This is a genomic window from Kibdelosporangium philippinense (genome assembly GCF_021390435.2).
GTDB lineage: Bacteria > Actinomycetota > Actinomycetes > Mycobacteriales > Pseudonocardiaceae > Kibdelosporangium > Kibdelosporangium philippinense.
Genome location: NZ_JAJVCN010000003.1, coordinates 1279471 through 1336260 on the forward strand (window position 1 = coordinate 1279471; position 56790 = coordinate 1336260).

58 protein-coding genes (1 of these 58 only partly in view) are annotated in these 56790 nt (G+C 65.3%); 26 read left to right on the plus strand and 32 right to left on the minus strand.

The genetic code is table 11. From position 1 onward, the window contains the following. Positions 1–185: 185 nt before the first annotated feature. Complete coding sequence (locus LWC34_RS38030) at positions 186–698, plus strand: L,D-transpeptidase (protein ID WP_233730063.1); 513 nt, start codon at positions 186–188, stop codon at positions 696–698. On the opposite strand, the gene LWC34_RS38035 is transcribed toward LWC34_RS38030, so the two are convergent. Beyond that, entirely contained in the window at positions 695–1114 is a 420-nt protein-coding gene (locus tag LWC34_RS38035) for a PPOX class F420-dependent oxidoreductase (protein ID WP_233730064.1), read from the minus strand. The genes LWC34_RS38030 and LWC34_RS38035 overlap by 4 nt on opposite strands. A 42-nt stretch (positions 1115–1156) precedes the next feature. Here LWC34_RS38035 and LWC34_RS38040 point away from each other — a divergent pair, with 42 nt between their 5' ends. Next, positions 1157–1624 (plus strand): MarR family winged helix-turn-helix transcriptional regulator, encoded by a 468-nt coding sequence (locus LWC34_RS38040; protein WP_233730065.1) that lies wholly within the window; start codon positions 1157–1159, stop codon positions 1622–1624. Positions 1625–1669: 45 nt separating this feature from the next. Here the strand turns inward: LWC34_RS38040 and LWC34_RS38045 are convergent, their stop codons facing one another. Further along, positions 1670–2641 carry an NAD(P)/FAD-dependent oxidoreductase gene (locus tag LWC34_RS38045; RefSeq protein WP_372496707.1) on the minus strand — a complete coding sequence of 324 codons (972 nt, stop codon included), beginning with the start codon at positions 2639–2641 and terminating at the stop codon, positions 1670–1672. 78 nt (positions 2642–2719) lie between these two features. Here LWC34_RS38045 and LWC34_RS38050 point away from each other — a divergent pair, with 78 nt between their 5' ends. From LWC34_RS38050 to LWC34_RS58270, 3 genes are read left to right on the plus strand one after another with little or no spacing between them, the layout of a single operon-like run. Continuing rightward, on the plus strand, positions 2720–4120 hold the full coding sequence (locus LWC34_RS38050; RefSeq protein ID WP_233730066.1) for a class II fumarate hydratase: 1401 nt from the start codon (positions 2720–2722) through the stop codon (positions 4118–4120). After that, positions 4117–4512, plus strand: coding sequence for an NAD(P)-binding domain-containing protein (locus tag LWC34_RS58265; RefSeq protein ID WP_308200195.1), 396 nt, complete (start codon positions 4117–4119; stop codon positions 4510–4512). Before LWC34_RS38050 ends, LWC34_RS58265 begins: the two co-directional genes overlap by 4 nt. Beyond that, complete coding sequence (locus LWC34_RS58270) at positions 4443–4946, plus strand: NAD(P)-dependent oxidoreductase (protein ID WP_308200196.1); 504 nt, start codon at positions 4443–4445, stop codon at positions 4944–4946. The genes LWC34_RS58265 and LWC34_RS58270 overlap by 70 nt, the downstream gene beginning before the upstream one ends. Here LWC34_RS58270 and LWC34_RS38060 read toward each other — a convergent pair. Continuing rightward, positions 4858–5760, minus strand: coding sequence for a DMT family transporter (locus LWC34_RS38060; RefSeq protein WP_233730067.1), 903 nt, complete (start codon positions 5758–5760; stop codon positions 4858–4860). The genes LWC34_RS58270 and LWC34_RS38060 overlap by 89 nt on opposite strands. A gap of 47 nt (positions 5761–5807) precedes the next feature. Between LWC34_RS38060 and pdxR the strand changes: the two genes are divergently transcribed. Continuing rightward, positions 5808–7190 (plus strand): MocR-like pyridoxine biosynthesis transcription factor PdxR, encoded by a 1383-nt coding sequence (pdxR, locus tag LWC34_RS38065; protein WP_233730068.1) that lies wholly within the window; start codon positions 5808–5810, stop codon positions 7188–7190. Here the strand turns inward: pdxR and LWC34_RS58275 are convergent. From LWC34_RS58275 to LWC34_RS38085, 4 genes are all read right to left on the minus strand, one after another. Continuing rightward, entirely contained in the window at positions 7123–8010 is an 888-nt protein-coding gene (locus tag LWC34_RS58275) for a DMT family transporter (RefSeq protein ID WP_233730069.1), read from the minus strand. The two genes, pdxR and LWC34_RS58275, sit on opposite strands and share 68 nt — an antisense overlap. A gap of 275 nt (positions 8011–8285) precedes the next feature. Further along, entirely contained in the window at positions 8286–9161 is an 876-nt protein-coding gene (locus LWC34_RS38075) for an SCO2207 family protein (protein ID WP_372496708.1), read from the minus strand. A gap of 86 nt (positions 9162–9247) precedes the next feature. Continuing rightward, positions 9248–10738 (minus strand): PH domain-containing protein, encoded by a 1491-nt coding sequence (locus LWC34_RS38080; RefSeq protein ID WP_233730070.1) that lies wholly within the window; start codon positions 10736–10738, stop codon positions 9248–9250. After that, the gene (locus tag LWC34_RS38085) at positions 10735–11244 is read right to left on the minus strand and encodes a PH domain-containing protein (RefSeq protein WP_233730071.1); all 510 of its coding nucleotides are present in this window, start codon (positions 11242–11244) and stop codon (positions 10735–10737) included. The genes LWC34_RS38080 and LWC34_RS38085 overlap by 4 nt, the downstream gene beginning before the upstream one ends. Before the next feature lie 441 nt (positions 11245–11685). On the opposite strand from LWC34_RS38085, the gene cmk reads away from it, so the two are divergent. Further along, positions 11686–12351, plus strand: coding sequence for a (d)CMP kinase (cmk, locus tag LWC34_RS38090; RefSeq protein ID WP_233730072.1), 666 nt, complete (start codon positions 11686–11688; stop codon positions 12349–12351). After that, the gene (locus LWC34_RS38095; RefSeq protein WP_233730073.1) at positions 12348–12836 is read left to right on the plus strand and encodes an HIT family protein; all 489 of its coding nucleotides are present in this window, start codon (positions 12348–12350) and stop codon (positions 12834–12836) included. The genes cmk and LWC34_RS38095 overlap by 4 nt, the downstream gene beginning before the upstream one ends. Here LWC34_RS38095 and LWC34_RS38100 read toward each other — a convergent pair. Genes LWC34_RS38100 through LWC34_RS38115 form a run of 4 tightly spaced genes read right to left on the minus strand, consistent with a single transcriptional unit; the run spans position 12780 to position 15864 of the window. Further along, a complete protein-coding gene (locus LWC34_RS38100) occupies positions 12780–13400 on the minus strand; it encodes a class I SAM-dependent methyltransferase (protein WP_233730074.1) in 621 nt (206 codons plus the stop codon). The two genes, LWC34_RS38095 and LWC34_RS38100, sit on opposite strands and share 57 nt — an antisense overlap. Positions 13401–13404: 4 nt before the next feature. Then, entirely contained in the window at positions 13405–14172 is a 768-nt protein-coding gene (locus LWC34_RS38105) for a hypothetical protein (protein ID WP_233730075.1), read from the minus strand. Then, complete coding sequence (thiL, locus tag LWC34_RS38110; protein ID WP_233730076.1) at positions 14144–15205, minus strand: thiamine-phosphate kinase; 1062 nt, start codon at positions 15203–15205, stop codon at positions 14144–14146. The genes LWC34_RS38105 and thiL overlap by 29 nt, the downstream gene beginning before the upstream one ends. After that, complete coding sequence (locus tag LWC34_RS38115; RefSeq protein ID WP_233730077.1) at positions 15205–15864, minus strand: HIT family protein; 660 nt, start codon at positions 15862–15864, stop codon at positions 15205–15207. Before LWC34_RS38115 ends, thiL begins: the two co-directional genes overlap by 1 nt. Before the next feature lie 212 nt (positions 15865–16076). Here LWC34_RS38115 and LWC34_RS38120 point away from each other — a divergent pair, with 212 nt between their 5' ends. Genes LWC34_RS38120 through LWC34_RS38130 form a run of 3 tightly spaced genes read left to right on the plus strand, consistent with a single transcriptional unit; the run spans position 16077 to position 19470 of the window. Next, positions 16077–17579 (plus strand): ATP-dependent DNA ligase, encoded by a 1503-nt coding sequence (locus LWC34_RS38120; protein ID WP_233730078.1) that lies wholly within the window; start codon positions 16077–16079, stop codon positions 17577–17579. Between the two features lie 35 nt (positions 17580–17614). Continuing rightward, the gene (locus tag LWC34_RS38125) at positions 17615–18670 is read left to right on the plus strand and encodes an ABC transporter ATP-binding protein (RefSeq protein WP_372496710.1); all 1056 of its coding nucleotides are present in this window, start codon (positions 17615–17617) and stop codon (positions 18668–18670) included. Then, positions 18667–19470, plus strand: a complete 804-nt coding sequence (locus tag LWC34_RS38130) for an ABC transporter permease (protein ID WP_308200197.1) — start codon at positions 18667–18669, stop codon at positions 19468–19470. Before LWC34_RS38125 ends, LWC34_RS38130 begins: the two co-directional genes overlap by 4 nt. Before the next feature lie 16 nt (positions 19471–19486). Here the strand turns inward: LWC34_RS38130 and phoH2 are convergent, their stop codons facing one another. After that, complete coding sequence (gene phoH2, locus LWC34_RS38135) at positions 19487–20782, minus strand: RNA 5'-3' helicase PhoH2 (RefSeq protein ID WP_372496756.1); 1296 nt, start codon at positions 20780–20782, stop codon at positions 19487–19489. A gap of 765 nt (positions 20783–21547) precedes the next feature. Between phoH2 and LWC34_RS38140 the strand changes: the two genes are divergently transcribed. After that, positions 21548–21838 carry a hypothetical protein gene (locus LWC34_RS38140; RefSeq protein WP_233730081.1) on the plus strand — a complete coding sequence of 97 codons (291 nt, stop codon included), beginning with the start codon at positions 21548–21550 and terminating at the stop codon, positions 21836–21838. A gap of 333 nt (positions 21839–22171) precedes the next feature. After that, the gene (locus LWC34_RS38145; protein WP_233730082.1) at positions 22172–22441 is read left to right on the plus strand and encodes a hypothetical protein; all 270 of its coding nucleotides are present in this window, start codon (positions 22172–22174) and stop codon (positions 22439–22441) included. Between the two features lie 58 nt (positions 22442–22499). Here the strand turns inward: LWC34_RS38145 and LWC34_RS38150 are convergent, their stop codons facing one another. Next, the gene (locus LWC34_RS38150) at positions 22500–23294 is read right to left on the minus strand and encodes an isoprenyl transferase (protein ID WP_372496711.1); all 795 of its coding nucleotides are present in this window, start codon (positions 23292–23294) and stop codon (positions 22500–22502) included. 235 nt (positions 23295–23529) lie between these two features. Between LWC34_RS38150 and trhA the strand changes: the two genes are divergently transcribed. Then, a complete protein-coding gene (gene trhA, locus LWC34_RS38155; RefSeq protein ID WP_233730977.1) occupies positions 23530–24156 on the plus strand; it encodes a PAQR family membrane homeostasis protein TrhA in 627 nt (208 codons plus the stop codon). 55 nt (positions 24157–24211) lie between these two features. Here the strand turns inward: trhA and LWC34_RS38160 are convergent, their stop codons facing one another. From LWC34_RS38160 to LWC34_RS38170, 3 genes are all read right to left on the minus strand, one after another. Beyond that, positions 24212–24682 carry a ricin-type beta-trefoil lectin domain protein gene (locus LWC34_RS38160; RefSeq protein ID WP_233730083.1) on the minus strand — a complete coding sequence of 157 codons (471 nt, stop codon included), beginning with the start codon at positions 24680–24682 and terminating at the stop codon, positions 24212–24214. Positions 24683–24762: 80 nt separating this feature from the next. Beyond that, on the minus strand, positions 24763–25209 hold the full coding sequence (locus LWC34_RS38165) for a macro domain-containing protein (protein ID WP_233730084.1): 447 nt from the start codon (positions 25207–25209) through the stop codon (positions 24763–24765). A gap of 29 nt (positions 25210–25238) precedes the next feature. Next, on the minus strand, positions 25239–25706 hold the full coding sequence (locus LWC34_RS38170; protein WP_233730085.1) for a ricin-type beta-trefoil lectin domain protein: 468 nt from the start codon (positions 25704–25706) through the stop codon (positions 25239–25241). A 135-nt stretch (positions 25707–25841) separates the two neighbouring features. Here LWC34_RS38170 and LWC34_RS38175 point away from each other — a divergent pair, with 135 nt between their 5' ends. Further along, entirely contained in the window at positions 25842–26312 is a 471-nt protein-coding gene (locus LWC34_RS38175; protein WP_233730086.1) for an NUDIX domain-containing protein, read from the plus strand. Between the two features lie 2 nt (positions 26313–26314). On the opposite strand, the gene abmR is transcribed toward LWC34_RS38175, so the two are convergent. Both abmR and LWC34_RS38185 read right to left on the minus strand, forming a co-directional pair. After that, a complete protein-coding gene (abmR, locus tag LWC34_RS38180; protein WP_372496712.1) occupies positions 26315–26914 on the minus strand; it encodes an ATP-binding transcription factor AbmR in 600 nt (199 codons plus the stop codon). Between the two features lie 77 nt (positions 26915–26991). After that, on the minus strand, positions 26992–28983 hold the full coding sequence (locus tag LWC34_RS38185) for a thioredoxin domain-containing protein (RefSeq protein WP_233730087.1): 1992 nt from the start codon (positions 28981–28983) through the stop codon (positions 26992–26994). A gap of 61 nt (positions 28984–29044) precedes the next feature. On the opposite strand from LWC34_RS38185, the gene LWC34_RS38190 reads away from it, so the two are divergent. Further along, positions 29045–30442 (plus strand): 3' terminal RNA ribose 2'-O-methyltransferase Hen1, encoded by a 1398-nt coding sequence (locus LWC34_RS38190; RefSeq protein ID WP_233730979.1) that lies wholly within the window; start codon positions 29045–29047, stop codon positions 30440–30442. Further along, entirely contained in the window at positions 30439–32979 is a 2541-nt protein-coding gene (locus LWC34_RS38195) for a polynucleotide kinase-phosphatase (RefSeq protein ID WP_233730088.1), read from the plus strand. Before LWC34_RS38190 ends, LWC34_RS38195 begins: the two co-directional genes overlap by 4 nt. Positions 32980–33022: 43 nt before the next feature. Here the strand turns inward: LWC34_RS38195 and LWC34_RS38200 are convergent, their stop codons facing one another. Beyond that, entirely contained in the window at positions 33023–33265 is a 243-nt protein-coding gene (locus LWC34_RS38200; protein WP_233731041.1) for a hypothetical protein, read from the minus strand. After that, the gene (gene mca, locus LWC34_RS38205) at positions 33262–34143 is read right to left on the minus strand and encodes a mycothiol conjugate amidase Mca (RefSeq protein WP_233730089.1); all 882 of its coding nucleotides are present in this window, start codon (positions 34141–34143) and stop codon (positions 33262–33264) included. Before mca ends, LWC34_RS38200 begins: the two co-directional genes overlap by 4 nt. A gap of 114 nt (positions 34144–34257) precedes the next feature. Here mca and LWC34_RS38210 point away from each other — a divergent pair, with 114 nt between their 5' ends. Both LWC34_RS38210 and greA read left to right on the plus strand, forming a co-directional pair. After that, a complete protein-coding gene (locus LWC34_RS38210; RefSeq protein ID WP_233730090.1) occupies positions 34258–34692 on the plus strand; it encodes a DUF4307 domain-containing protein in 435 nt (144 codons plus the stop codon). A gap of 169 nt (positions 34693–34861) precedes the next feature. Further along, entirely contained in the window at positions 34862–35359 is a 498-nt protein-coding gene (gene greA, locus LWC34_RS38215; RefSeq protein WP_233730091.1) for a transcription elongation factor GreA, read from the plus strand. Positions 35360–35756: 397 nt separating this feature from the next. Here the strand turns inward: greA and LWC34_RS38220 are convergent, their stop codons facing one another. Genes LWC34_RS38220 through LWC34_RS38230 form a run of 3 tightly spaced genes read right to left on the minus strand, consistent with a single transcriptional unit; the run spans position 35757 to position 39198 of the window. Further along, positions 35757–36239, minus strand: a complete 483-nt coding sequence (locus LWC34_RS38220) for an Lrp/AsnC family transcriptional regulator (protein WP_233730092.1) — start codon at positions 36237–36239, stop codon at positions 35757–35759. Beyond that, the gene (locus tag LWC34_RS38225; protein ID WP_233730093.1) at positions 36230–38728 is read right to left on the minus strand and encodes an MFS transporter; all 2499 of its coding nucleotides are present in this window, start codon (positions 38726–38728) and stop codon (positions 36230–36232) included. Before LWC34_RS38225 ends, LWC34_RS38220 begins: the two co-directional genes overlap by 10 nt. Further along, entirely contained in the window at positions 38725–39198 is a 474-nt protein-coding gene (locus tag LWC34_RS38230; protein ID WP_233730094.1) for a MarR family winged helix-turn-helix transcriptional regulator, read from the minus strand. The genes LWC34_RS38225 and LWC34_RS38230 overlap by 4 nt, the downstream gene beginning before the upstream one ends. A gap of 208 nt (positions 39199–39406) precedes the next feature. Here LWC34_RS38230 and hppD point away from each other — a divergent pair, with 208 nt between their 5' ends. Then, positions 39407–40609: a 4-hydroxyphenylpyruvate dioxygenase gene (gene hppD, locus LWC34_RS38235; protein ID WP_233730095.1), complete on the plus strand. Its 1203-nt coding sequence runs from the start codon at positions 39407–39409 to the stop codon at positions 40607–40609. Between the two features lie 237 nt (positions 40610–40846). Here hppD and LWC34_RS38240 read toward each other — a convergent pair whose 3' ends face one another. Beyond that, positions 40847–42181, minus strand: coding sequence for an RNA polymerase sigma factor (locus LWC34_RS38240; protein ID WP_233730096.1), 1335 nt, complete (start codon positions 42179–42181; stop codon positions 40847–40849). A gap of 136 nt (positions 42182–42317) precedes the next feature. On the opposite strand from LWC34_RS38240, the gene LWC34_RS38245 reads away from it, so the two are divergent. Both LWC34_RS38245 and LWC34_RS38250 read left to right on the plus strand, forming a co-directional pair. Beyond that, the gene (locus tag LWC34_RS38245) at positions 42318–43400 is read left to right on the plus strand and encodes a family 1 glycosylhydrolase (protein WP_233730097.1); all 1083 of its coding nucleotides are present in this window, start codon (positions 42318–42320) and stop codon (positions 43398–43400) included. A 139-nt stretch (positions 43401–43539) separates the two neighbouring features. Next, entirely contained in the window at positions 43540–43782 is a 243-nt protein-coding gene (locus tag LWC34_RS38250; RefSeq protein WP_233730098.1) for a hypothetical protein, read from the plus strand. 62 nt (positions 43783–43844) lie between these two features. Here LWC34_RS38250 and LWC34_RS38255 read toward each other — a convergent pair whose 3' ends face one another. From LWC34_RS38255 to LWC34_RS38280, 6 genes are all read right to left on the minus strand, one after another. After that, positions 43845–45002 (minus strand): cystathionine gamma-synthase, encoded by a 1158-nt coding sequence (locus LWC34_RS38255; protein WP_233730099.1) that lies wholly within the window; start codon positions 45000–45002, stop codon positions 43845–43847. A 68-nt stretch (positions 45003–45070) separates the two neighbouring features. Further along, positions 45071–45757 carry a hypothetical protein gene (locus tag LWC34_RS38260; protein WP_233730100.1) on the minus strand — a complete coding sequence of 229 codons (687 nt, stop codon included), beginning with the start codon at positions 45755–45757 and terminating at the stop codon, positions 45071–45073. A gap of 154 nt (positions 45758–45911) precedes the next feature. Continuing rightward, a complete protein-coding gene (locus LWC34_RS38265; RefSeq protein ID WP_233730101.1) occupies positions 45912–47093 on the minus strand; it encodes a hypothetical protein in 1182 nt (393 codons plus the stop codon). 128 nt (positions 47094–47221) lie between these two features. Further along, a complete protein-coding gene (locus tag LWC34_RS38270; protein WP_233730102.1) occupies positions 47222–48202 on the minus strand; it encodes an RDD family protein in 981 nt (326 codons plus the stop codon). Between the two features lie 63 nt (positions 48203–48265). Beyond that, entirely contained in the window at positions 48266–49636 is a 1371-nt protein-coding gene (locus LWC34_RS38275) for a cystathionine beta-synthase (protein WP_233730103.1), read from the minus strand. Positions 49637–49680: 44 nt separating this feature from the next. Beyond that, positions 49681–50862 (minus strand): amidohydrolase, encoded by a 1182-nt coding sequence (locus tag LWC34_RS38280; protein WP_233730104.1) that lies wholly within the window; start codon positions 50860–50862, stop codon positions 49681–49683. A 97-nt stretch (positions 50863–50959) separates the two neighbouring features. On the opposite strand from LWC34_RS38280, the gene LWC34_RS38285 reads away from it, so the two are divergent. The 3 genes from LWC34_RS38285 (at position 50960) to LWC34_RS38295 (ending at position 54032) form a co-directional block, all read left to right on the plus strand. Next, a complete protein-coding gene (locus LWC34_RS38285) occupies positions 50960–51892 on the plus strand; it encodes a hypothetical protein (RefSeq protein WP_233730105.1) in 933 nt (310 codons plus the stop codon). Positions 51893–51964: 72 nt separating this feature from the next. After that, a complete protein-coding gene (locus LWC34_RS38290) occupies positions 51965–52735 on the plus strand; it encodes an SGNH/GDSL hydrolase family protein (protein ID WP_233730106.1) in 771 nt (256 codons plus the stop codon). Positions 52736–52811: 76 nt separating this feature from the next. Continuing rightward, a complete protein-coding gene (locus LWC34_RS38295; RefSeq protein ID WP_233730107.1) occupies positions 52812–54032 on the plus strand; it encodes an acetyl-CoA C-acetyltransferase in 1221 nt (406 codons plus the stop codon). Positions 54033–54153: 121 nt separating this feature from the next. On the opposite strand, the gene LWC34_RS38300 is transcribed toward LWC34_RS38295, so the two are convergent. After that, complete coding sequence (locus LWC34_RS38300; protein ID WP_233730108.1) at positions 54154–54642, minus strand: hypothetical protein; 489 nt, start codon at positions 54640–54642, stop codon at positions 54154–54156. Positions 54643–55153: 511 nt separating this feature from the next. Then, the gene (locus LWC34_RS38305) at positions 55154–55966 is read right to left on the minus strand and encodes a Bax inhibitor-1/YccA family protein (RefSeq protein WP_233730109.1); all 813 of its coding nucleotides are present in this window, start codon (positions 55964–55966) and stop codon (positions 55154–55156) included. A 227-nt stretch (positions 55967–56193) separates the two neighbouring features. Between LWC34_RS38305 and LWC34_RS38310 the strand changes: the two genes are divergently transcribed. Beyond that, positions 56194–56790: the 5' portion of a polysaccharide deacetylase family protein gene (locus LWC34_RS38310; protein ID WP_233730110.1), read on the plus strand. 489 nt of this gene lie beyond the right edge of the window; 597 of the gene's 1086 nt are visible here — the first part of the coding sequence; its start codon is at positions 56194–56196; the stop codon falls past the right edge of the window.

Genomic DNA, 56790 nt, shown 5'->3' on the forward strand with positions numbered 1-56790 from the left:
TCCTGGCGTCGCCGCCGGGACGTCGGAATACTGGTTGTCTTTTGGCGTTCCGGCGGTGGCGCCAGGGGCCACATCCGGCCCGGCTATCGCGGACGGGGGCTTTGAGACATGGCCTAACTCGTTTGCAACCAACCTTCCCTCTGCCGCGTGAGTAAGGCCGCACGCGTCAGAGGGAAGGTTTTTTCATGCGCTTGGCCTTGGTTCTCCCAGCAGCGGCACTGCTGCTCGCAGCATGCTCGACAGCACCGCAGCAGGCCGTGCAGGCAGCTCCGCCTCCGCCTCCGTCCACAACCACCACCAGCTCCCCTTCGCCGGAGCCGCAGGCACAGCCGGTGGTCGTCCCGACCGCGCCTTGCACCGCGCCCGCGATCCGGGCTTGTGCGAGCCTGTCGCTGAAGTTGGCGTGGCTGATGAAGGACGGCGTCGCCGAGCACGGCCCGGTGCCGATCACCCACGGCCGACCGGGCCACGAGACCCCGGTCGGCACGTTCAAGGTGGCGTGGAAGGACGCGGAGCACACGTCGAGCATCTACCGCACGCCCATGCCGCATTCGGTGTTCTTCACGGCGGGCGGGATCGCGTTCCACGAAGGATCGCTGAACGAGGACTCGCACGGTTGCGTGCACCTGTCGCCAGAGGCCGCCAAGATCTTCTTCGACGCGCTCCCGGTGCAGGCTGGCGTGCAGGTGATGGCTTAGTCCATCGCCAAGCCGTAGATCCGCTCGACCGGGATCCGCACCACGCGGCGCTGGTCGGTGATCATCGCCGCGCGGTACTCGTCCCAGTCCGGGTGCTCCCCCGCGATCGACCGGTACAGCTCGACAAGCTCTTCGTTCGCGGCGTCGCCCGGCTCGGTCGGGACATCCGACAGCGTTGCCGTGCCTTCCGCGACGACGTACCGCCCGAAGCTTTCGTTGGTGACGTAGAAGCTCGCCCGCGGGTCGCGCAGCAGGTTCTTGGTCTTGGCGCGGCCGTCGGTGACCGAGATGCGGATGACCCCGTCGGCGAACTTGTAGGTCACGTTCGACAACTGCGGGCGGCCGTCCCGCTTGATCGTCACGAGCACGCCTTTTGTGCTTGCGGCAAGCAAATCGTTGAGCTTTTCGTCCATCATCGCAACTTACATGACATGTCAACAAACGTTACAGTGTCGGGTATGACGAAACCGCGCTGGCTGGACGAGACCGAAGACCGCGCGTGGCGCGGCTACCGGCAGATGTTCCTGCTGCTCAACGCGCAGGTGAACCGGGACCTGGCACAGGATTCCGGGCTGTCGGAGCCGGATTACGACGTCCTGTCGGCACTCTCGGAAGCCAAGAACCACCGGTGCCGGTTGAAAAAACTCGCCGAACGCATGCTCTGGTCGCAGAGCCGCTTGTCCCACCACGTGACGCGGATGCAGCAACGTGGCCTGGTCACACGTGAGGACTGCATTGACGATGCCCGCGGCGCGCAAATCGTGCTCACCAAAGCAGGCCGCAGGGCCATCGAAGCCGCCGCGCCCGGACATGTGGAGTCCGTGCGTAAGCACTTCTTCGACCACCTCACCCGCGAACAGGTGGAGATACTCGGCGAAGCGACCCATGCGGTCGTGCAAGGCCTGAAGGCCAAAGAACCCTCGTGAGTGGTTAGCGGTGTTCTAACCCTGCTAACCACTCACGAGGGTCTTTCACCCTTCGTTGCTTGAATGGCCGGGGAACAGGTGTGCCTCGGGGTTCAGGGCCACCGCGATGTTGTTCACGGCCGTCGCGGCCTCGCCGAAACCGGTCGCGATCAGCTTGACCTTGCCCGGGTAGTTGGCCACGTCGCCCGCGGCGTAAACCCGGTCGATCGCGGTCTTGCCGGTGCTGTCCACGTCGATCGCGCGATGGCTGAGCTTCAGGCCCCATGACTCGATCGGGCCGAGGTCTGCCGTGAAGCCGAGTGCCGCGACCACGACGTCGGCTGGATGGATCGCGGGTTCCTGGCCTTTGACCGTGATCTCGACTTCCCGCACGGTCGGCTCGCCGCGCAGCATCGTGACCTCGGCGTCGGTGATGATCGGCACGCCCAATGCCTCGACCTGCCGGACTGTCGGCGGGTGCGCGCGGAACTTGGCCCGCCGGTGCACGAGTTTCACGCTCGCCGCGATGGGGTGCAGGGCCAGCGCCCAGTCGAACGCCGAGTCGCCGCCGCCGACCACGACGACGTGTTTGTCGCGGTAGACGTCGAGTTCGGGGACGAAGTGGACCATGCCACGCCCGAGCCAGCCGTCGCCAGCCGGCAACGGCCGAGGCGTGAACTCGCCGATTCCGGCCGTGATCAGGATCGCGCCCGCTTTCACCGTCGTCCCGTCGCCGAGGCCGACTTCGAACCCCTGGCCGTCCAGGGGTGTCAGGGTGCTTGCCTTACGCCCCAACAGATAGGCCGGTTTCCACTGTCCCGCCTGCTCGACAAGCGCGGCGACCAGGTCACGGCCTTTGACGGCGGGGAATCCGGCCACGTCGAAGATCTGCTTCTCCGGGTACATCGCGGTCACCTGCCCGCCCGGCTCCGGCAGTGAATCCACGATCGCGGTGGACAGGTCGCGGAATCCCGCGTAGTAGGCGGCGAACAGGCCGGTCGGTCCGGCCCCGACGATCAACAAATCGACGTCTGTCAACAGACACCCCCGTGGTGGTGGGAACGATCACGAGCCTACGACGAGCGCAACACGGGCATAAGGGTGAAGACTCGACGTATGGCAGAACGTGAGTACCGCGTCGAGCACGACACCATGGGCGAAGTCCGGGTGCCAGCGGACGCGCTGTGGCGCGCGCAGACGCAGCGTGCCGTCGAGAACTTCCCCATCTCCGGCCGTGGCCTCGAGCGGGCCCAGATCAGGGCGCTCGGCCTGCTGAAAGCCGCGGCGGCGCGGGTCAACAAACAGTTGGGCGTGCTGGACGCGGCCAAGGCCGACGCGATCGCGGCGGCCGCGACGCAGGTCGCGGACGGCGAACACGACGACCACTTCCCGATCGACGTGTTCCAGACCGGCTCGGGCACCTCGTCGAACATGAACGCCAACGAGGTCATCGCGACCCTCGCCACGCGCGCACTCGGGGCGGACGTGCACCCGAATGACCACGTCAACGCGTCGCAGTCGTCCAACGACACCTTCCCGACCACGATCCACATCGCGGCGACCGAGGCGGTCATCTCCGACGTCATCCCCGCGCTCGAGCACCTCGCCGGGACGCTGGAGAAACGGGCAAGGGACTGGGCGGATGTCGTCAAGTCCGGGCGTACGCACCTGATGGACGCGGTGCCGATCACGCTCGGCCAGGAGGCTGGCGCGTGGGCCGCGCAGGTCCGCTACGGCATCGAGCGGCTGTGGGCGTCCTTGCCGCGGCTGGCCGAGTTGCCGATCGGCGGGACCGCGGTCGGCAGCGGGCTGAACGCACCCGACAACTTCGGTGCGCTGGTGTCCGCGGATTTGGCCGCGGCAACGGGTTTGCCGCTGACCGAGGCGCGTGACCACTTCGAAGCACAGGCCACTCAGGACAGTGTGGTCGAGACTTCCGGGCAGTTGCGCACGGTCGCGGTGTCGCTGTTCAAGATCGCCAACGATCTGCGCTGGCTCGGTTCCGGCCCGCGTACCGGTCTTGCCGAGCTGCGGCTGCCGGACTTGCAGCCGGGTTCGTCGATCATGCCTGGCAAGGTCAATCCGGTGATCTCCGAGGCCACGATGATGGTGGTGGCCCAGGTGATCGGCAACGACGCGGCGGTCGCGTTCGCTGGCAGCCAGGGCAATTTCCAGCTGAACGTGATGCTGCCGGTGATCGCCCGCAACGTGCTGGAGTCGGCGCGCTTGATCGCCGCGGTGTCCCGCCTGCTGGCCGACAAGGTCCTCGAAGGGACCGAAGTGGACACTGAGCGGACTCGTGAGTACGCCGAGTCGTCACCGTCCATTGTGACCCCGCTGAACCGCTACATCGGTTACGAGGAAGCGGCTTCCATCGCCAAGCAGTCCTTGAAGGAGCGCAAGACCATCCGTGAGGTGGTCATCGAGCGCGGGCACGTCGATTCCGGCAAGCTGACCATCGAGCAACTCGATGAGGCGCTGGACGTGCTGAAGATGGCTCGTGGAGGTAATAAATGACGGTTGCGTTGCTGGGTACCGGCACGATGGGCGCCGGAATGGCCCGCAATATCGCCAAAGCAGGCATCCCGGTGCGCGTGTGGAACCGTTCACGCGAGAAGGCCGAGCCGTTGGCGGACTTCGCCACGGTCACCGACACGGCCGCGGAAGCCGTTGCGGGCGCGGACATTGTCATCACCATGGTGTTCGACGCGAACGCAGTCGAGTCGGTGCTCAAGGACATCCAATTTGGACCGGACGCCGTGTGGGTGCAGTCCAGCACGGTCGGTTCGAGGCGACGGATCGACTGGCCAAGCAGTACGGCCGGTTCGTCGACGCGCCCGTGCTCGGCACCAAGCAGCCCGCTGAGAACGGCCAACTGCTGGTCCTCGCGTCCGGCCCCACCGAGCTGAAGTCCCGTGTGCAGCCGATCTTCGACGCGATCGGCCAGCGAACCGTGTGGGTGTCGGACAAACCCGGTGACGCCAGCAAGCTCAAGCTGGTGCTCAACTCGTGGGTCCTCTCGGTCGTCGCCGGAACCGCTCAGTCGATCGCGTTCGCCGAGAGCCTCGGCATCGACCCCGCGCTGTTCTTCGAGTCCATCGCCGGTGGCGCGACGGACTCGCCTTATGCGCAGATCAAGGGTAAGGCGGTGCTGGCGGGCAACTTCGAGCCCTCGTTCGCGCTCGACGGCGCGTCCAAGGACGCCGGGCTGATCATCGAGGCGATGGAGGCGGTCAGCACGAACCCCACGGTCGTCAAGGCGATCCACGATGTGCTGGCGCAGGCGTCGGAGCGGGGTCACGGCGACTCCGACATGTCCGCGATCTACCACGGTTTCCGCTGACGCTGAGCCCGGCCGCGCAGCCGAGCGCGACCACGACGGCACCGATGAGCGCGGTGATCGTCAGCGGCTGTGCGCCGACGATCACCGCGACCCCCAGTCCAGACAGCGGCATCAGTCCGATCAGAACTCCGGCCCGGTCCGCCCCGAGCTCTGATACGCCCGTGTACCAGAACACGAATCCGACGGCTGTCACCAACGTTCCTAGAAGTACCAACGCCGTGAGTTGCCGCCAGGTTGGCACAGCCCAGTCGGTTTGCCATGTTGTTATCGCCGATGTGCCAATGGCTGCACCGACGCACGCCCATGTGGACGCGGACGCGGCGCCGATTCGTCGCACGACGCCTACGCCCGACAACGTGAACGACACGTCGCCGACCAGCACCAACAGGGCCAGCGCCAGGCCGGGACCGTGCCACGAGCCGCCACCAGTCAGGACAACCACGCCGATCACGACTAGGACCGCGCCGATCAACACACGCAGGTTCGGCAACCTCCCCGCGAGCGCGGGCACGAGCACAGCGAGGACAAGCGGACTGGCGCCCACGACGGCGGCGACAAAACCTGCCGTGGCGTACCGCTGCGCGACCAGGATCGCGGCGTTGAACCCGATCATCCCGGCGCCGACCATGCCGATCAGGCCTGGCAGGTCCCGCCACGACGGCAGCACCAGCTTGCCTCGCAGCCACAGCAGCAGGGCGAGCGCGCCGATGCCGTAGCGGATGGCCTGACCTGCCAGGATCGGGTAGCCGTCGAGCATGCCCGTGATCGGAACGGATCCGCCGACCAGCACGCACGCCACCATTGCCTTGAGCACACGATCGAGCGTGCCGCAGATGTGGTCTAGCTTTAAGCTCCACTTCTATGGCTGCTAACTGGACCACTTTGCGGGAGTTGTTGCTGCCCGACGGACCACAGCGCGGCCGGGCGATCGAGTCGGCGCTGCGCGAGGCGATCCGGGACGGCAGGCTCTCTCCGGGCACCCGGCTGCCGTCCAGCCGTGACCTCGCCGGGCAACTCGGCGTCGCGCGGGGAACGATCACGGCCGCGTACACACAGCTCGTCGCCGAGGGATACCTGCTGGCCAGACATGGTTCGGGCACGGTCGTCGCCACGATTGAGTCCGGGGAGCCCCGTGCTCAGCTCGCACAGAAGCCCACCTGGCGGCTGGATCTACGGACGGGCGTGCCCGCGTTGTCGGCATTCCCACGTGCCGAATGGATGGCCGCGAACCGGGCTGCGTTGGCTTCGTTGCCCGACGAAGGCCTGGACTACCCGGATCCTGCCGGATTCGCGCCGCTGCGCACAGAATTGGCGAGCTACCTCGGCCGTGTGCGGGCGGTTTCGGCTACGGCAGAACAGATCGTGATCACCAACGGGTCAGCCGACGGCCTGCGCCTGGTCTGCGAGCAACTTCGGCTTGCCGGGCACCGACGGATTGCCGTCGAGGATCCGTGTCACCCCGGGGAACGCGAACTCGTTACGGCACATGGGCTTACGGCCGTTCCCGTCCCTGTGGACGAGCATGGCCTGAGCGTGTCTGAGCTGGCGAAGACGGACTGCAGGGCGGTCATGGTCACTGCGGCACACCAGTTTCCTCTGGGCGTGGTGCTGCATCCGGATCGCCGCAGGGCATTGCTTGCCTGGGCACGGGATGTCGACGGCTACATCGTCGAGGACGACTACGACGCGGAACATCGTTATGACCGGCCTGCTCTTGGTGCTATGCAAGCACTTGATCCGTCACGCGTGGTTTACGAAGGCAGCGTCAGCAAAGTCCTGGCTCCGGCATTGCGGCTGGGGTGGTCTGTTATCCCGGATCGGTTGCGGGCCGGTGTGATCGCTCGCAAACGGGTCAGCGACATGGGATGCGCGACTCTGCCGCAAGCGGCTTTCGCGGTGATGTTGCGGTCCGGTGGTTACGACCGGCACCTGCGTCGAACACGGACACTGTACCGACGAAGGCGTGACGCTTTACTGGAAGCGTTGGCGCACAAGCTGCCCGACTGGCGTCCAATCGGGATCGCGGCCGGATTGCACCTGGTGATCAGGGTGCCGGACGGGATCGACGACCGCCTGCTCTCGCAGGCGCTCGCCGCCCGTGGGGTAAACGCGCCAGCTCTGGCCGACTATTCGACACAGCCCGTCTTCCCCGGTCTCGTCGTCGGCTATGCGACGCTCACGCCAGACCGCCTCCGTGCTGCTGTGCAGGAGTTAGCGGAAGTGTCCGTTCACGGTTTCCGCTGAGCCCGGCCGCGCAACCCGCCGCGACCACCACAGCTCCCATGAACGCGTTGACTGTCAACGTCTGCGCGCCGATGATGACCGCCACGCCCAGCCCAGACAGCGGCATCAACCCAGTCAGCACACCCGCACGATCAGCTCCCAACACCGAGACGCCGGTGTGCCACAACACGAAGGCGACCGCAGTCACCAAGGTTCCCAGGATCACCAACGCAATTGACTGCCGCCAGGTCGGCAACGCCCACTCGCTCTGGAATGTCGTTATGACCGACGTGCCCACGGCGGCGCCGATACAGGCCCACGTGGACGCTGAGGCTGCTCCGATTCGTCGTACGACACCAACTCCGGCCAGAGTGAACGCGATATCCCCGGCCAGCGCGAGCAATGCGATCACCAGCCCTGGTCCGTGCCATGACCCGCCACCGGTCAAGACAAGGACGCCAATGACAACCAGAATCGCCCCGGTGAGCACCCGCAGATTCGGTAACTTGCCCGCCAGCGCGGGCACGAGAACCGCGAAGACAAGCGGACTCGAGCCAACCACAGCGGCGACAAAGCCTGCTGTGGCGTACCGCTGGGAAATCAGGATCGCGGCGCTGAAGCCGATCATGCCCGCGCCGACCACTCCGAAAAGCCCTGGCAGATCACGCCATGACGGCATCTTCAGCTGTAATCGGAGATACAGGAGCAGTGCGACCGCGCCAATGGTGTACCGGATCGCTTGACCAGCCAGGATCGGGTAGCCGTCGAGCATGCCGGTGAACGGAACCAAGGATCCCAACAGCACACAAGCCACGGCGGCCGATAACTTCGCCTTTGTCACCCGGCGAGCCTGCCGTACTCGCGATCAAGCTCGGGCCGGTTGCGCATCTCGTGACCAAACTGCCACACGGGATCGACGACCGCCTACGCGTGCAGGCGCTCGTCGCCCGTGAGATGAGCGCTGCAGCCGACTACCAGACACAACACAGCTTCCCCGGTCTCGTAGTCAGCGAGCGACGCTCACCCCTGATCGCCTCCATTGCCGCTGTGGTGGGAATCCGCAGCCGGAAACCCCTCACGATGCAGGGTCGTGAGGGGTCCCCTGTGGAGGTTTTATCAGCCGACGCGCTCGATGCGCGCCCGGCGGATCAGGAACTTGCCCGGCTCACGGACCTGTTCGAAGGCCGCGTTGTTCAGCAGTGCGCAGCTGCCGGAAGGTCCGGTGACCTCGACCGTGGTGGACTTGTTGTTGTCCAGGTTGGTCACCTTGAGCTGGGTGCCGATCGGGAATTCGTTGCTGGACGCGGCAGGCGCGCCCGCTTCGCCGGACAACGTTACGGTCGAGCCCTGGCAGACAACCTCACCGGCACCGCCGCCGTTGTTGTTACCGGCGTTTCCATTGCCAGCATTGCCGTTTCCGTTACCAGCGTTGCCGTTACCGGCGTTTCCGTTGCCTGCGGGCTCTTCCTCCGCCGCGCCGCCGCCCGCGTTACCGCCTGCCTGGACATCCTCCGTGCAGTTCGCGGCCTTGCGACGTTGCTGGATCAGGTCGACCACGGCCTGCCGGTTGGCGATCCGCGCCTCCGACTGGGCGTCCGGGTTCGCCTTCTGGCCAGCGATGAAGTTCAAGTTGTTCTGCAGGGCCTTGTCAAGGCCTTCACAGGATTCGCCGGAGCCACCGGTGTTGACCGGTTGCGCGGCAACGTTTCCGGTGCAGCCCGCAGCCTGACGGCGTTGCTGGATCAGGTCGACCACGGCCTGCCGGTTGGCGATCCGCGCCTCCGACTGGGCGTCCGGATTGGCCTGCTGACCGGCGATGAAGTTCAAGTTGTTCTGCAGCGCGGTGTCCAGTCCCTGGCAGGACTCCGCGGCCTCGCTGCTTCCGCCACTGAACGCGAACACAGCACCCGCGATACCCGCAGCACCAAGTAGCGCGGCCAGTCCAATGGTCGCGCGCTTACGGTGCCGGCCATTAGCTCCAAACAGGGACATTCACCACTCCTCTGGTCCTGCCTACGCCTCACCCCTGGATACGATCGGATAACGAAGCCGGTTCAACGAGCAACCAAAAAGTTTGATCAGTCTCTGACCAGGAAGGGTGCTAGCAGGTCAGGCACTGCTTGGTCGGCTGCGTGCAGCCCGTCGCTCTGTGCGGCGTACCGGATCGTGTACGCCCCGCTGCCCGCGGCGATCGTCGCGGTGACGCTGATCAATCCGGCCCGGCGCTGGAAGATCGACTGCCGGATGTTCCAGCCAATGACACCCGTGCGCTGCAACGCGACGGTCGAACGCGGCATGACACCCCAGCGGACCACCAGGAAATCACCGTCCACGGCATGCCCGAGGCCGCGGTACTCGCCGTAGCCGATCAACGCGGCCAGCGGTAATAAGACGAGTAACAGTTCCGCGATCCACCACGGCGTCAGGTCGAGTGTGGACAGTATGCCGAGTGTGACCGCCGGAATCGCGGCGCCGACCACATGCCACAGAACCAGTCTGCGAGCCGCAGCGAACGGATGCGCAGTAAGTACCGTGTCGGTCGGCGGTCTGCTGTTGAGCACCGCCGACGCGACCTTGCGCGCATCTTCCTTTGGCGCCTGTGGCAGCAGGAGGTCAGCGTCCAGCTCCCACTTGTCGTTGTCGTCCTTCTTCTTGGTCAAGCCGGTCGCCACGGCTTTCACCCGCGCGCCGCCGGTCAGCCGGACGAGTAACGGCTCATCCACCTGGACGCCACGCAGCCGCTTCTCCTCGATGGAGACCGACCTCCGGTTGATCAGTCCATATTGGACTCTCAGCGCGCCGTTCTGCCGGGTGATCTCGAAACCCCAGTAGAAGACGGCATACAGCAGCACCGACAGCACTGTGGTCAGCAGCAACACCACCACACCGGTTGCCGGGATGGCGATCAGCAACGGCGTTGTCTCGTAGAAGGAGACCAGAGCCTTGATCGGACCGGAGTTCCACAGATCCAGATCCACAGTCCTGGCCAGCTGGAACAAACCACCGATGAGCACGGCGACAGCCACGAACCCGAACCAGGTCAGCGGCGCGTACCGCATCCACTGCGGACTGAACCTGGCCAGCTCGCCGGTCTGCCGCTGGTAGCTGACCGGTGTGTCGATGCGGTGCAGAAGCAGTGTCCGCAGCCGTTCGGCCTCCCCCGCGGACACTGCTTCAAGCTTCAGTTCGTCACCCGACTCGGAGACCTGCCGTCCCGTGCCGATCGTGACCACGCTCAGGCCGAACATCCGATGGAACACGTCAGCCGACATGTCCACGGCACGCACGCGATCCTTCGCCAACGACCTGTGCTTGCGCACGAGCATGCCGCTGTGCAACTCGACATGCGTGTCCGTGATCCGGTAGCGGGTGGTCTTGTAGTGCCACGCGTTGGCGACGAACAGGCCAAGCGCGATGGTCCCGGCGATCGCCGGCTCCCAGAAACTGAGCTTCTCCCAGCCACGGAACAGCACAATCACCACGGCCGCACCGAACACGGACAGGATCGGCATCAGCGGCGCGACGAAAATGGTCTTCCGGTCCAGTTGCTGCCACGTCACCTCGGTCATGTGGCGTCCCCAGGGGTTGCCTCGGTGATGGCCGTCAAGCGGTCGACGAGCTCAGCGGCCTCGTCCTGGCCGAGTCCACGGATCTTCAGCGGCCCCGACGCCGACGCCGTGGTCACAGTGACCGTGGCCAGCTTCAAATACTGTTGCAGCGGGCCACGCTCGCTGTCGACGGTCTGCACCCGGGAGAGCGGGGCGATCCGCCACTCCCGCACGAGTACCCCGAACTGGACGTAAACCGCCTGGTCGGTGACCTCCCAGCGATGCGCCCGGTATTGCAGCCGTGGCGTGATGCTCATCTCGGCGACCGCGACGACCGCGACCGCGACCTCGACAATGACCAACCACAGTGGAGCGTCGGTGAAGTAGAGCACGACGCCACCGCCCACCAGCAAAGCCGCCCAGCCAATCGCGCTCTGCAGGGCCCACCACAACACGGCCTTCGGATGCACCTGGTGCGCGGGCGGGCGTAGGCGCAGCTGGAGGCGGTGGGAAATCGCATGACTCACACCGTCACTATGCCGCGCCGCCCTGGCCCCGGCCATGCGCCTGAAGTACACAGTGACCGCGACCAAAGTTTGAGTCGCCGTAGCCGATGGTCGCCAGTCCCCGTCCGCGCCGATCGGCCATGATTCACTCACCTGGCCGAAATCACCGTACGAATTAACGCCGCAATCACTCGAACGATTACGTATTTTGGCGGCATTACCCCGAAAGCCGCAGGCCCGTCGCATGCTGTCGGCATTCTCGATCTTCGACTATCGAAAAGGTCTACGATAATGTGCACTTTCCGTTCAGCCCTCGCCACTCGAACAGGATTCAGTCACCCAGTCGAAGGACAAAGATCGATAAAATACCGCCGCTGGCCCCTGCCCGGCCTACTGGCAAGCGGGTAAAGTCGTTCGCAGTTCAAACGATCACCGTGAGACATCAAGGGGATAGGTGGATTCATGGTTTTCAGAACACCTGTGATCGCCATCGACGGACCGGCCGCGGCAGGCAAGACCACGGTAAGCAAGGCCATCTCGGACAAGCTGGGCATCGGCTATGTCGAAAGTGGCCGAACGTATCGCCTCGTCGCATATCACGCCATCCGGGAACATGTTCCGCTGACCGACGAACACGCGCTCACCGCGCTCTGTCATCGAATGCTGTCCAGTTCCCCGATCGCGCTTTACCAGACGGATGCCGCTACCGCCCGTGCGTTGCGCTCACCCTCGGTCACGCGCGCCGTTTCAGTCGTTGCGAAGCTCCCGGGCATTCGGACCGCGATCACCGACCTGACGCGCAAGATCGTCGAGCACATCGGACCGGCGATAGTCGAGGGACGGGACATCGGGACCGCCGTTTTCCCGAACGCGACGACAAAGATCTTCCTGAGCGCAACCGCCGAAGTGCGGGCCAAACGCCGAAATCGCCAAGAACCTGATCGGGGGTACGCCGAAATACTCGCCGACATCAACCGGCGCGACGAGCTCGACCGGGACCGGCAGCACTCGCCGATGACCCCGGCGCCGGACGCCACCCAGATCGACACCACCGGATTGACGGTGGACGAGGTGATCTCCAAGGTGGAAGCACAGTGCCGGCTCGCGCTAACAGAGAAGGTGACATGACGCAGACGCACGCGATCGACGACGCGGTCCGACGTTATCGCCCTGACTGCATCTTCTGCCGGATGGACGATCCGTCGGTCAACCGGATCCTTGAGCAGAGCGACAACTTCTACGTCCGGTACGACAATTTCCCGGCGACCGACGGCCACGTCGAGATCGTCCCGAAACGGCATGTGGTCTCGTTCTTCGAGCTGGCCCCCGGTGAAGTCGCCGAGGCCTATCAGCTGATGTCCGACGTCCGTTCTACATTGACTGCTATTCATGATCCGCAGGGTTTCACCATCGGCATCAACGACGGCCGCGCGGCCGGGCGGACCATCGACCATCTGCACATCCACTTGGTGCCCCGTTACGACGGTGACGTGACCGATCCGCGCGGCGGCATCCGGCGGGCACTGCCCAACGGCGACCCGGCTTTGTGGACGGACTCAAGCCTGACCGAGTTTGACCGCCGTGGCCACGTACCAATCCGGCCGCCCACATGAACGTGTCCGTACGTCACGGAATCCACAATCCGAAAGCATGGTCGCGAATCTTTCCGGCGCCATCAGATTGAACCAGCGCTGACCGGCCATACTCCGGCCCGCCGACCATCCTTCGGTATCGCCTGATTTCATACTGGCCGCAATAGTCGCCCCACCAGCCAGCACCCGGTAAAGCTCACACAGCGCCCCGCCCAGCTGCCCGGAATGAACGTGCACGAAACTCGCACACGCCCATGCTCCCGCAAAACTCGCGTCCCGGAATGGCAAAGCAGTCATATCCGACTGGACCGCACAGGCGTGTTCGCACCGCCTTCTGGTGGTCCGGAGCATCTCAAGGCTGACGTCAGCGGCGACGACCCGGATGCCCCGGCCGTGTAAGTGCGCGGTGTCCCGGCCCGCGCCCGCGCCAAGATCGAGAACCCACTGACCAGGCGCGATCTCGCTTTCGAACCGTTCGAGCTCGGCGAGCAGCCCGGGGAACTTGTCGTAGCCGACCGTCTCGTCCGCATAGGAACGCGCGTTGGCGTCATAGGCGCGACGCGTCGCCCATGTCACCTCGTGCACGGCACTAACAGCTTTCGAAGCCGGCTTCGGCGACCGTGATGCACACCGTGCCCATCTCGCCAAGTAACTGCTGGCCAGCCAACTGCGGGTACCCCCGGCTGGCGTCGACGCTCACGCACCCGATGAACTTACTGCGCCCGTTGCGAATCGGCATCGCGAAGATCGCACCTCGGTGTTTGATTCTTGAGAACTCCGGCCAGCTGAGATTCATCACCGCGTCACCGCCGTTCGTGCGCGCGTATTCGTCGTATTCCTGTTGTGTTTTCAGGCTTTCCGCCAACGCGGCGACGTCAACCTCGACCTCCTCGTCGCGCTTCCAGCACAGTCCGACGACCCCGACACCCTTGGGTGGGCTGAAAGGACGGTTGGTTGGCGTGGTCCCGAGGCGGTATGTGGCGACTCTGGCCAGTACACCGCCCCACGGATGCCGGAAAGTCCGGCGGATCCGCCAGATGTGCAGCGCGAGATCGTTGATCGGCAGCGGTGGCGCTACATCCCTTGCGATGTCGATGATCTGCCCGAACCTGGTGAGGATGTGCTTACGCACGTTCAGCGCACGATTGGCTCGCGCGCGGGCCGTGATCGCTTCCACCGGCGCCAGTGCACCGAAAACACCGACTGTGGCCAGCAAAACCAGCACCACGACGGGGTGACGCGCGGTCACGTCGTCCCAGAAACTTGCCGACGGCACGGCGTATGCCTTGCCCGCCAAGCCAAGCGTGCCGACCAACAGGAACGACCGGTCAATCGCCCTTGCCTTGCTGAGCTTCATCTACGTGCCGCCATGCCGCGCCGGGCAGTTCGGACCGCCGCGCGCCGGCTCCCGCCAATACGACACTTCGCTCACGGGTTGCCACTCCTATCGGATGAATCTCTAAGCCCAGCCGCGAAAGCTCGTCCCGCGGGGCGGTGAAAACCAGTTGGAAGTCCACCGAGTCGCCCATGACGGTGGCCATCAGGTCGGTGCCGAGAAACTTGCACACCGCCCTGACCTCGGCAGCGACCGGAATCCGGGCCTGGTCGATGACGAACCCGACGCCGCTGGCGTCCGCGATGCCGTGCACCGCCGCCTTCAGGCCGTCGGACGTGTCCTGGCAGCTCGTGACGACACCCGAATCACCAAGCAGCGCACCTTCGGCGACCTTGGCACGCGGCCGTTGCCACGAGGAGAGCAGCACTTCACGGTGCTCGCGTTCGATCTCCGCGTGCTCAAGGCCTGACCGCAGGTACGCCATCGCGGCCCCGGCCGTGCCAGTCGGCCCGGTCAGGCACAGGACGTCACCCGGTCTGGCGCCGTTGCGCAGCAATGCCTTGCCGGGCGGGCACACCCCCAACGCGGTGGCGGACAGGAACAATCGCTCCGCGCTGCCGATGTCACCGCCGATGCTTGGGCACCGGAAGTCGCTCGCCGCGGCCCGGATTCCGGCCAGTACCTGCAGGAAGTCGTCGTCTGGCATGTCCGGCGGGTAGCGGACGACCGACAGCAGCCCCAGTGGCCGCGCGCCCATCGCCGCCACATCGCTCACGTTGGCCGCGACAAGGTAATAGCCAAGGTCGAACAGGCTCAGATGGCCCATTTCGTAGAGCCTGAACTTCGGGCCGCGTACGTAGTCCGTGCCGACGACCAGGTCCTGTTCGCCCGTCATCCGCACGACGGCGCAGTCGTCCTGCGCGTCGGCACCGAACACGGTCCGCGCGGAGGTTCCCGGCGCCACCTCGACCTCGTTCGTCCCGGTGTCCAAGCGGAAGATTTTCGCGATGTACTCGGCAAGACGAGTCGGCTCGTCCGAATGGCGGCGACGCATTACTTCCACCACTCGGTCATCGCCAGCGTTTGCCTGAGCAGATGTTTGCGAACCACCACGGCGTAATCCCATTCCGGATCGGATATCGACAGCAGCCTGCCGATGACCGAACGCAGATACTGCTTCGGCTGGCGGCCGGTCGGCGTGAACAGGGCGTGCCACACACCGTCGGACACGTAAAAATACGGGTTTGCCGACCAAGGCGGTTTCCCGAGGTCGGCCAAACTCGGAATCATCACCGGCGTGAGCCGGTCCTCGACAACGCTTCGGCGTATCCGTTCGGCCGACAACGGGACTATGTGCCAGTGCGCGTGCGTGACACACGCCCCGGTCCGCTCGTCGCCCGACGAACCGTGCTCAAGGACCGCGAATTCGCCGAATGTCCTGCGGTATATCGGTTTCAGCCACGAGATCAGCCGTCGCACGTCGGCCCGCCCGTCGGCGATCAGCGCGGCGAACGACAAGTGGTGCTCGACCGGCAGGAGCAGCACATGCCCGAGGACGAGTGGTGACATATCGGCGACGACGAGCAGATCGCCCTTTTTCACGATCAGCCGGGAAGCCGGCTCGCCTTGGTATACCCGAAAGAAACTGACGTCGGTGTCGCCGGCGAACTCCGAACAGAAGTCCGCCGCCGCGCATGACCCAGCGCTCGCCATCCTTCCCCTCCATGGCTCTCGCTCGAACATTTGAGACTAGCGGAGCAAGCAGTGGCGGCGAGGTCGAGGCAATCGTTCTACCCGAACGGAGCAGAATTGATCTCGCGAGCACATGTGAAATCATTCATTGACAAATCGAGGTCGATTATTTCCCGGCTTTGCGGAGCGAGGACAATCTGACACTGTCGTACCCCGGGTGCAGGATAGGTCTCATGCTGCTCGCCGACGTTGTCACCACCTCCGCCGAGGTCGCCTCGACGCGCTCAAGGCTGGCCAAGGTCAAGGCGCTGGCCGGGCTGCTGGCCAACGCAGGCCCAGGCGCGGTCGAACCCACGGTCGCCTTCCTCGCGGGTGCTCCCAGACAGGGCCGGACCGGCGCGGGCTGGCGCACGCTCTACGACCTCAAAGCCACCCCCGCCACCGAGCCAGGCCTGACGGTCGAGCGCACCGACGAGATCCTCGAAGAGCTCTCGCACACCTCGGGCAAAGGCTCAACGCAAAAACGGGCCGATCTGCTCACCGATCTCTTCAGCGCGGCCACCGAAAGCGAACAGGAGTTCCTCCGGCGCCTGATGACCGGCGAGCTCAGACAGGGCGCCCTCGAGGGCGTGATGCTGGACGCGATCGCGGCGGCCGCCGAAGTACCCGGCGAGGCGGTGCGGCGTGCGTTCATGCTCGCTGGCAGGTTGACGGTCACCGCGGTGGCGGCGTTGACCGGCGGCGAGTCCGCTCTCAGCGAGTTCAAGCTCGAAGTCGGCCGCCCGGTCCGGCCAATGCTCGCTTCCCCGGCGGACAGCCTGCAGAGCGCGCTCGACGAACTCGGGGACGTCGTCGTCGAGTACAAAATGGACGGTGCACGGATCCAGGTGCACAGGAACGGCGACGACGTCCACATCTTCACAAGGACTCTGCGGGAGATCACGGGCAGCGTGCCCGAGTTGGTCGAACTCGTGCGGGGATTGCCGTGCCAGTCGGTCGTTCTCGATGGTGAGACCCTTGCGCTGCAGGATGATGGAAAACCTCGCTCGTTCCAGGAGACCATGAGCCGGTTCGGTGCGACGAATCAGCGAGAACTGTTGCTGCACCCGTATTTCTTCGACTGTCTACATCTGAACGGTGTCGACCTGCTGGACGTGCCGCTGCGGGAACGCAACAAGGCCCTGCACGAAGCCGTTGGCACACACGTGATTCCGGGCGGCACCGAGAATGCCGACCAGATCCTGGCCGATTCCCTCGCGGCGGGGCATGAAGGAGTGATGGTCAAGGCGCTCGATTCGGTGTACGCGGCCGGGCGCCGTGGCAAGGCGTGGCAGAAGGTCAAACCCGAGCACACGCTTGACCTTGTCGTGATCGCGGTCGAATGGGGACACGGCCGCCGGACGGGGTACTTGTCCAATCTGCACCTTGGCGCGCGAGATCCGGACGGCGGCCCGCCGATCATGGTCGGCAAGACGTTCAAGGGCATGACCGACGAACTGCTCGCCTGGCAGACCCGCGAACTGCAGGCGATCGAGTCCCACAGGGACGACTACACCGTCTACGTCCGGCCCGAGTTCGTCGTGGAGATCGAACTGGACGGTGCGCAGGTCAGCTCCCGCTATCCCGGTGGTGTCGCGCTGAGGTTCGCGCGGGTGCTGCGTTATCGGCCCGACAAGGACGCCGCCGACGCCGACACCATCGACGCGGTTCGTGCCCTGTTGCCGGGAAAGGGGTGAGCAATCCGATTTGACCGCGTCAATAGGTTGTGTGCGTGCGGGCTGTTGAGGTCGTCGACCTGGTCAAGAAGTACAAGAAGAATCCGAATCCGGCGGTCGCCGGGTTGAGTTTCGAAGTCGAGCCGGGCGAGGTGTTCGGCCTGCTCGGCCCGAACGGTGCGGGCAAGACCACCACGGTCGGCGTCCTCACCACGCGCGTGCTGAAATCGGGTGGGGAAGCCCGGGTTCACGGCGTCGACGTCACGAAGGATCCGACCACCGCGCGGCAGTTGCTGGCTGTCGTGCCGCAGCGCAACAACCTGGACCGGTCGCTCAACATCAGGCAGAACCTGTTGTTCCACGCGGCCTATCACGGCGTTGGACGCGCGGAGCGCACCCGCAGGGTGGACGAGATCCTCGAGCGGATGGGCCTGGCCGACCGCGCGAACGACCGGGTCGACTTCATCTCCGGCGGGCAGGCGCAACGCGTGATGATCGCGCGTGCCTTGATGCACAAGCCAAGGGTGATGTTCCTCGACGAGCCGTCGACCGGGTTGGACCCGCAAGCCCGGCTGTTCGTGCACGACCGCGTCAAGGAGTTGCACGATGACGGCGTGACAGTGGTGCTCACCACGCACGACATGGACGAGGCCGCCAAGCTCTGCGACCGCGTGGGAATCATCGACCACGGCAAGCTGCTGGCGCTCGACTCCCCCGCCGCGCTGACCAAGAACCTGCCTGGCAGCACAACAGTCAGCGTCACGGTCGCACTGGACTCCATCGACCCGGGCAAGGTCACCGCCGCGCTGGAGGAAATCCCTGGCGTCGAACGGGTCGAGAAGATCACGTCCGGCGGCCCGGCGATGCCAGCGGGTGGCTTTCCTACCGGAATGATGCCGCCAGGAGGACCGCCACCGGGAGCAATGCCGTCGCAGGCCGTCAAAGAGACCGAGGGACACTTCCGGCTCTACACCGAAGTCGAGCCCGCCGTCGTACTGCCTGCCCTGCTGCGTGCCCTCGGGGAACTCGGCTGCGATGTGAGCGACCTGTCCATCGGCACGCCGAGCCTCGAAGACGTCTTCATCCACTTGACCGGCAGGGAGCTTCGGTGAGTACCGTCGAGATGCCGCGCGCCGGGGTCGCCGTCGCCACCCGCACCTTCTTCGCCGTGCTGTGGCGGGACATCTTCGTCACCTGGCGCGAGATCGTCCCGTTCATCGCCCAGGTGGTCATCCAGCCGTTCCTGACCCTGTTCATCTTCGGCAAGGTGCTCGCTGACCTCGGCTACGTGCAGGGCGACTTCGCCCAGATCCTGCTGCCAGGTGTGGTGGCGCTGAACGGATTCCTCGGCGCGCTGCAGAGCACGGTGATGCCGCTGGTGCTGGACTTCGCGTGGACACGGGAAATCGAGGACCGGCTGCTCGCGCCGATGCCGATCCCGCTGGTCGCGGTCGAGAAGATGGTGTTCGGCGCGATCCGGGGCGTGCTGTCCGCGCTGGTGATGGTGCCCGTCGGGTTCCTGATCCTCGACGACGTGTCATGGCCGGCCGCGTCTTGGCCGCTCGTGGTCGGATTGATCGTGCTCGGTTCGCTCGTCGGATCGACGATCGGCATGGTGCTTGGCACTCTGGTCTCGCCGCGCCGGATCAACATCATGTTCGCGGTCATCCTGACCCCGCTGATGTTCACCGGATCCACCCAGTTTCCGTGGCGTGGCCTGGAAAACCTGGAGTGGTTCCAGGTGCTGTGCGCGCTGAACCCGTTGACCTACGTCAGCGAGGGGATGCGCGCCGAACTCGTGCCGCAGGTTCCGCACATCCCACTGTGGCTGGACATGGTGGTGATGCTTGGCTCGATCGTCGTGTTCGGCGCGATCGGCATCAAAGGTTTCATGCGGCGGGCGCTCGACTGAGCGCCCGCCTCACGGCTTAGCCGGGGTAGTCCTCCAGCATCTCGGTGACGAGGGCCGCGATCGGAGAGCGCTCCGAACGCGTCAGCGTGACGTGCGCGAACAGCGGGTGACCTTTCAGCTTCTCGATCACCGCTGCCACACCGTCATGCCTGCCGACCCTCAGGTTGTCGCGCTGGGCGACGTCGTGCGTGAGCACCACGCGCGAGCCGGTACCCAGCCGTGACAGCACGGTCAGCAGCACGTTGCGCTCCAGCGACTGCGCCTCGTCAACGATGACGAACGCGTCGTGCAGCGAACGGCCACGGATGTGGGTCAACGGCAGGACCTCGAGCATGCCGCGGTCAAGCACTTCCTCGATCACCGGCGGGCTGACCAGCGCGCCGAGCGTGTCGAAGACCGCCTGCGCCCACGGCTGCATCTTCTCGCTCTCGGAACCAGGCAGATAGCCCAGTTCCTGCCCGCCGACCGCGTAGACCGGCCGGAACACGACCACCTTGCGGTGCAGGCCGCGTTCCATCACCGACTCGAGGCCGGCGCAGAGCGCCAGCGCGGACTTGCCCGTACCGGCCCGGCCGCCAAGCGACACGATGCCGACGTCGGGGTCCATCAGCAGGTCGAGCGCGATCCGTTGCTCTGCTGAGCGGCCGTGCAGCCCGAAGACCTCACGGTCGCCGCGCACCAGCCGGACCTGCTTGTCCTGCGTGACCCGGCCAAGCGCGCTTGACGTTCCCGCCAGCAGCCGCAGACCGGTGTTGCACGGCAGCTCAGCTGCCTGCTCGACGCCGTAATCCGCCAGGTCGACGACGTTCTGCGCGAACAGCGCGTCGACGACTTCCTGTGACACGTCAAGGTCGGCCATGCCGGTCCAGCCCGACGGTGTGACCTCCTGCGCGCGGTACTCGTCCGCGTTCAGGCCAACCGCGGCTGCTTTGACCCGCAGCGGGATGTCCTTGGTGACCAGGGTGACGATCTGGCTGGCGTCTTCGGCAGCCAGGTTGAGCGCGCACGCCAGGATCCTGGCGTCGTTGGAATCGGTACGGAACCCGGCCGGCAACACCGACGGATCCGAGTGGTTGAGCTCGACGTGCAAGGTGCCGTCGGTGTCACCGATCGGCACCGGCTTGTCCAGCCTGCCGTACCGCAGCCTCAGGTCGTCCAGCATGCGCAGGGCGACTCGGGCGAACCAGCCCAGTTCGGGGTGGTGTCGCTTTCCCTCCAGTTCGCTGATCACCACGAGCGGAAGCACCACGCTGTGCTCGGCGAACCTGGTCAGTGCCCAGGGGTCGGAGAGCAGGACGGAGGTGTCCAGCACGTAGACGTGACGGGTGGGGGTGGTACGACGCGAGGCGCCGCGGGAGGAACTGCGGGAAGAACCTTGGCCGGCGGAACGCCTGGCCGAACGCGGTGCGGTCACGGCAACTCCCTGACGAACGCGGCACGGCGTCCGCTTTCCTCGTTGGGCCGGTACTGGCCCCCGGTTTGACGACCTGCCCTTTCAGGCGGGTCCCCAACGGGGGCCCGGTGCCGGCCCCCTCGTGCTCGTCACTGCCACGACCAGGGCCTCCCGGGACAGGCCGCATGCGCACGACCCATCACTTCCGAAAGTTACCTGCGTTTCGGTCGGTGGCGCAGGCTGCCACACAGGTGATTCGCCAATTGGTCACCATGACGAAACGCGTCGGGCTGGTCGACCCGGCCGTCTTCGCGGGCCAAAAGGCCAGTTCAGAGCCGGTGTCACGGGGTCAGCGACACCGGTTGTTCACCCACCGAACATCCTCCTTACGGGGGATCCTGATCACTTTCGGTAGTTGATCTTTCGGGCCGACAGGGCCGTCCGAGTCGCCGGGCCCAGCGACCATAGCCCTGCGTAGCTGGCACAACGCGGAGCGCTGCGACGCCACACCGTGCGCAACTCGAAAAATGAATTCCACCGAATCAGGGGATATTTGGAATTCGCGGGTCACACAATCGTGGATATCACGGGGTAATCCCGACATATGCCGAGTAGGTTTCACCGCGAGAACAACGGGCCTCGCTCGGTTCTCGAAAGATCCCCGACTGCAGGAGTGTGGGAATAGTGTTGAAGACGGCTGGTGTGGTTGCCGCAGCCGCGGCTGGACTGCTGATGCTGGGCGCTCCGGCTTTCGCCGGCGAGGGCCCCGGACACGGTGGCGGAATCAACAACGCCAAGCACGGTCAGGTTGGCCTCGTCAACCTGAACGACATTGACATCGCCAAGGACATCAACGTCAACGCTGTTGTCGGCGGTTGCGGCAACAACGTGGGCGTGCTGGGCGGCGCTGTGCCGATCCTGTCCCCGTCGATCACCGGCAGCTGCGCGGCCGGCGGCATCGTCGACGGCGACTGAGACCAGTACCGACTGGTAAAAACCAGCGCGAGGGGCGTCGGACTCACCGACGCCCCTCGCGCTTTTTTCATGCCATTCTCACGAACGGGTGAGCGGATCACGTTCAGTAACGATTCTTGGCGCCGAAGTACACATCGCCGCAGGCAGCAGGCCCGGACGAGCGCAATTCGACACGCCGAAAAAATTGAAGATCACCGAAATAGGGATTGTTGTGGTCCGCCGGGTCACACGATAGGGGAATGCGCGAGCTTTATCACCAAGATTCGGAGTAGGTTCACTGCGCAAGAGAGCAAAGGGCATTGTTCTCCACTAACCGCCCTGGATCCCATAGGAGTGAGTGAAGTGCTGAAGAAGGCTGGTGTTATCGCCGCCGCGGCGGCCGGATTGATGATGCTCGGCGCCCCGGCGTTCGCTGAGATCAACAGCGCGCACAACGGCCAGGTTGGCCTCGTCAACCTGCACGACATCGACATCGCCAAGGACATCAACGTCAACGCCATTGTCGGCGCTTGCGGCAACAATGTCGGCGTGCTCGGCGCGGCCGTGCCGGTGCTGTCCCCGCAGATCACCGAGTCCTGCGCGGCCGGCGGCATCGACGACTGACGTCGTTAAAACGTGAAATGGCCGGGAGCCTCGGGCTCCCGGCCATTTTCGTATGCGCTCAAGAGCCGAATCGGCGATGCCTGATGGCGTAGTCACGCAATGCGCGCAGGAAGTCGGTACGGCGGAAGTCCGGCCAATAGGCCTCGCAGAACCACATCTCCGAGTGGGCCGACTGCCAGAGCAGGAACCCGGACATCCGCTGCTCACCGGAAGTACGAATGACCAGGTCAGGGTCGGGCTGGCCGGACGTGTACAGGTGCTCGGCGATGTGGTCGACGCTCAGCACCTCGGCGAGTTCCTCGAAACTGGTGCCCTGCTCCGCGTGGGTGAGCAGCAGTTTGCGCACCGCGTCCGCGATCTCCTGGCGCCCGCCGTAACCAACCGCGGCGTTCACCACGAGGCCGGATCGCCCCTTGGTCCGCGCGGCGGCGGACGTCAACCGGTCCGCGGTCTCGGTCGGCAGCTTGTCCATCGCGCCGAGGATCTTGACCTGCCACGGCCGGCCAGGCTCAGCGAGCTCGTCGACGACATCACCGATGATCTCGAGCAGCGGCACGATCTCGGACTCTGGCCGGTTGAGGTTGTCCGTGGACAGCAGCCACAGCGTGACCACCTCGATCCCGGATTCCTGGCACCACTCGAGCAGCTTGGCGACCTTGGCGCCGCCAACCCGGTGCCCATCGGCGACATCGGTGAACCCAGCGGCCCGCGCCCAGCGGCGGTTGCCGTCCAGCATCACACCGATGTGCTTCGGCCTTCGCTTCTGGCCTTTGACTTGTGCCGTCAGCCGCGCCTCATACAGGCGGTACACGACGTCCGCGACACGCCTTCTGATCCAACTCCGACGATCCACGACGAACCAATGTACTTGGTTGAGATGACGAAGCCCCGGTCGGTAGCGCCGCTGCGCCGATCAGACCAGGCAACTGTGGCCTATGCCTCACACGCATCCGTTGTAGCGCAGAGTAAAGCTGTGAGTTCTATGTGGAAGCGGGACTAGGCCTTTGGCGAAAGGTTACGGTCCCGTAGCCTAGCCACTCGTGACCGCAGCGACACTCGAACGGCCCACACCAGCCGACAAACCGAGCATGCGGGGGAAGCTCCACTTCTGGTCGTTCTTCGTCTCGATCGCCACCGGCGCGGCATTGATCTCGCTCGCCGCGTCGACCGTATCGGCAACGGCCGCCCTCGCCACATCGATTTATGGCGCCACGGTGCTCGGCCTGTTCGGCGTGAGCGCCCTCTATCACCGGACATGGTGGGAAACCGAGCGGACCAGGGCGTGGATGAAGCGCCTCGACCACTCGATGATCTTCCTGTTCATCGCGGGTACGTACACGCCTTTCTCCCTGCTGGCGATGCCCCGCGACACCGGACTGATCGTCCTCGCGGTGGTCTGGGGCGGCGCGTTCGCGGGCGTGGCACTGAAACTCATCTGGCCACACGCGCCACGCTGGCTCGGAACCCCGATCTACATCGCCCTTGGCTGGGTGGCGGTCTTCGTCCTGCCTGACTTGCTGGCCAACGCGGGCGTCGCAGCACTCGTGCTGATCCTCGCCGGGGGCCTGATGTACACGGTCGGCGCGGTGTTCTACGCCACCAAGTGGCCCAACCCATGGCCCGGACATTTCGGACACCACGAGTTCTTCCACGCAGCGACCATCGTCGCCGCGATCTGTCATTACATCGCGATCTGGCTCGCGATGTACCCGTAGCCCTAACGCAAAGAGGCCCGTCACCTGCAGCAGGTGACGGGCCTTTGTCATGAGATCAGCTGTTGATGAACCAGTACTGGTCGCTGTAGTCCTTGTTGCACTGAGAGACAAAAACGCGGCCATTGGGGTGTGCTGCGAGGCAGTAGCCCGCGTAGTACACGTTCTCCCACATTCCCCACTGGCCTTGGTACGGACGCCAACGCGCATCGGTGTAGTTCTCACACCAGGTGTAGGTGAAGACACTGCCATCGCCGCGCGCCGTGAGGCAGCCTTGGAGGTACAAGCTCTGAATCCGGTACCCGTTCGACCATTGGACCACGTCCCAGCTCTGGTCGACGTACTTCTCGGTGCGGCACTTGCTGTACGCGAAAACGTGTGGTTCGTGGGTCGCGAGACAGTACCCGTTCATTTGCGGTCCGGCGTTGAACAACCTCCCCGCCTGCGCGGACGCGGGCGTGGCGATGGAAAGCATTGCCGCCACAACAGTTATTCCCATCAAGAACGCCGTGAGCTTCCTACGCTGCACTGGTTTCCCCCTCACAGTCGTGGTCCCGACTCTGGGACTTGGCGAAGGTTGCCAGCAGTCCGACTCGCCGACAACCGGCTTCAGTCCTGCTTGAAAGGCAGGTAGAGCAGGACTTTGACGTCGGACAACGCTGCGAAGGCCTCGTGAATGAGCGCGTCGACCGAAGGCCATGGCAGACCACCGTGACCGGACCCAAGGGCCGGAACAGCAATGGACTTGATGGACATATCGCGCACCACGCGCACGAGGTCCTCGAGACCGGCCTCGATATCGGGCAGCCTGGAGCGGGATCGCCAGTGCTGCTTGGTCGGGAAGTTGATGATCAGGCGCGGCTCAGTGACCACGAACATCTGACCTAAATGGACTTCGCCGCGTGCGCAGGCTGCTGCGTACGCGGCAAAGTTGTCTGGAAACTTCCGCTTGAACTGCAATGCGATTCCCTTGCCCATCACCCCGACACAGTTCACCGCGTTGACCAGTGCAACAGTGTCGGCCGCGAGCAAATCTCCGGTTTTCTCGGTGATCACGCGGCAAGGGTGTCAGCAGGTACCGACAATCAGCTGTTCATGAACCAGTGCTGGTCGGTCCATTCTTTCGTGCACGGGGCCAGGAAGACCTTGCCGTCGGCGTGCGCGGCGAGGCAACGGCCGGCGTGGAACACGTTCTCCCACATACCCCACTGGCCGTCGAATGGGCGCCAGAACTGGTCGGCGTATCCGCCACATGGCGCGGCGATGGTGAACACTGTGCCGTCCTCATGCGCGGCGAGGCATCCGTCGCGGTACAGGCTGCGGATCTGGTATCCGCCCTTCTCGGCCCAGTAGACCTGGCTCCATTTCTGGTCCGGGTAGTTTTCCTTGCCGCACTGGCTGAACACGAAGACGACCGGTTCCTGCGTCGCCAGGCAGTAGTCGCTCATTCCCGGCCCGCCGCTGAACATCCGCCCCGATGTCGCCGACGCTGGCGAGGCGCTGAAGACCATCGCAGCGATACCAAGCACGAGCGCGATCAACTTACGCCGCATGTGTTTCTTCCCCCTGCAAACTCCTGATCAAGACGGGCTGACCGTAACCAGGTTTCGGCAACCCGGACAAGCCGCTTCAACCGTGGCTGAAACGCCCCACCCGGTAAGCCAGCACAGGGCGTGGTAAGCAGGGGTATGTCCCGGATCGATCACTATCTCGATGCGCACGCTCCGCAGGCGAACAGCATTGTCGTCGGCGTCAGCGTCTTCACGCTCGACGAGGGCGGGCGCCTGCTCATAATCCGGCGCAAGGACACCAACCTCTGCCACCTGCCGGGTGGGGTTCAGCGGGTCGGCGAGACCGTTGCCGGGGCCGCTGTCCGCGAAACCAAGTCAGAGACCGGGATCGATGTCGAGATCACGGAGCTGATCGGGATCTACTCCGATCCTGAGCACGTCATCGAGTACGGTCCCGGCGACGTCCGCCAGGAGTTCTCGATCTGCTTTCGTGCCCGGCCGATCGGTGGCGAGCCGATGCCCGCTGGCGAAAGCAAGGCCGCGGAGTGGGTTGAGGAGTCACTCCTTTACGAGCTCCCCATCCACCCCGCGACCCGGTTGCGCATTCAGCACGGGTTCGACGAGCGCGCCGAACCTTTTTTCTCGTAACCTCAGGCCTCGAACTCCGGGCCCTTCGCCCGCAGGTCGTCCACCTTCGACATCGCCTCACGCAGTTCGGCGAGCCACGCGTCGGCGTGCTCGCCGACCAGGCGCACCGCCCACGCCAACGCTTCCGAGCGCGACCGGGCAATGCCCGCGTCCACGAGTGTGTCCAGGATCAGCCGCTCTGGCTGCCGCAACCTGGTCATCACCGGCGCGGACAGCGTCGTGAAGAGCTCTTCCGTCGAGCCGATCCGAGCGCCCCACGCGACCTTGCGGCCGTAGCGGTGCTCGGCCTGGCGCGCGATGTCGATGCGCTCGTCGCGGGTCTCTTCGCGGTACCTGCTGATCCGGCCTGCTTCTGCCGACGCGCGGGCCGCTTCGTCCTCGAATTCGCCTTCGACCGGGGCGAGTGTGCCCACGATGATGATCTCTTCGCGGTCCACGGTGACCGTCGGCGGCTCGGTGAACCAGCCGTCGGGCAGCCGTCCGGCGAACCATGCGGCCGCGTCATCCGCTGACGGCAGGTCCGACTGTTGCCATCCGCCACGGCCCTTGAAGCCGCCGCGCCCGTGCCACCCACCACGTCCCATGTGTCGTACTCCAAACATGCACAGCTCCTTGATTACATGATTACACCACTACTCAAGCTACGCGTGTAGGCCTGGAGACGACAGGACGTTCTCTCTCAGCTGAGCGAGGCGACGAGCTCATCCACCGAGGTCACCGGGCGGTCGCAGACATACCCGTGGCATACGTAGGCAGCAGGCTGTCCGTCAACCAACGGACGGTCGGTCAGCAACGGCGACGAGTCAGGCGCGCCCGCGAGCACCACAGCACCGCCGTGCGCCTTATGTACGGCCGCGGCGAGCAGCGCAGGACTGTCCCCGACGATCGCGACCTGGACCGGTCCCTGCGCCAACGCTTCCGCCACGCTCAGCCAGTGCCCGGCGAACCGCGGCGCCCGCGCGGCGAGCAGCCCTGCACGGGAAACCGCCTGTTCAGCGGCCTCACGGTAGATGCTCGTGCGCGAAGGACCGACCAAGGCCGAGGCTGTGAGCAGGGCGGACGCCAGTGCCGAAGCACCGGACGGGCTGGCGTTGTCGGACGGGTCCGCAGGTCGATGCACCAGTGTCTCGGCGTCCTCGGCCGTGTCGAAGAAGGCGCCAGGGTTGTCCGGGTCGACGAACCGCGTCAAGGCGTCGTCGAGCAACGTGACCGCAGCGTCCAGCCAACGCTTCTCCCCTGTCGCCTGGTGCAGCGCGAGCAGTCCCTCCGCGAGGCACGCATAGTCCTCGAGCACACCGGCTGACGTTCCCACCTGACCGTCGCGTGACGTCCGCCGCAAACGACCGTCCACGAGGTGCAAGGTCAACAGCAGATCCGCTGCCCGAGAAGCCGCCTCGATCCACTCCGAGCGCGCGAAGAACACGCCAGCCTGGGCCAATGCCGTGATCGCGAGACCGTTCCACGCGGCAACGACCTTGTCGTCACGGCCTGGCTGCGGTCGCGTGGCCCGGACAGCCGAAAGACGCGACCGGACGCTCTCGTATCGCACGAGGTCATCGGGGTCCTCATGCAGCTGCAAGGTGGAGGTGCCGTGCTCGAACGTGCCTTCCGGCGTCACACGGAACAACGACGCCGCCCACGCGCCATCTTCGTCGCCGAGAACCTCGGTCAGCTGGGCCGGAGTCCAGACGTACGTCAGTCCCTCGACCCCGTCGGTGTCGGCGTCCAGCGAGGAAGCGAAGCCGCCTTCGGGCGTACCAAGGTCTCGCAGCAGGAATTCCGCGGTCTCGACGGCCACTCGGCGATACGTCTGACTGTCGGTCAACCGGGAAAGGTGCGTATAAACACCGAGCAGCAAAGCGTTGTCGTACAACATCTTCTCGAAGTGCGGCACCACCCACGCAGCGTCCACACTGTACCGAGCGAACCCACCGGCGAGCTGGTCGTAGATCCCGCCACCGGCCATCGCGTCCGCCGACGCTTCCACAATGGACAAAGCCTCGACCGAGCCGGTCCGCTCGTGATGCCGGGTCAGGAACTCAAGCACCATGGACGGCGGAAACTTGGGCGCGCCACCGAATCCACCGTTACGCCGATCGAAATCACCAAGCAGCGAAGCAACAGCGCCATCCAGTGCCGCATTGTCCACAGCGGAGGACGGAAGCGGGGCCGAATGCGTGGCAAGGGAAGCGACGAGCTTGCCCGCGGCGCTGCGCACCTCGTCGGATCGCTCGTCCCACGCCTGTACGATCGCCGCAAGCAACTGCTTGAACGACGGCATTCCGCCTTGGGGGCGAGGAGGATAGTAAGTGCCGCAATGGAACGGCTCGCCGGACGGGGTCAGGAAACAGGTCATCGGCCAGCCGCCGTGGCCGGTCATCGCCTGGGTGGCGGTCATGTAGACCGCGTCGACGTCCGGCCGCTCCTCACGGTCCACTTTGATGTTCACGAAGTGCCGGTTCATCAACTCGGCGGTGTCGGCGTCCTCGAACGACTCGTGCGCCATCACATGGCACCAGTGACACGCGGCGTAACCGACCGAGAGCAACACCGGCACGTCGCGTTTCGCCGCCTCGGCGAACGCTTCGGGACTCCACGGCCACCAGTCGACCGGGTTGTCGGCGTGCTGCAGCAGGTACGGGCTCGTGGCCTCGGCCAGTCGATTCGCCATGCCGTCAGCCTAGTTGCGGAAACAAGGTGAAGCGTGACGACGGATGCGGGACACTCACGCGGTGCTACTGACCTTGACCACGACACATCGTCCCGCGACCGATCTCGGCTTCTTGCTGCACAAGCATCCCGAGAAGGCGCAGTCCTTCCCGATCGCGGCTGGCATGGCACACGTGTTCTATCCCACGGCGACCGAGGACGAGTGCACGGCCGCGCTGCTGCTCGACATCGATCCGATAGAGCTGGTCCGCGGCCGGTACGACCGTGCGTTCACGCTGAACCAGTACGTCAACGACCGCCCGTACGCCGCCGGGTCGATGATGGCTGTCGCGCTGAGCGCGGTGTTCAAGACCGCGATGAACGGGGTCTTGAAATCGCGCCAGGAGCTCGCCGACACCGCCATCCCGCTGTCGATCCACATCCCGGCCGTCCCGTCGCGCGGTGGCCCTGAGCTGGTCGTCAAGCTGTTCGAACCGCTCGGCTGGCAGGTCGAGGCGAAAACCACCCCGCTGGACCCACAGTTCCCGGAGTGGGGCGACTCGCCGTACATCGACCTGCGGCTGACTGGTACACACCGACTTTCCGAAGCGCTACGGCATTTGTACGTTCTGTTGCCGGTACTGGACAACGCCAAGCACTACTGGGTGACCGAGGAAGAGGTCACCAAGCTGCTCAGGGCGGGTGAGGGCTGGCTGGCCGAGCACCCGTCGCGTGAGCTGATCAGTCAGCGATACCTCAAGCACCGCAAGGCTTACGTCCGGTTCGCGCTGAGCAGGCTCGCGGAAGCGGACGAATCCGACGAGGAGGAGCTGGACAACGCCCTCGAAGCACCGATTGTCGAGGAGGAGCCCGACCGCCCGGTTCCGCTTGCCTTGCAGCGCAGGGGAAGCGTTGTCGCGGCACTGAAGGCTGCCGGTGCTCAGCGCGTGCTCGATCTCGGTTGCGGTGGTGGCGCGTTGCTGCGTGACCTCATCAAGGAGCCCACGTTCACCGAGATAGTCGGTGTGGACGTCTCCGCGCGTGCACTGGAGGTCGCCGCCCGGAAGTTCGAGCGGACGCCTGAGCGCGTGCGCAGTCGTCTGACGCTCAAGCAATCGGCATTGACCTATGTGGACAAGTCGCTCAAAGGGTTTGACGCTGCCGTGTTGATGGAGGTGATCGAGCACCTCGACGAGCCCCGGCTGCCCGCGTTGGAACGCAGCGTGTTCGGCGAGGCCCGACCGGCGACGGTCGTGGTCACGACACCGAATGTCGAATACAACGTTCGGTTCCCAACGCTGCCCGTAGGCAAAATGCGCCATTCGGACCACCGTTTCGAATGGACTCGAGCCCAGTTCCGCGCGTGGGCCGACAGTGTGGCCGAGCGCTACGACTACCACGTCCGCTACCTCCCGGTCGGCCAGGACGACCCGGAAGTCGGCCCGCCGACCCAGCTAGCCGTGTTCGAGGTGACCCGATGAAACTGTCCATTCCAGACATGGCACTGGTTGTGCTTGTCGGCGCGTCCGGGTCGGGCAAGTCCACGTTCGCGCACAAGCACTTCAAGGCCACCCAGATCCTGTCGAGCGACTACTTCCGTGGCTTGGTGTCCGACGACGAGAACGACCAGGCCGCAACGGGACCGGCATTCGAGGCGCTGCACTTCGTGGCAGAGAAGCGAATGACGGCAGGCAAAGTGACCGTCATCGACGCGACGAACGTGCAGCGATCGGCGCGCGGACAACTGGTGGCACTAGCCAAGAAGCACCACGTGTTGCCGGTCGCGGTCGTGCTCGATGTGCCCGAAGCGCTGTGTATCGGGCGCAACGCGTCACGCCCGGACCGGGACTTCGGCGACCACGTGATCCGCAGGCACCGCAACGAGCTGCGAAAGTCGTTGCGAGGACTGGAAAAGGAAGGCTTCAAGCGGGTGTACGTGATGCGTACGCCCGAAGAGGTCGACGCGGCGGAGATCGAGATCGAGCCGCTGATGAACGACAAGCGGTCGGAGACCGGACCGTTCGATGTGATCGGTGACGTGCACGGCTGCCGCGCGGAACTGGAGGAACTGCTCGAAGAGTTGGGGTACGTACTCGCCCGCGATGCCGAAGGCCGCGCGGTCGGCGCCGCGCACCCGGAAGGCCGCCGCGCGGTGTTCGTCGGCGACCTCGTGGACCGTGGACCGGACACGCCAGGCGTGCTGCGGCTGGCGATGGGCATGGTCGAAGCAGGCAATGCCCTTTGTGTCTGCGGAAACCACGAGCAGAAGCTGACCAGGGCGTTGCGCGGGCGCAATGTCCGGGTCTCGCACGGCCTCGCGGAGTCACTGGAACAGCTGGGCAACGAGTCGGAAGAATTCCGCAAGCGGGTCGAATCCTTCTGTGGCGGCCTGATCGCGCACTACGTGCTCGACGAAGGCAAGCTGGTCGTCTCGCATGCCGGTCTGCCAGAGAACTACCACGGCCGCGCGTCGAGCACTGTCCGAAGCTTCGCACTGTACGGCGACACCACCGGTGAGACCGACGAGTACGGCCTGCCGGTGCGATACCCGTGGGCCCAGGACTACCGCGGGCGCGCGATGGTCCTGTATGGACACACCCCGACTCCGGTCGCGGAGTGGATCAACGGAACCATGTGTCTGGACACCGGAGTCGTGTTCGGTGGCCGGTTGACGGCTATGCGTTACCCGGAGCGGGAAATCGTTTCGGTTGACGCGCACAAGGTCTGGTACGAGCCGGTCAAGCCGTTGCTGCCGCCCGAGGAGCTTCCGCCGCCCGCGGTCGCCCGGCGTGACCCGGACGTGCTCGACCTGGACGACGTGACCGGCCGTCGCATTGTCGAGACGCAGCACCACGGGCGCGTGTCGGTTCGTGAAGAGCAGGCTGCAGCGGCATTGGAGGTGATGAGCCGGTTCGCGGTCGACCCGCGATGGCTGCTGTACCTGCCGCCGACGATGAGTCCGGTCGCGACTTCAGGCTTGCCCGAAGTGCTCGAACACCCGGCCGAGGCGTTCTCCGGCTACCGTGTGGACGGAGTGCAATCCGTTGTGTGCGAGGAAAAGCATATGGGTTCGCGCGCGGTTGTACTGGTGTATCGCGATTCCGGTGCCGCACGGTTCGGAATCGATGGCGGTGGCGCGGTTTACACGCGTACCGGCCGGTCTTTCTTCGAGCCGGAGTTGACCGAGCAGTTGCTTGCGCGCGTTCGTGCGGCGTGTGCGGGACTGTGGGAGGAGCTGACCACCGACTGGCTGCTGTTCGACGCGGAGCTGATGCCGTGGAGTGCCAAGGCAGGCGGGCTGATCACGCAGCAGTACGCACCCGTCGGCGCGGTTTCTTCGACAGCTCTCGCAGCCTCCCTTGACGCTCTGACGACAGCCTCGGATCGCGGGGTCGATGTGGGAACGCTGCTGGCGTCGACCAGTTCGAGGCTGGCGAACGCGCAGGGCTACCGCGAGGCGTACCGGCGGTACTGCTGGCCGGTCGACGGCCTGGATGGTGTTCGACTGGCGCCGTTCCAGCTGCTCGCCGCCGAGGGACGGTCGTTCGCTTCCCAGCCGCATTCGTGGCACCTGGAGATCGCCGACCGGCTCGTGGCCGCCGATCCTTCGCTGTTCGCGACGACCAAGCGCTTGTTCGTGGACACGACCTCGGAGGAGTCCGTGGCCGAAGGGATCGCCTGGTGGGAGGAGATGACCGGCGCCGGTGGCGAAGGCATGGTCGTCAAACCTGCCGCGAACCTGACCCACGGACAGAAGGGCCTGGTCCAGCCGGGGATGAAGGTGCGCGGGCGTGAGTACCTGCGGATCATCTACGGCCCGGACTACACCGAGCCGCAGCACCTCAAGCGGCTCAAGCAGCGCCACCTCGGCCGCAAACGCTCCCTCGCCGGACGCGAATACGCCCTGGGCCTTGAGGCCCTGGACCGGGTCGCGCGCGGCGAACCGTTGTGGCGCGTACACGAGTGCGTCTTCGCGGTGCTCGCATTGGAGTCCGAGCCGGTGGACCCCAGGTTGTGAGCCTGTCGTGAGTGGTTATCCGGGTTAGAACCCGGATAACCACTCACGAGGTCTGACCTGCGCCGTTCTTGGGTTCCTCGGCTTCGTGCTTGCCAGCGGGCGGGTCGAAGCTTGCCGGGACGCGCTTGAGGTGCTTGGTCATCGAGCGGGCCAGGAACACCACCGCGACCAGGAACACCAGCAGGACCAGCAGCCCGACCGGGGAGGACTTGCCGAAGTCCTCCCCCCGGCCGCCGGGGTCGTCTGGCATGGGCGGCGGCTGCGCCACCATTGCCGTGAAGGTCATGCGGTCACCTTCTCGTTGATGCCGGCGAACAGGTCGTCCTCCGGCAAAGTCGTGTCAACCAGCGAGCGGGCCAGTTCGTACTCCTCGAACGGCCACGTCTCCTGCTGAATCTCCAATGGTACGAAGAACCAGCGGCTGTTGGGGTCGATCTGGGTCGCGTGCGCCCGCAACGCATCGTCCCTGATCGGGAAGAACTCCCCGCACTCGACCCTGCTGGTGATCCGGTCGGCGTTGTCCGGCTTGTCCGGATCCCACTTCGCCAGCCACTCGGTGTACGGCGACTCAAGGCCACGGGCCAACATCGCCTCGTGGATCGCCTGCATACGCTTACGCGAGAAGCCGTGCGAGTAGTACAGCTTCAACGGCGCCCACGGCTCGCCCGACGACGGGAACCGGTCCGGGTCGCCCGCGGCTTCGAAGGCCGCGACGGAGACCTCGTGGCACTTGATGTGGTCGGGGTGCGGGTAGCCGCCGTTCTCGTCGTAGGTGACGATCACGTGCGGCCGGAACTCGCGGACCACCTCGACCAGCTTCTCGGTCGCCTCTTCAAGCGGGACGAGCGCGAAGCATCCGTCCGGCAGAGGCGGCAACGGGTCGCCTTCCGGCAGACCTGAGTCGATGTAACCGAGCCAGCGGTGCTGCACGCCCAGGATGCGCGCGGCCTCAGCCATCTCCGCTCGTCTGAGCTCGGTCATGTTCTCCAGCACTTCGGGCCGGTCCATGGCCGGGTTGAGGATGCTGCCGCGCTCTCCGCCCGTCAGCGTGACGACCATGACCTCGTGCCGTTCAGCCACGTACTTGGCCATGGTCGCGGCACCCTTGCTCGATTCGTCGTCCGGGTGTGCGTGTACCGCCATCAAACGCAGCTTCTCCGCCATGGTTCCTCTCTCGTGTACCCCGCGCGCGGCTTCCCCAGGCCCCCACGGATACTCGACAAGTTCGCGCCCTACATTGTTCCCGTGGGAATACAGCGTTGATCGGGAGACCCTGAATTGGAGAGCCGCGTCACCCTTCCTGAGGGCCGTTACGGCTCCTCACGCACCCGGCAGCTTGGCCGAGGGCGGAAATGGGTATTGACCGGCGTGGGTCTGTTACTCGCTGTAGCCATCGCTTTCGTCGCGTACCGCAATCTCGGTTCAGCCCCGATCGAAGCAGAGAGCACGGCCTTCAGCCCGGTTGGCGCTGACGCGGTACGGATCACGTTCAACGTAACGAGAGACGAGCCCTCCAGAGCGGCCGTGTGCGTGGTGCGCGCGAGGGTGCTCGACGGGTCGGAGGGCGGACGCAAGGAAGTGCTTGTCCCACCAGGTGAGAGCACGATTTCCACCGTGATCAAGAGTTCAGCCGATCCGGTGACCGCGGACGTTTTCGGCTGCTCGTACCAGGTGCCGCCATATCTGTCCACGGAGGCGCGGCCAACGGAGTGAAACCTAAGCCGTAAGGCGACAAATCGAACATTTCGGAAACGTGATCACTACTGATCGTGTTATCCTCTTATACCGGCACGGCCCCTGGCGGGCCGTGTTTTGACGTTCCGGCCCTAAGGGGCTGGAACCACCGACCCGCATCCGCGGGCACCGGGAGCAAGACGAGGAGTTGGTGACCGTGAGCGATAGCAAGGTGACCTGGCTGACACAGGATGCCTACAACCGCCTCAAGCAGGAGCTTGACGAGGCGATCGAAAACCGCCCGGTCATCGCCGCGAAGATCAACGCCAGCCGCGAAGAGGGCGACCTCAAAGAAAACGGCGGTTACCACGCGGCACGCGAGGAGCAAGGACAAGCCGAGGCCCGGATCCGGCACCTCCAAGAACTGCTGCGCAACGCCAAAGTGGGTGAGGCACCCGCGAACGACGGCCTGGCCGAGCCCGGCAAAGTGCTCACGATCCGTTACGACGGCGACGACGACGAAGAGCAGTTCCTGCTGGCCACCCGAGAAGAAGGAGCCGAAGGCGACCTGGACGTGTTCTCCCCAGAGTCCCCCCTAGGCCGAGCCCTCCTCGGAGCCAAAGAAGGCGAAACCCGAGAATACGAACTGCCAAACGGCTCATCGCAAAAAGTAACCCTGATCAAAGCAATCCCCTACAGCGCCTAAAACCCCAAGTAGACACGCGTGTGCACGGGCGACCTCACGTGTCCACCGGTTCCCGCTCGCGTGTCCACCGGCTCCCGCTCGCGTGTCCACCGGCTCCGTCATGGTGAGTTGAACCCGCGAGCGGCGCACGGCGAGTACCCCAGCCGCGCTGGAAGCGAGTCGAGCAGTTTGACTCACCGTGACGGAACGGTGGACACGCGCAAGGGCGGTGCAATGCAAGATGCCCTGAGGTACGAGCCCCGAAGCGCAAAGAACACCGCTGCAACAGGACACGCCCGCAAGCAACGTGCAACACGGTGTGCCGCAAAGGTGGACACGGCCTTCAGCAAAGGTGGACACGGTGTTCTGGAACGGTGGACACGGTCGCAAGGAACGGTGGACACGGCGGGTTGTGGGGCTACGGACCTGCTTTGGCCACTCGTTCGAGCAGGGGGCGGGAACGCAGCGGAATAGGCGTCGACAGGGCGATCGAGGTTGACATCCGCTGCACGCCTTTCACGTTCACCACCTCGTCGATCACGCGCTGGAGGTCCTCGTTCGACTGGGCGACCATCCTGACCAGCAGATCCCCTTGCCCGGTGGTCGCGTGCACCTCGCACACCTCGTCGATCGAAGCCAGCCCCTCGGTCACCGGCCCGCGATAACCCTGGGCGATCTCAACCACAGCGAACGCGGTCAGCCCGTACCCCATCGCCTCGAGGCTCAGCTCAGGCGGGAATCCCGCCAAGACACCAGTCCTGACCAGCCGATCCAGCCGAGCCTGAACGGTCCCGCGGGCCACACCGAGCCGACGGGAACACTCCAGGACGCCCAGCCGCGGCTCGTCGGTGAGCAAGAGCAGCAGCCGGGCGTCCAGGGAGTCGATCGGATTTACGTCCACTCCTCGAACCCTAGGGTCACGTCGTGGCTCATGCGCTCACCATCGCCCAATCGCAGGTGGTCGACGGTCGGCGCGTAACCGCTCGCAATGACCGTGTACTCGCCGGGACCGAGGTCAGTCACGCGATACCGGCCGTCGTCATCAGTCATGGTCACGCCTATGACCGAACCGTCCTTATCGACGACCGTGATCCGTGCCTCGGACACGGGCAAGCCACGATGGTTACGAGCCACACCGCACAACTCAGCGCCGCTGGTCAGCGACACGTCCTGACGGACCTCGCCAACCTCAGGCACCGCCAACGGCACAGCGGCCGGACGGTATCCCTCTGCGTTGACCACCAGCGTGTACGCACCGGCGCCGACGCTCGTAAACCGGTATGTGCCGTCAGTCGCACTACGGTGTGACCCGATGACGTGGCCCGCGCGGTCGGTCAAAGTCACCGTCGCCGCGTGGACCGGACTGCCCGCACGCGCGGCACGGATGACACCGGCCACTTCGCCCGCTCCGATCAACGTCAGGTCGACGACGATCGGCTGGGAGTCCAGTTTCAGCGACGACGCGTACGGCTGATGCCCTGGCGCCGACGCGATGAGCACGTAAGCCCCTTGGCCGGGCGCGTCCAGTTGGTATCGGCCGAAAGCGTCCGCGTTGCTGCGCGCCACTTGCTGTCCAGTGTGGTCGATCAACGTCAGGATCGCGCCGCCGACCACTGTGCCGTCGCCGTTCTGGATCAAGCCGTGCACGGGTTGGTGCCCGTTCGAGGACACCGGCACGATTTCCGGCTGCGCGTGCTTGCCGTGCGCGGGCTCGTCCAGCAGCGCCTCGCCGCCTTCGACCATCGCGGCCTGGACCGCGTTGCCGCTGCGCAGCGGGATTTCCTTGATGAACAAGGAAACGATGAACGCCAGCACCATCACGAACATTCCGGAAAGGAACACGATCTGGATCGAGTCGGTGAATCCTTCGAGGAACGGTCGCGCCAGACGTGGGTCGATCCGTTGCAGGAACGAGGAATCCTGCAGCACGTCGCCGACACCGCCGCCCTGCAATCCGGCGATCACATTGCGGTTGTCCGGGTTGGCGAGCACGGTCGGGTCGGTCAGCGCGGCCTGGAAGCCAGGTGTCGGCGCGATGCGCACGAACGCGTCACGGATCTTGTCGCCGACCGTGCTGAACAACAGCGACAGGAACACCGCGACACCGATCGTGCCACCCATCTGCCGGAAGAACGTCGCCGACGCGGTCGAAACGCCCATATCGCGCGGTGGCGCGGCGTTCTGGGCCGCGATGGTCAGCGTCTGCATCGAAAGGCCGAGACCGAGGCCGAACACTCCCATGTAGACCAGTGGATGCCACAGTGGACTGTCCACTTCGATCGTGTAGAAGAGACCCATTCCTGCGATGAGGAAGAGACTGCCGATGATCGGGAAGACCTTGTAGCGCCCGGTTTTCGCGGTGATCCGGCCGGAGATGAACGACGCGATCATGATGCCGATCATCAGCGGCAGCATCAGCAGACCGGCCGATGTCGGCGTCTCGCCCTTCACGATCTGCAGGTACTGCGGCACCATCGTGATCCCGCCGAACATGCCGACACCGAGGATCACGCCGGCCAGGATGACCATCGAGAACGTGGAATTGCGGAACAGCCGCAACGGGATCAGCGCGGCGTCCTTCATCCGTGCCTCGGTCAGCACGAACAGGATCAGACCAACGGCACCGACGATGTAGCAGAGGATCGCGCGCTGCGAGTCCCAGCCCCATTCCCTGCCCTGCTCGGCGATGATCAGCAACGGCACCACGCCGACGACAAGGAACAGCGCGCCGAACCAGTCGATCTTGTGGTCGTGCCGCTGGTGCGGGACGTTGAGCACGCGGGCGACCACGAACAGCGCGATGACGCCGATCGGCACGTTCACCAGGAACACCCAGCGCCATCCGGCGATGCTCAGGATGGTCTGCTGTCCGGCGAGGAATCCGCCGAGTACCGGACCGAGCACACTGGACACACCGAACACGGCCATGAAGTAGCCCTGGTACTTGGCGCGCTCACGTGGCGAGACGATGTCGGCGATGATCGTGAACGCCAGCGACATCAGACCACCGGCGCCAAGTCCTTGCAGCGCACGGAAAGCAGCGAGCTGGTACATCGACTGGGAGAACGTGCACGCCAGCGAGCCGATCACGAACAACGTGATCGCCGTGAGGTAGAACGGTTTCCGTCCGTATATATCGGACAATTTGCCGTAGATCGGCGTGGTGATGGTGGAAGTGATCAGGTACGCGGTGGTCGCCCACGCCTGCAGGCTCAGCCCGTCGAGGTCGTCGGCGATGGTCCTGATCGACGTACCGACAATGGTCTGGTCCAGCGCGGCCAGGAACATGCCGAGCAACAGGCCGCTGAGGATCACCAGGATCTGCCGATGCGACATCTGCGCGGGCGGAGCTTGCTGTTGTTGGTGCTGCGCGACCGCGGTTTCGGTCATCGGGCTTCCCCCAGGGGATGGTAGTTCTCGAAATCTGTGTTCAGGCGGTCGAGCAGCATCACAAGCGTGCGTCGCTCACTGGCTGGCCACTCGGCCATGACCGCGGCGATGTGCCTGGTCCGCTCGGCCCGCGCCCGGTCGAACGTGCCGCGGCCCGCGTCGGTGGCAACCAGCAGGCATGCCCTGCCATCCTCCGGGTCCGCTTGGCGTTCCACCAGGCCGTGCGCTACCAGCGAACTCGTCTGCCTGCTGACCGTGGACGTGTCGGAGTGCACGGCGTCAGCGAGCGCCGTGATCCGCTTTGGCCCCTCCCGGACCAGATGTGCGAGCAACGCGTACGCCGCTCGCTCGATGCCTTCGCTGTTCGCCTGAGTGAACTGGGCCTTTGCCCGGCCGACCATGGTCAGCAGCCGGACCAGCTGGTGCCCCAGTTCTTCTGCGACAGCGAGGTCTTGCCCTTGGTCAGCCATGACCCGCGCTCCACACAAATGCTTGGTCTTTACAACTAGTTGCCTGACCCAAGCATTCGCTTGTTGTGCGCGCTATGCAAGTTGAGGAAGAGTGATGCTGGTCGTATTGCACAACATTCCCGGTTCGTTCGGGTTTGTGCTGGTCAGATTGTATAGCTAGATTTTTGACGCTTGCTCATTTTGCGGGGCCAGGGCGATCCTGGCGGACATGACCGACATTCTTGGGCGCCCCGAAGCGCAGTTGGATGACGTGAGCTTCGACCAGCTCAGGCAGCTGGTCGGCCTGGTGGACTACGACTCGGCGAAGGACCCGTTCCCGGTCAAGTCGATGGACGCGGTGGTGTTCGTGGTTGGCAACGCCACCCAGACCGCGTGGTTCTACCAAACCGCGTTCGGCATGAGCCTGATCGCGTACTCCGGACCGGAAACGGGCAATCGGGACCACAAGTCCTATGTGCTCAAATCCGGCTCGGCCCGGTTCGTGATCAACGGTGGCGTGGCGCCGGACAGCCCGCTGCTCGACCACCACCGCAGGCATGGCGACGGTGTCGTGGACCTCGCGCTGGAAGTCGGCGATGTGGACCAGTGCGTCGAACACGCCCGCAAGCAAGGCGCGACCGTGCTGGAGGAGCCGCACGACGTCTCGGATTCTTTTGGCACAGTGCGGATCGCGGCGATCGCGACGTATGGCGAGACCCGCCACACGTTGGTCGACCGGTCCCGCTACACCGGCCCTTACCTGCCGGGCTACGTCGCCCGTTCGAGCACTGTTCAGCGTCCGGCGGGCGCGCCCAAGCGCTTGTTCCAGGCCGTCGACCACTGCGTCGGCAACGTTGAGCTCGGCAAGATGGATTACTGGGTCGAGTGGTACAACCGCGTGATGGGCTTCGTGAACATGGCGGAGTTCATCGGCGACGACATCGCCACGGACTACTCGGCACTGATGTCGAAGGTCGTGTCCAACGGCAACCACCGGGTGAAGTTCCCGCTCAACGAGCCCGCGATCGCCAAGAAGAAGTCGCAGATCGACGAGTACCTGGAGTTTTACGAGGGCGCTGGTGTGCAGCACATCGCCTTGGCCACCAACGACATCATCGCGACGGTTGAGGCGATGGCCGCCGCGGGCGTCGAGTTCTTGGAGACACCGGATTCTTACTACGACGACCCGGAGCTGCGGGCCCGGATCGGCAAGGTCCGGGTGTCCATCGAGACTTTGAAGCAGTACCGGATCCTGGTTGACCGGGACGAGGACGGGTATCTGCTGCAGATCTTCACGAAGCCGATCGGTGACCGGCCGACGGTGTTCTACGAGCTGATTGAGCGCCATGGGTCGCTGGGCTTCGGCAAGGGCAACTTCAAGGCCCTGTTCGAGGCGATCGAGCGCGAGCAGGAGCGCCGAGGCAATCTGTAACGCCGGGACGCCATCAGCGCCCCGCGGCAACCTGCAACACCGAAGCGCCATCAGCGCCCGGAGGCAGACCTGGCCCTGCGAGGCTACGGCACGCCACCGACAAAAACCCGAGTTCGACCTGAGCACCCCCCGATGGCCCAAAGTACTGAGAGGGTCCGACAAAACCGGAGAGATGCCTTCCCTCTGGGCGCTGGGGGTGGTGTTTTGCCTTCGCGTGGCAAGGCAAAACACCACCCCTCAGCATTTGACGACCTGGACCTGCCCCAAGCCCTTGGTCGTCTGTTGGCCGTCCTTGGCGACGGCGACGACGGTCACGTCGGCAGTGTGACCGGCGTACCGCTCCGGGAACGGCCCGACCTGGCTGTACCAGGTCTCGCCCATGCGGATCATCGAGATCGTCACTGTGGTGTCCCTGATCCGCACAGTCATACGGACCGAATCAACGCCGCTAGGGGCATTCACGCCGACCTTGACCCGGGTCGACGATCGGCACCTGTCGCCCGTCCCGATGGTGCGGTGTTCGATCGCGTCCGAGCCCGCGACAATCGTTGGCGCCACTCGTGTCTGAGCCAGGGGCGTGGGCGAAGGCTTGACGGCGGCGAGGGTGGGAGCCGCCGAGGTAGCCGGGACCGTGGGCGCGACCGTCTGCGAAGCGCTGCCCGAAGGTTGCACGGGCATCTCGGGCCGTACGACCGGCGAAGCCACCTGGCTCACGGTCGCGGGCATTGCCACGCCAGGTTCCCGGACTTTGACCTCTTGCACGACAACCAGCGCGCCACCGATGGCCGCGGCGGCGACGACAGCGGCCACAGCGACCTTCTTCAAGGTCAAGAGTGTGCCCAGGACGCCGATAGGGACAACGAAAATGGCCTTACGGACCCCTTCGAGCGTCGCTGCTTTCCGTTCCCGGCAGGCCGTGCAAGTCTTGACATGCTTATGGATCCGCGTGCACAAGGTGCCGTGCGGATCCGGTTTGCTGACGGCCTTCGTCACCTCTGGGCAACGCATGGCATCGTCGACTGCCAGGGTTGCTGCGACGATTGCTTCGCCGACGTGCTCGGCCAGTCGTTGGAACGTGATTCGCAGTGCTGTGGGTTTCAGGTCCAGTTCTACGCAGACTTCTTCTTCCGTCAGCACTCCGCCTTCGAGGGCCAGGTTGTAGGCCAGTACTTCCAGCTGACGGGGTGTCAACAGGGGTTTTGCCATTTCGATGAAGCGTTTGGCGTCCAGCGAGCTTGTTCGGCCGACCACGTCTTCCGAGGCCAGTTGGTCCAGCAGTTCCATCGCGTAGGACGCGGACCGCGGCGACCGCGCCTCGCGGCGGGCCGCGTCCTTGGTCAAGTTGAGTGCCACCGTTGCGAGGAACACTCGCGGGTTCACGATCGGGTGCTTCGGTGGTCTGCGCTGCAGCTTCTCGAAGACCGCCTGCACCAGGTCTTCCGCGTCGTGCTGGTTTCCCGCGCGCTTCTGGCAATACGCCAACAGCCATGCCCGGTTCTGCTGGCACAGCAAGGTCAACTCCGCGCGACTCAGCCGACGAGGAATCCCGAGGTCGTACATCTCAGCACTCACATAGTGTTGGACGCTTCAGGTTCCCTAATCGGAACACCGAACGGCCAGGTTCGCCGGAAGGCGTTACGCGCTCCACGACCGGGTGGCGCAAATGACTACGTGCCGTTATCGCAAGGGGCTCGATAGCCTGACTCTCATGTTCTTGTGGGGCGTCGCAGGCGCGGGGTACCAGTCCGAGGGCGCGGCCCCGGACAGCAACTGGTCGCGGTTCGTCACCGGATATCAGAACTCCGTCGACTTCCTGCATCGCTACCCGCAGGACATCGAGCTTGCCGCACACCTCGGCGTCGAGGTGTTCCGGCTGTGTGTCGAATGGGCCCGCGTTCAACAGGTTCCCGGTGAATGGGACTTCGAGTTCTACGACGACGTGGTGGCCAAGGTCCGCGCGGCGGGCATGCGTCCGATGATCACGCTCGACCACTGGGTATACCCGGCGTGGACGGGCGGCTGGCGCAACCCGAAGATGGTCGAGCTGTGGCTGGCCAACGCCGATCGCGTGATCAAGCGATACGCGGGCAACGGCACTATCTGGATCACTTTCAACGAGCCGACCGTCTACATGGCACACGAGATGCGGCAGGGCCGGTTCAGCCCGATGATGCCGAGCAGGCTGGTACAGGCACACAAGGGCGCGTACCGACTGATCCACGAAGCCGACCCGCAAGCCTTGGTGTCCAGCAACGTCGCGTACATCCCGGTGGTGAACCGGTTGGTGGACTTCGGTTTCCTCGACTGGATCGAGCGGTATCTCGACTTCGTCGGGATCGACTACTACTACGACGTCACGCCAGGCAATCTGACCGCGATGCACGGCGCGACCGGCAAGCTGTACAAGATCGACCCGGAACCCAAAGGGATCTACCGCGCGCTGAAGCACTACGCGCGCAGATTTCCCCGACTGCCGTTGTACATCGTGGAGAACGGCATGCCCACGGACAACGGCCAGCCTCGGCCGGACGGGTACACCCGGTCAGATCACCTGCGTGACCACGTGTTCTGGATGCAGCAGGCGCAGTCCGAGGGCGTGCACGTGCTCGGCTACAACTACTGGAGCCTGACCGACAACTTCGAGTGGGGCAGCTACCGGCCACGCTTTGGTCTGTACACAGTGGACGTACAGACCGATCCCGTGCTGGTCAGGCAGCCGACTGACGCGGTAGAGACGTACCGGGAGATCATCATGTCCGGGTTGCCGGACGACTACCGGCCGAAACGGTAGCCAATTCGGCCGACGCATCCGCGAACCTGCTGCTTCCCTTAAGGAATCCTGTCAGTCTGGCCACTGCGGCACATCGGGCCGACCGGTTGGGTATCCTCAGCGACAACGAGTAATCACCGACGAGGGGCAGAGTAAGCACATGGCAGGCGCGAACCGGGCCGCTGGAATGGTGCCACTGGTCGGTGCGATGGCCGCTGCCGCCGCGCTCGCGGGCGTCGCTGTGTTCAGCGCGTCCAGCGCCGGGTGCGCCAGCCCAGGCCAGCTTGTTCAGCGAGACGGCTACGTCGAACTGGTCGGCGGCTGCATCGACTCACAGGACCTGCCGCCCGCGCCGCTCGCCCCAGTTGTCCACCGAGGCGAGCCTTCATTCCTCCAGCAGTAAAAACCCTCGTGAGTGGTTAGCAGGGTTCTAACCCTGCTAACCACTCACGAGGGTTTTAAGGCTCAGGCCAGGGCTTGCAGGAGGTCCTGCACCAGGTCGGTGCCGTCTTCGATGCCGACCGACAGCCTGATCAGGTTGTCCGGTACCTCAAGCTCCGAACCCGCCACGCTCGCGTGCGTCATCTTGTGCGGGTGCTCGATCAGCGACTCCACACCGCCAAGCGACTCCGCCAGGATGAACAGCTTGGTACGGGCCGTCACGTCCAGTGCTGCCTGCTCACCGCCTGCGACCGTGAACGAGACCATGCCGCCGAACCGGCGCATCTGCTTGGCCGCGATCTCGTGACCTGGGTGTTCCCGCAGGCCCGGGTAGTACACGCGCTCGACACGCGGGTGCCCGAGCAGCGCCTCGACAATGCGCTCCGCGTTGTCCGAGTGCCGCTCCATGCGCACTGCGAGAGTCTTCACGCCACGCAGCGTCAACCACGCGTCGAACGGGCCTGGCACTGAGCCGGATGCGTTGCGCAGGAAGGCGAATTGCTCGTTCAGCTCGTCGTCCGAGGTGATCAGCGCGCCGCCCACCACGTCGGAGTGACCGCCGAGGTACTTCGTGGTCGAGTGCAGCACCACGTCCGCGCCCAATCCCAGCGGGGACTGCAGGTACGGCGTGGCGAACGTGTTGTCGACCACGAGCCGCGCGCCCACTTCGGCCGCGATTTGGGCGAGGCCGGCAAGATCCGAGATCGCCAGCAGTGGGTTGGTCGGCGTCTCCACCCAGATGACCTTGGTGTTCGGGCGAATCGCGGCCCGCACCGCGGCCAGGTCAGCCTGGTGCACCGGCGTGTGCTCGATGCCCCACAGCTTCAAGACCTTGTCTACCAGGCGGAATGTGCCGCCGTACGCGTCGTCCGGGATGACCACGTGGTCGCCGGGGCGCAGCATCGTGCGCAGCGCCACGTCACTCGCGGCCATGCCGGATGGGAACGCCAGGGCGTGCCGTCCGCCTTCGAGGGAAGCCAGACACTCTTCGAGTGCCGTCCGCGTTGGGTTACGGGTACGCGAGTACTCGTATTCGCCTTCTCGCAGGCCACCGACGCCGTCCTGGGCGAAGGTGGACGTCGCGTAGATCGGCGGGATGACCGCGCCAGTGCGCGGGTCTGGCCGCTGTCCAACGTGGATGGCCCTGGTCTCAAACCCGAGCCTGGAGTCCCCTTCTGACATGTACCAATCCTACGTTGAACCAGTCGAGTGACCAGAATGTGGGACACATCGCCCGGTTGGACGACGGGTCACCACCCCTGCTGCTGGGGGTAACCGCCGCCTGGCTGTTGCTGGGGGTAACCGCCCTGCTGCGGGTAACCCTGCTGGGGGAATCCACCGGACGGTGGGTAGCCCTGCTGCGGGAACCCACCCGAGCCAGGGTTGGGCGGGTAGCCGCCCTGCGGCGGCTGGTAGTCGTCGTACCTGTTGCCGCCCAAGTACCTGAACGTCGGCGGCAGCACCGCGAAGATCAACGTCAGCACCGCACCGATCGCCAGGAGCACGCGGAATGTGGCGGCCGAGTTGCCGAACTGGAAGACCGACTCGAGGTACCGGCCGAGGCCGACGCGAAGCTCGCCGATCAGCGGCTCGATGAAGAAGCCAGCGAGCGCCACGATCGCGCCCGCGATGGCGAGCACCGCACCGGCCGTCTTTCGCAACAGCACCAAAATCGACCCGAGCACCAGCAACAACGTGGCCAGCGCCTGGATGCCGAGCACGACAAGCAGCTCAGCGGGCAGCCCGCCGAACTGCCAGTCGACCAGCTCGAGCCAGTTGACCAGCAGGACGATCTCGAACCCGGCGGTCGCCAAGGCGAACAACACCGTGATGAGCGCGGTCGCCGGATTGCCGCCGCTTCTGGGTTCGGGCTGGTAGGGCTGCTGCTGCGGATACGGCTGCTGCTGCGGGTAACCACCCTGCTGCGGATAGGTCACGACTATCTCCCCCAACCCCTAGGGCGGGCTGTCGGCGTCTGGTGCGAAGACCATAAACCAGTTCTTCGCTGATCAGACCGCTTTCAACAAAGCGACGCCGAAGACTCCGCCCCAATGGGCAAAGGGCGCCCCGCTCGCGCGGGACGCCCCTTGATCACCACTGCTGTGGCGGTTGCTGGTGCTGGCCGTAACCAGGTGGTGGCTGCTGGCCGTAGCCCGGCTGCGGTTGAAAACCTTGCTGCTGCGGTGGTGGCTGCTGCCCCCACCCGGGAGGCGGCGGTTGCTGGCCGTATCCCGGCGGAGGTGGCTGCTGCCCGAAGCCAGGCGGCGGTTGCTGCTGGCCGTAGGGCGCCGGGCCGAAACCGGGTGGCTGCGGCTGCTGAAACCCGCCGGTTGGCGTCGCCGTGCCACTACCGCCACCAGTCACGTAAGCCTTGGTACCAGGGAAGAACTGCAACGAGCCGAGACCGGCGACCAAGATGCCGGAGATCAGGCCGATGATCACGAACGGACCGAGCTCGTCAAGCGGCAGGATGTCCTTCACGATCAACCAGACCACTGTGGCCACGAGCATCAGGCCACCGCCGACGAGCAACAGCATCGCGGCCATCGCGTTCTTCAGGAAAACCATCACGCCGCCACCGAGCGCGGCAAGCGCGCCGAGCAGAGTCGCGATGGCGAGGATCCAGAGCAACGTGCCTGACGGCAGCGATGTGGCGTCACGGATCGCCGCAGGCGCGGCCGAGTAGTTCTTGGCGTACGTGCTGAGGTCCCCGAAGTCCACGAACACGAAGACCGCGGTGAGCAGGCCGAGCAGCGCGGCCACACCACCGATCACCATGCCCATGCTGTTTCCACCACCGCCGCCCTGCTGCTGGAAGCCCGGCGGCTGGCCGTAACCAGGCGGCGAGGCGTATGCGCCTGGCTGCTGGTAGCCGGGCGGCGGAGCGAATCCGGGCTGCGGCTGGCCGAACTGTGACTGCTGGCCGTAATTGCCGAACGCCTGGGTCTGCTGCTGGCCAGGAGGCGGCGGGAACCCGGCAGGTGGGGACGGCGGCTGGTCGGCCGCGCTCGGCGGCGGGTCGTACTGCGGCATCGGCGGCGGCATCGACCCCGGCGGCACCATCTGGGTCGACTCGCCCTGCTGCGGCGGCTGTCCCGGCTGGACCATCTGCGTCACCTCCGGTGACTGGTCCTGCTGCTGGCCTGGGTGGCCAGGCTGGCCGGGCTGCATCACCTGCGTGCTCTCCGGCTGCTCCGGCGGCACGCCGCCCTGCTCCTGCGGTGGCTGGCTGCCGCCCTGCCATGGCTCGTTCGGCGGCTGCGGAGCACTCATCGCCCTTAACAACTCCCTAGGCCTGCTGCAACATCATGTTCGCGTGCCACGCTAGCCCAGCTCAGGGCGTTTCGCCGGACATAGCACGATCATGAAAAAGGCCCGCCGGATCGGCGGGCCCCTTCAGTTCACCACTGATGTGGCGGCGGCTGCTGTCCGTAGCCCTGCGGCGGCTGGCCGTAAGGCTGCTGCGGCTGCTGGCCATAGTGGGGCTGGCCGTACTGCGGCTGCTGCTGCGCGGTCGGCGCGACGATCACCAGCGTGTTCACGATGGCGTCCGCCCAGGTCTGGTTCTTCGCGCTCCACAGCGGCGCGAGATAGCCGATGCCGATCGGCAGCGAGTCGAGGATGTGCAGGAACTGACGGCCGAACGCGAGACCGAACCCGACGACCTGGCCGCTGTCCTCACGCACCAGCTTGATCCCGGCGACCTTCTTGCCCAGCGTCTGGCCCTTGATGCCGCCCAGGTAGCAGATGTTGTAGAAGAGGTTGATCAGGTTGATCACGCCCGCGAGGCCGATCAGCGCGAAGTTGAGGTTGGCGGCACCGACGCCTTGCAGAGCGGCCGCGATCCCGCCGATCAGCACATAGTCGATCAGACCACCGAGGAACCGCTGGCCCCAGCTCGCGAGCTGGTAGCCGCCGCCGTACTGGTACGGCGCGGCGGGCGCGGCCGGGTAACCCTGCTGCGGCGGGTAGCCCGGCGGCTGCTGCTGGGGGTAGCCGGGCTGCTGACCGAGCTGCTGGCCGAAGCCCTGCTGCTGGGGATACCCGGGCGGCGGCTGCTGGCCGTAACCCTGTGGGGGCTGCTGCTGGGGGTACCCGGGCGGGGGCGTGGGCTGGCCGTACGGCTGCTGCGGGGGCTGCTGAACCGGCTGCGGACCCGACGGCTGACCGCCTTGGCCCGGCCGGACCACCTGCGTGGCCTCGGGCTGGTCGAGCGCGCCACCACTACCGGGCCGCACCACCTGGGTGGCGTCCGGGTTCACGTCCTGCGCGGGCTGCGCCGGCTTGCCGGGACCGCCGATCGCGATCGTCGGCTCCGGGTTGGCCAGCGCGCCGGGAGGCTGCTGCTGGGGTGGCTGGTTCGGGTTCTGCGGAGCACTCATCGGGCGTATCCCCCTGCCTTCGGCACCTGTTGGCGCACCACGCTAGACGATTCGACTGGACAGTCAGCTTCCGGCCAGGTACCCGAGCAGGTCCTGGCGGGTCACGACGCCCGCAGGCTTGCCGTCGATCAGCACCAACGCGCCGTCGGCACCGGCGAGGGCCTTCATCGCGACGGTGATCTGCTCGCCCGCGCCGATCGTCGGCAGCGGCGCGGTCATGTGCTTGTCCAGCCGGTCGGCCAGCGCGGCCTTGCCGGTGAACAGCGCGTCCAGCAGATCCCGCTCGTTCACCGCGCCGACCACCTCGGCGGCCATCACCGGCGGCTCGGCGCTGACCACAGGCATCTGGCTGACGGAGAACTCACGCAGGTACGAAACAGCGTCCGCGACCGTCTCGGTCGGGTGCGCGTGCACAAGCTCAGGGATACGGCCGTCCTTGCGACGCAGCACGTCACCGACCGTGGCGCCGCTGTGCTCCGGCGGCAGGAAACCGTACGTCGCCAGCCACTTGTCGTTGAAGACCTTCGACAGGTAGCCGCGGCCACCGTCGGGCAGCAGCACGACGATCACGTCGTCCGGGCCGCACCGCTCGGCGAGCCTGATCGCGGCCGCGGCGGCCATCCCGCACGAACCGCCGACCAGCAGCGCTTCCTCACGGGCGAGCCTGCGGGTCATCGTGAACGAGTCCGCGTCGGAGATCTCGATGATCTCGTCGGCGATGGTGCGGTCGTACGTCTCCGGCCAGAAATCCTCGCCGACGCCCTCGACCAGGTACGGCCTACCGGTGCCGCCGGAGTACACCGAGCCTTCCGGGTCGGCACCGATGATCTTCACGCGACCGTCCGACACCTCCTTGAGGTACCTACCGGTGCCGGTGATCGTGCCGCCCGTGCCGACACCCGCGACGAAGTGCGTGATCTTGCCTTCGGTCTGGCGCCACAGCTCGGGGCCGGTGGACTCGTAGTGGCTGATCGGGTTGTTCACGTTGGCGTACTGGTTCGGCTTCCAGGCGCCGTCGATCTCACGCACGAGCCGGTCGGAGACGTTGTAGTACGAGTCGGGATGCTCCGGCGGGACAGCGGTCGGGCAGACCACGACGCGCGCGCCATAGGCCTTGAGCACGTTGCGCTTGTCCTCGCTGACCTTGTCCGGGCAGACGAAGACACAGTCGTATCCCCTGCGCTGGGCGATCATGGCGAGACCGACACCGGTGTTGCCCGAGGTCGGCTCGACGATCGTGCCGCCCGGCCTGAGCTCGCCGGACTTCTCGGCGGCGTCGATCATCCGCTCGGCGATCCGGTCCTTCACGCTGCCGCCCGGGTTGACGTACTCGACCTTGGCGAGCACAAGCGGCTTCAGCCCATCGGTGACCGAGTTGAGCCGGACAAGCGGGGTGTTGCCGATCAGATCAGCGACATGTTCGACGTACTCCACCACTGTCTCCTTCTCACTGCGCGCACGCTTTCGGCGCAGTTAGCCTAGCTCGCAGGACCCAACCAGGTCAGAGCCGCGACGCGAAGCGATTGCACGCCGGTGGTCAACGTGGGTTCGAGGACCGGCGCGAACACGGACGAGTGGTTGCTCGGCAGCGCTTCCACACCGCCGCGTCGCAACGCCTCAACGACCACGTCGAATTCGAGGCCGCCCCAGAACCAGAACACCGTCGGCACGCCCGCGGCCTCGCCAAAGATGCCGACGTCCTCGCTGCCGGTGATCAGCGGCATCACCATCACCTTGTCCGCACCGAACGTCCGGGCGAACTCGGCGACAGTCTTCGTCGTCGCCTCCGGATCGCTGACAAGCACGGGGGCGCTGTCGTTCCAGTCGAATTCCGGGTCCTTCGGCGCACCGCTCGCGGCCGATTCGGCACGCACGATCCGCTCGATCGCGGCGCGCACGAGGTCATGCGTCTGCTTTGTGTACGTCCGCATGTTGATGCCCAGCTCGGCGGTGTCCGGGATGATGTTGTCCTTGGTGCCCGCGTGCAGCTTGCCGACCGTGATGACCGCGGTCTCGCTCGGCGGGACCTCCCTTGCCACGATGCCCTGCAGGCGCGTGACCACGTTGGCCGCCATCAGGATCGGGTCGACCGTGGTCTCCGGCCGTGACCCGTGCCCGCCGCGACCGTGCAGCGTGACCTGTACCGAGTCCGAACCCGCCATGACCGGGCCGGTTCCGTAGCCGAGCATGCCCGCGGGCAGCGGGCCGACGTGCTGGCCGAGCACGATGTCCGGCTTGCCGAAACGGTCGAAAAGCCCGTCAGCGACCATCGCCCGCGCGCCCCTGGCGACCTCCTCGGCTGGCTGGAACACCAGCATCAGCGTGCCTGACCACTCGTCCTTGGCGAGTTCGCGCGCGGCACCGACCAGACAAGCGACGTGCATGTCGTGACCGCAGGCATGCATCACGCCCGGCACTTTGCTCGCGTACGGCAGGTCCGTCTTCTCCTCGACCGGCAACGCGTCCATGTCAGCACGCACCATGACCGTCGGGCCGTCACCTTTACGCAGCAATGCCACGACACCCGTTCCGCCCACTCCGGACGTGACTTCGTAGCCCAGCGGAGCGAGCGCTTGCGCTACTCGCTCGGCCGTGCGGTGCTCGTGCCCCGACAGCTCGGGGTGCTCATGCAGATCACGGTAGAAATCGGCCAACTCCACTCGGCCAACAGTACCTAACCTGCGGTTTTTCACCCGCAAAGAGCAGTCGTCGGGAAGTTGGGCGACCGTATGGTTTTAGTTACAGGGGGTGTTTCGCATGAGACTGAGCGTGCACCTGTTGTTGGAGACAGCCGACCTGCCCAACCTGCACGAGATCGACGGACGGCTGTTCGCGGTCGGCAGCACCCCGCCGCCGGAACTGCTCGTCCCTGACTTCGGCATCAGAGTCGCCGCCAATTCCGTGTACCTGCCCGCGATTGGGCTCGACCCGGAGTGGTTCCGCGCGCTCGCACACGACGGACTCGTGCGCGGCATGACGGGATCACACACCTTGCATGTGGAAGCACGGCAACCCGTACCGGAACTGCTCGCCGAACTACTGGCTCGCTATACCTCGACCCGGTATCGCACCGAGGCGCCGCTGCTCGACATCATCCGCGCGGTACCAACACGTTCGAACGTCACGGCACAACTGGATCTGACGCTGGCACACCGGATAAGGGCGGGCCTGAACGTCGGCCAGCAGGAGCCGGAACTGCGTCACCGCGGCGAGTTCTACGTGTTCGCCGAACGCCATTGGTTTCTGGTCGACCGTGGCCAACTGGCCGCACTGGAGGGAAAGCTAGCCGCGATACCCGACGTGACAGGGGAAATCGCGTTACAGCCGTGCGTTTCCCTTGCCCGGCACGCGGATGTGATGACCAGGGACATGGACTTGGTGTTCACCACGCAGACCTTCGCGCGGGCGAGCGCGACTGCGAAACGGTGGCGTGAATGGCCTTCCTGCCGTGACGAACTGACCGCGATCCACCGCGCGCACTGGCCCGACAGGACACTCGAGGAGCCGCGATTCGTCTACGCGATGGATCCACCTGGCGCGCTTCCGTTTCTCAACAAGGTAACGTTGTTGCATCACGTGACCAGGATCCGTGGATACGGCTTCGAGGTCGCCTTCGCCCGCAGGCCGATTCCGACCTGCACGGTCCCGTCTCCCCGGACCGAAGGTCTGCCCCTCAGGGACCCCCATTAGGGGCGAATTAGGGTGCCCGATCAGTCATGATCCGTGTATTACTTGCATCAGGGGCGGCGTGGGGAGGCGACCATGGGGATATTGCGAGGGTTTCGGGTCGTCGCGGTGACTCTTTGCGGGGTGGGCGGGGTGTCCGGCGCGATGTACGGACTGCTCACCGGGCAGGGCAAGCGGGCGCGGACATTGATCGGGCGGTCCACAACGGACCCACACCGGGCCGACGGGCTTTACCCCGGCGGCGTCGGCAGCGTGCTGAAGTTCGCCGTACTGGGTGATTCCCTCGCCGCCGGGCTCGGCGCGGAAAACGCGGGCCTGCTGCCGGGTGTGTTGCTCGCGCGCGGGCTGGTCGAGGAAACCGGGCGTTCGGTGCACCTGACGACCTATGCCCGCGTTGGCGCGAACACGCGGACCTTCATCTCCCAGGTCGACCAGGCGGTCGCGGATCGGCCGGACCTGGCGTTGGTCATCATCGGCGGCAATGACGTGACCGGGAAGATGCGGGTACGGACGTCGGCCGCTTTGTTGGGTATCGAGGTCGCGCGGCTGCGAGCGGCAGGGGCTGCTGTGGTTGTGGCGACATGTCCTGATCTCGGCACCATCAGGCCGATTCCGCAGCCGTTGCGCTGGGTCGTGCGGCAGTGGGGGCGGATGCTCGCGAAGGCTCAACGGCAGGTCGTGCTGCGCGCGGGCGGGATCCCGGTGCCTGCGGCTGACCTGATCTCATCCGAATTCCACATGCGCTATTCGGAGCTGTTCAGCCCGGACCGCTTCCACCCGAACGGTGCCGGATACCGGCACGCGTCGGACGTTTTGCTGGCGCCCTTGTGTCGTGCAGTGATGTAGCTCCCCTCGCGATTCTCACGGTTGGGCCTACAGTGACCGGTGAGTAACTTTTCGCGGGAAGCAAAGGAGCTGCGCCATGCCTGAGGCCGTCATCGTCTCGGCCGCCCGATCGCCGATCGGCCGTGCCGGTAAAGGATCGATGGTCAGCATCCGGCCGGACGACCTTGCTCAGCAGATCGTGCGTGCCGCGCTGGACAAAGTGCCCCAGCTGGATCCGACGCAGATCGACGACCTGATCCTTGGCTGCGGCCTGCCCGGCGGTGAGCAGGGCTTCAACATGGGCCGCGTGCTCGCGGTCGAACTCGGCTACGACCACCTGCCCGGTTGCACGGTGACGCGGTACTGCGCGTCCAGCCTCCAGTCGACCCGGATGGCCTTCCACGCCATCAAGGCAGGCGAAGGCGACGTGTTCATCTCGGCGGGCGTGGAAACCGTGTCCCGGTTCGCCAAGGGCAGCTCCGACTCGTGGCCCGACACCCACAACCCGCTGTTCGCCGACGCCGAGGCGCGTACGGCTTCCGTCGCCGCTTCCGGTGCTTCATCTTGGGAAGACCCGCGTTCGTCTGGCCAGGTCCCAGACGTGTACATCGCGATGGGCCAGACCGCGGAGAACCTGGCGTTGCTGAAGGGCGTGTCCCGTGAGGACATGGACCACTTCGGTGTGCGCTCGCAGAACCTGGCGGAGAAGGCGATCGCGGATGGCTTCTGGGCCAAGGACATCACGCCGATCACCTTGCCTGACGGCACTGTGGTTTCGGCTGACGACGGCCCGCGGCCTGGTGTGACCTACGAGAAGACCGCGCAACTGAAGCCCGTGTTCCGGCCGGACGGCCGCGTGACCGCGGGCAACTGCTGCCCGCTGAACGATGGTGCGGCCGCTTTGGTGATCATGAGCTCGGACAAGGCTTCCGCTCTCGGGATCACCCCGCTTGCCCGGATCGTGTCGACCGGTGTTTCCGGCCTGTCGCCCGAAATCATGGGTCTCGGTCCGGTTGAGGCTTCGCAGCAGGCTTTGGCGCGCGCCGGGATGTCGATCGGTGACATCGACCTCGTGGAGATCAACGAGGCCTTCGCGGCTCAGGTCATTCCGTCCTATCGGGACCTTGGCATCGACATCGACCGGTTGAACGTCAACGGTGGCGCTATCGCCGTCGGTCACCCGTTCGGCATGACCGGTGCCCGCATCACCACCACGCTCATCAACTCCTTGCAGCACCATGACAAGCAGTTCGGCCTGGAGACGATGTGCGTCGGCGGCGGCCAGGGCATGGCGATGGTCATCGAACGCCTCAGCTGAGTGTCACAGGCTCGTGAGTGGTTATGCGGGTTAGAACACGCGTAACCACTCACGAGCTCCGACCAGGCATGATGCGTCGGCCGGGGGAATGGCTGAGCGCTCCCCTTCGAGGCACCCGAAGTCAGCCTTCGATTTCCCGGTCTTCGCCGCGGCGGCGCAGGTAGTTGAAGCCGGGGATGCCGATGATCGCTTGCCGAACGTCCTTGGCGACGTCGAGCAGTTCGTGGATGTCCGGTCCGACACGGTCGAGCGTGCCGAGGATCGGCATGATGTCCTCGACCATGTGCTCGGCGAGTTTGGGGAGTTCGTCGACGAGCCGGATCGCCGCTTCTACCTCGTGTGCGGACATCTCCGCCGCGAAGCGAACCATCGGCTTTGTGGCTTCTACGACCTCCTCGGCCGCGGCAGTGACTCTGCGGGCGTGTTCGACCGCTGCTTCCGCGGAGGTGACGACGATGTCGGTGCGCTCGACGAGCTCGTTTGCCCGGCGAACGGCCTGCTCGGCGGCGGTGAGCAGGCCGAACACCCGGCCAGGGACCGAGACGACCGTTGTCACCGTCTGCACGGCCCAGCCGAACACGGTCCGCGGACCCGGGATATTGAGCGCCATATGTCAATTCTGCCGAAAAACCGGCGTTCAGTCAGATCGCGCCCCACACCATCGCGGCAACCCCGATTTTATCCCCTGACACATGGCTCAACCAGCCATTTCGCTCGTAAGAGGTACCGACCGAAGACCGTGTCCACCGTTCCTGAAGACCGTGTCCACCGTTCCGGCACACCGTGTCCACCGTTCCTGAAGACCGTGTCCACCTTTGCGGCACACCGTGTTGCACGTTGCTTGCGGGCGTGTCCTGTTGCAGCGGTGTTCTTTGCGCTTCGGGGCTCGTACCTCAGGGCATCTTGCATTGCACCGCCCTTGCGCGTGTCCACCGTTCCGTCACGGTGAGTCAAACTGCTCGACTCGCTTCCAGCGCGGCTGGGGTACTCGCCGTGCGCCGCTCGCGGGTTCAACTCACCATGACGGAGCCGGTGGACACGCGAACGAGAGCCGGTGGACACGCGAGGACACACGTAAAAAGGACCCCGGCCTGGCGGCCGGGGTCCTTTTTCTAGGTTTGTTAGTCGCTGCTGTTTAGCGCCCAGAGGAGGCGCAGGATTTCTACGTAGAGCCAGACCAGGGTGGTCATCAGGCCGAATGCCGCGTACCAGGCCCACTTCGATGGGAGACCTTCACGGATCATTTGGTCCGCCAGGTCGAAGTCGAGCAGGAGCATGAATGCGGCGATACCGATCACCACGAGGCTGAAGACGATCGCCAGCGTGCCGTTGCCTCGGATGCCCATGTTCACACCGAAGAGGCCGAGCACGAGGTTGACCAGCATCAGCAGGAAGGCGCCACCGGCGGCGGCGATGATCCACTTGGTCAGCTTCGGGGTTACCTTGACCGCACCGGTCCGGTAGACCACCAGCATCACGCCGAACACCAAACCGGTGCCCAGCAGCGCCTGCAGCGCGATCCCTGGCGCGAACATCTCGAACACGCCGGTCAGCGCGCCGAGGAAGACACCTTCGGCCGCCGAGTAGGTCAAGATCAGACCCGGGTTGGGGGTCTGCTTGAAGATGACGATCAGCGAGATGACCAGACCGACGAGACCACCGACGATCAGCGGCGGCCACGGCTGGATCGACCCGCCGAGTACAAGGACGGCCGTGATGATGCCGGTCAGCAGGGCCACGCCCAGCGTCATGGCGGTCTTCATCACGACGTCGTCGACGGTGATCGGGCGGTCCGCCTGAGTCGGCGGCGCCTGGTCAACGCCGTATCCGGGCATCCCACCCTGTGGGTAGCCCTGCGGACTGCCGAAGCCCGCGTAGCCAGCGTTTCCGCGGCCCTGCAAGTTGCGGAACGCGGGGTTGCTCGAAGAACGCACCTGATCCTCCATGGGCCTGTTGTGGCCTTCACCGGGTCCAACGGCCGAACGTGCCCGTGTGTTCCCGTCGGGTAAAGCAGATTTTACTCAGATCGATCCGACCAAATCGATCAGGTTACGGCGCAGCCTAACGTGTCCGGATGGGGTGATGTGTGCCGTTCGTAACCTTCACCTGCGGTTTTCAACCTCGTGTAACGTCCGCGCATCGTGCGTCTACCTTGTGGGTGATGGGTGCACGCAGAGCGAGGAACTGGCGGCCGATCACGTTGGGCGTCGCGTTGATCGTGACCTTCGTGATCCTCCTGGTAATCGGCATGCAAAAACCGGAAGGCACGCAGCCGGAGCCAGTGGCGTCGGCCACACCTGGAGACTGGCTGCGCAAGCTCGCTCCTGGCGAGCGTCCGCCACAGTTCGTGCTGTTCTCCTTCGACGGCGCGGGCGCGCACGACCAGTGGCAGCGCCTACTCGACCTGGCCGGACGGTCGAACGCGAAGTTCACCGCGTTCCTGTCCGGCGTGTACCTGCTCGCTGACGACCAGCGCAGGCAATACACCGCGCCCGGCCAGCCTGCGGGCCAGTCGACGATCTCGTTCGGGGGATCACCTGATCAGGTCAGGACCCGGATCGCCGACCTGAACGCCGCGATGGCCCGTGGAGTGGAGATCGGGACCCACTACAACGGCCACTACTGCAGCCCGCGATGGACAACACAGCAGTGGCAGTCCGAGCTGAACCAGTTCCTCCAGTTCGTCGACCAAGCAGGCGTACAGGGCCTGAAACTGGACGCGACGACCATCAAAGGCAGCAGGCTGCCGTGCCTCGAA

Coding starts and splice junctions, on each gene's coding strand:
- LWC34_RS38030 (WP_233730063.1), top strand. CDS start 186: ATGCGCTTGGCCTTGGTTCTCCCAGCAGCGGCACTGCTGCTCGCAGCA.
- LWC34_RS38035 (WP_233730064.1), bottom strand. CDS start 1,114: ATGATGGACGAAAAGCTCAACGATTTGCTTGCCGCAAGCACAAAAGGC.
- LWC34_RS38040 (WP_233730065.1), top strand. CDS start 1,157: ATGACGAAACCGCGCTGGCTGGACGAGACCGAAGACCGCGCGTGGCGC.
- LWC34_RS38050 (WP_233730066.1), top strand. CDS start 2,720: ATGGCAGAACGTGAGTACCGCGTCGAGCACGACACCATGGGCGAAGTC.
- LWC34_RS58265 (WP_308200195.1), top strand. CDS start 4,117: ATGACGGTTGCGTTGCTGGGTACCGGCACGATGGGCGCCGGAATGGCC.
- pdxR (WP_233730068.1), top strand. CDS start 5,808: ATGGCTGCTAACTGGACCACTTTGCGGGAGTTGTTGCTGCCCGACGGA.
- LWC34_RS38075 (WP_372496708.1), bottom strand. CDS start 9,161: ATGTCCCTGTTTGGAGCTAATGGCCGGCACCGTAAGCGCGCGACCATT.
- LWC34_RS38080 (WP_233730070.1), bottom strand. CDS start 10,738: ATGACCGAGGTGACGTGGCAGCAACTGGACCGGAAGACCATTTTCGTC.
- cmk (WP_233730072.1), top strand. CDS start 11,686: ATGGTTTTCAGAACACCTGTGATCGCCATCGACGGACCGGCCGCGGCA.
- LWC34_RS38095 (WP_233730073.1), top strand. CDS start 12,348: ATGACGCAGACGCACGCGATCGACGACGCGGTCCGACGTTATCGCCCT.
- LWC34_RS38105 (WP_233730075.1), bottom strand. CDS start 14,172: ATGAAGCTCAGCAAGGCAAGGGCGATTGACCGGTCGTTCCTGTTGGTC.
- thiL (WP_233730076.1), bottom strand. CDS start 15,205: ATGCGTCGCCGCCATTCGGACGAGCCGACTCGTCTTGCCGAGTACATC.
- LWC34_RS38115 (WP_233730077.1), bottom strand. CDS start 15,864: ATGGCGAGCGCTGGGTCATGCGCGGCGGCGGACTTCTGTTCGGAGTTC.
- LWC34_RS38120 (WP_233730078.1), top strand. CDS start 16,077: ATGCTGCTCGCCGACGTTGTCACCACCTCCGCCGAGGTCGCCTCGACG.
- trhA (WP_233730977.1), top strand. CDS start 23,530: ATGCGGGGGAAGCTCCACTTCTGGTCGTTCTTCGTCTCGATCGCCACC.
- LWC34_RS38170 (WP_233730085.1), bottom strand. CDS start 25,706: ATGCGGCGTAAGTTGATCGCGCTCGTGCTTGGTATCGCTGCGATGGTC.
- LWC34_RS38175 (WP_233730086.1), top strand. CDS start 25,842: ATGTCCCGGATCGATCACTATCTCGATGCGCACGCTCCGCAGGCGAAC.
- abmR (WP_372496712.1), bottom strand. CDS start 26,914: ATGTTTGGAGTACGACACATGGGACGTGGTGGGTGGCACGGGCGCGGC.
- LWC34_RS38185 (WP_233730087.1), bottom strand. CDS start 28,983: ATGGCGAATCGACTGGCCGAGGCCACGAGCCCGTACCTGCTGCAGCAC.
- LWC34_RS38195 (WP_233730088.1), top strand. CDS start 30,439: ATGAAACTGTCCATTCCAGACATGGCACTGGTTGTGCTTGTCGGCGCG.
- LWC34_RS38200 (WP_233731041.1), bottom strand. CDS start 33,265: ATGACCTTCACGGCAATGGTGGCGCAGCCGCCGCCCATGCCAGACGAC.
- mca (WP_233730089.1), bottom strand. CDS start 34,143: ATGGCGGAGAAGCTGCGTTTGATGGCGGTACACGCACACCCGGACGAC.
- LWC34_RS38225 (WP_233730093.1), bottom strand. CDS start 38,728: ATGACCGAAACCGCGGTCGCGCAGCACCAACAACAGCAAGCTCCGCCC.
- LWC34_RS38230 (WP_233730094.1), bottom strand. CDS start 39,198: ATGGCTGACCAAGGGCAAGACCTCGCTGTCGCAGAAGAACTGGGGCAC.
- hppD (WP_233730095.1), top strand. CDS start 39,407: ATGACCGACATTCTTGGGCGCCCCGAAGCGCAGTTGGATGACGTGAGC.
- LWC34_RS38245 (WP_233730097.1), top strand. CDS start 42,318: ATGTTCTTGTGGGGCGTCGCAGGCGCGGGGTACCAGTCCGAGGGCGCG.
- LWC34_RS38250 (WP_233730098.1), top strand. CDS start 43,540: ATGGCAGGCGCGAACCGGGCCGCTGGAATGGTGCCACTGGTCGGTGCG.
- LWC34_RS38255 (WP_233730099.1), bottom strand. CDS start 45,002: ATGTCAGAAGGGGACTCCAGGCTCGGGTTTGAGACCAGGGCCATCCAC.
- LWC34_RS38265 (WP_233730101.1), bottom strand. CDS start 47,093: ATGAGTGCTCCGCAGCCGCCGAACGAGCCATGGCAGGGCGGCAGCCAG.
- LWC34_RS38270 (WP_233730102.1), bottom strand. CDS start 48,202: ATGAGTGCTCCGCAGAACCCGAACCAGCCACCCCAGCAGCAGCCTCCC.
- LWC34_RS38285 (WP_233730105.1), top strand. CDS start 50,960: ATGAGACTGAGCGTGCACCTGTTGTTGGAGACAGCCGACCTGCCCAAC.
- LWC34_RS38290 (WP_233730106.1), top strand. CDS start 51,965: ATGGGGATATTGCGAGGGTTTCGGGTCGTCGCGGTGACTCTTTGCGGG.
- LWC34_RS38295 (WP_233730107.1), top strand. CDS start 52,812: ATGCCTGAGGCCGTCATCGTCTCGGCCGCCCGATCGCCGATCGGCCGT.
- LWC34_RS38300 (WP_233730108.1), bottom strand. CDS start 54,642: ATGGCGCTCAATATCCCGGGTCCGCGGACCGTGTTCGGCTGGGCCGTG.